Below are 57,011 nucleotides of genomic sequence, written 5' to 3'. Positions count from 1 at the left end.
AACGAAATCCAGCTTGTCGCAGGACGCTGTCACGAAGGGCCGCCTTGCGTGCCGTGCGGCGATGAGGAAAGCGACCTTGTCCATCTCGGCCATCGCCGCACCGCCGAAATAGCTGCCCTGATGATTGGTCTGGTGCGGAAACACCAGATCGGTATGGCGGATTTCGGCGAGATGGGCGGGCTGGGTCATGATCGGCCTCCTGCTGACGGCACGACACTACCGGCCTTCGGACCTTTTCGCATCCGAAGGTGCAGCTACCCGGTCACCGCGATCCACACCCCCTCGCCGACTCGGTCCGTGCCATTGCGGCGTGAATGCAGGCGCAGCCAGGTGAAACGGTCTTCCTGCGGTTCGTCCCAGATATCGATCTCGACGATATAGCCCATGCCGTAGGCGCCGGAATCGCGGTGCCACTCGATGCCCGGATCCGTGTCATCGTGCAGTTCCAGCGGCGGGGCGTTGCGGGCCTCGTGGGGCTGCCAGCCCCTCGGCCAGCCGCCATGCGGGCTGACCTCGATCCGCCAGGGCTCGTCCCAGTGCCAGGCCTCGTCCTGCCAGATGCCATAGCACAGGCGGGCAAGGGTGTCGCCGGCGATCTCGACATGCAGCGCCCGCCCGCCATTCTGGCTCTGCCACAGGCCCTCATAGGGCGCCAGTGCCGCCAAGTCAGGATGGAGGCTGTCGGGCGCCTGCAGGGCGAGGCCCAGAAAGAGGATCGAAACACAGGGCATGCGGGCAGAGTGCCTGTTCCGGGAACGGGCCACCCTCCCCGGTTCAGGGGACACAGCGGCCCATCTGAACAGATCGACATCTGCCGGTCACACTCCGGACGGGGCGGTGCCGCCAAGAAATATCCTCCATGCCGGGTTCCGGCCACAAGTCTGGGGGACTTCATGCTCAACCATCACACCGCGTTCCTGACGCGGATTTCCATTGCGGCCGCGTCCAGCCTGGCCGTTATGTCCGGGGCTGCGCTGGCGCAGGACGCGCCGGATTGCGGCGCCTACCCGCTCGCAGGCGCCGCCGATCCGGCCGCGCTGGGCTGGAGCGGGAGCGATCTGGCAGCGCTGGACGCACGCGCTGAAGAGATCGGCTCGGCCGCGCTGATGATCGTGCAGGGTGGCGAGATCGTGTACAGCCGGGGCGAGATCGAGCGCCCCTTCCTGCTTCACTCCCTGCGCAAATCCGTGATGAGCGCGATGATCGGCGTACTGGTCGACAATGGCGCGATCACGCTGGACACGACGCTCGCCGAACTGGAGATAGACGATCTGGCCGGTCTGACCGAGACCGAGCGCAGCGCGACTGTACGCGACATCATTTCTGCCCGCTCGGGCATCTATATCCCGGCAGCCGCTGAATCACCGGCGATGGCGGAATCCCGGCCGGAGCGTGGCGCCTATGCGCCCGGGGAGCACTGGTATTACAATAATTGGGACTTCAACGTCGCGGGGCACATCTTCGAGCGCGTGTCGCACCGGACCTATAATGGCGCCTTCCAGCGCATGTTCGCAGAACCCCTGTGCATGCAGGACTGGAACGCCTTCGAGTCCTATCGGTTCTACGTGCCCGGAACGGCCTTCTCGGCCTATCACCTGCGCATTTCGGCCCGCGATCTGGCGCTGTTCGGCCAGCTCTTCCTGCAGGAGGGGGCGTGGAATGGCGAACAGCTGATTTCGACCGAGTGGGTCGCCGACAGCACTGCCACCCACTCGCAAACCGGCTGGCCCGGCGCCTGGGGCACCGGATACGGCTATATGTGGTGGAAACCGGGAGATGACGCGACGGCCGAAGCCGCGGGGCTGGCGCCGGACATGTATACCGGTGCCGGTGCGGGCGGACATTATCTGACCGTCATTCCCAGCCGCGACATGGTGATCGTCAACCGGATGAATACCGATGAGCCCGGTACACCGCGCCTGGGCATGACGGGCTATGGCGAATTGCTGGCCGAAATCCTGATGCTCGGCGAGCCGGACTGACCGGCCCGCCTGAACGCCAGACGTCGAAGACCTGTGGTCACATCAGCATCGTCATCGGGTCTTCGACGAAGGTCTTGAAGGCCTGCAGCCATTTCGCGCCGGTGGCGCCGTCAACCACGCGGTGGTCGCAGGTCAGGGTCACCGTCATCACCGTGGCAATCGCCAGCGTCCCGTCCTTGACGACCGGGCGTTCTTCGCCGGCCCCGACCGACAGGATCATGCCCTGGGGCGGGTTGATGATGGAGGCGAAGCTGTCGATGCCGAACATGCCCAGATTGGAGAGCGAGAACGTCCCGCCCTGGAATTCCTCGGGCTTCAGCTTCTTCTCGCGGGCGCGGGCAGCCAGATCTTTCATCTCGCGGGAGATCTCGACCAGGCCCTTCAGATCGGCGTCCTTGACGATCGGCGTGATCAGACCGCCCTCGATCGCCACGGCGACGGAAACGTCGGCATGGCTGTGCCGCGCGATATGGCCGCCCTCGATCCAGGAAGAATTCGCCGCCGGAACCTTCTTCAGCGCCAGGCCGGACGCCTTGATCAGGATGTCGTTGACGGAGACCTTGTCGCCATCCTTCTCGGCGGCGGCATTGACCCGCTTGCGGAAGTCCAGCAGCGCATCGATCCGGCAATCCACATTGAGCGGGAAGTGCGGGATGTCGCGGAAGCTCTCGGACAGGCGCTTCGCCGAGATCTTGGTGATATTGTCGGCCTTCTCGACCTCGTAGCGGTCTCGGGCAATGCCATAGGCCTTGAGCGGATCGTCCATGTCGACCGGAGCCGCGGCCGGGGCCTCGGCAGCCTTGGACGGCGCGGCAGACGGCTGGGCCTTCTCGACGTCACGCTTGACGATACGGCCATAAGGGCCGGAACCCTCGATGGTTTTCAGGTCCAGACCTTTGTCGGCGGCGATGCGGCGCGCCAGCGGGCTGGCCTTGATCCGGTCGCCATCCCGGGACGGCGGCGGCGGTGCCTTGCTCCCGGCGGGCACATCTTCAAGCTTGCGCGGGCTGGCGCTGCCGGAAGGCTGCGACTTGGGTTCCGATTTGGCTTCCGCCTTGTCGTCCGATTTCGCCTCGGCGTTGTCCCCGTTCTTGTCGTCGCCCTTGCCGGCGTCCTTGAGCGCGCTCTCATCCTCGCCCTCTTCCAGCAGGATGGCGATGACGGCGTTGACCTTCACGCCTTCCGTGCCTTCGGAGACCCGGATTTCACCGACCGTGCCCTCGTCGACGGCTTCCACTTCCATGGTCGCCTTGTCGGTCTCGATCTCGGCAATGACGTCACCGCTCTCGACGGTATCGCCCTTTTTCACATGCCATTTGGCCAGTATGCCCTCTTCCATCGTGGGCGACAGGGCGGGCATCAGGATTTCGATCGCCATGGGTCTTTTCCTCGTTCAGGTCGCGCAAATTCCCTGATGTGGCCAACAGTGAATTTGCGCCAACTCCTTGCTCTATCGCGATTACGAACTGCGAAACCGGTTCCCACTTTCGCTGCAATCGCTTGGTGGAGCCATGTCCGGATTAATCTTCACAACATTGTCTTCCCAGTTCGCGCCGTCGAATTCCTCGAGGCGGAGCTGGAGATTGGTGTCTGCATCCAGGCAGCGCAGATTGACGGTCCAGCCGTCCGGATGCGAGCGCGGGACATAAAAGGCCTTCACACCGCAGCGTGAGCAGAACATGTGCTTCGCCGTGTGGCTGCCGAACGTATAGGTCGTCAGGCTCTCGGCGCCGCGTTCGATCCGGAAATCATCCTTCTCGATGATGAGATGGATAAAGCCGGACTTGGAACAGACCGAGCAATTGCAGGACAGCGCAACGACGCTGTCCGGCAGGTTCACCGCAAAGCCGACCTCGCCGCAATGGCATTCGCCGTGGCGCCAGGATTTGGTGGGGCTGTTCATTGCTTCAATATTTCCCCTCGCACCTGATCGGTAGGTTCAAACCACTCAGCATCGAATGCCGCACGAATCTTCGCCAGTGCATCAGACTCTGTTTCGCACCGCCCCGATTGGACGAACGCACTGGCGTAGTGGCGAGCGATATCAGCAAGGAACACACCCGCAAACGACGTCTGGTCGAACATTTCCGCATCTAGCTTCACGACGAGTTCGTTGTTGTGGGACCAAGCTCGAAAAAACTCGACCCCCTCGCCGCCGGTAGGGTCGTTAACCTCGTCATAGCCGCGCCGCGACTTTTGTTTGCTGCCAAACCAGCCGAACACCACCCTACTCCGCGTAGCAGACAGCCTTCGCTGCCTTCACGATATCCTCCACGCCCGGCAGGGAGAGTTTCTCCAGATTGCCGGCATAGGGCAGCGGCACGTCGGCTTGGTGGACACGGGCGGGCGGGGCGTCGAGATAGTCGAAGGCTTCCGCGGTGACGACAGCGGCGATTTCCGCGCCGACGCCCATCCGGCCCCAGCCTTCCTCGGTGCAGACGATGCGGTTGGTCTTTTTCACCGAATTGACCACGGTCTCGGTGTCCAGCGGGCGCAGGGTGCGCAGGTCGATCACCTCGGCGTCGATCCCCTCTTCCGCCAGCTTCTCGGCCGCCTCGAGGGCAAAGCCGACCATGCGGGAATGGGCAGTGATGGTGACGTCCTTGCCGGTGCGGCGGATCTTGGCCTTGCCGATCGGCAGCACCCAGTCATCCGTGTCCGGCACGTCGAAGGTTTCGCCGTAGATCAGCTCATGCTCCAAGAAGACCACCGGGTTGGGATCGCGGATCGCGGCCTTCAGCAGGCCCTTGGCGTCGGCCGCGTCATAGGGCGCGATCACCTTGAGGCCGGGCACATTGGCATACCAGGCTGAATAGTCCTGGGAGTGCTGGGCACCGACGCGGCTGGCCGCCGAGTTGGGGCCGCGGAAGACGATGGGACAGCCCATCTGGCCACCGGACATGTAGAGCGTCTTGGCGGCCGAATTGATGATCTGGTCGATCGCCTGCATGGCGAAGTTGAAGGTCATGAATTCGACGATCGGCTTGAGACCGTTGAAGGCCGCGCCGACGCCCAGGCCGGCAAAGCCGTGCTCGGTGATCGGCGTGTCGACCACGCGCTTGGGACCGAATTCCGCCAGCAGGCCGCGCGTCACCTTGTAGGCGCCCTCGTATTCGGCGACTTCCTCGCCCATCACGAAGACCGTCTCGTCGCGGCGCATTTCCTCGGCCATGGCGTCGCGCAGCGCGTCGCGCACCGTGGTCTCGACCATTTTTGTGCCTTCCGGCAGCTCCGGATCGGACGCATCCGGTGCGGAATGATCGACAAAGACCGGCTCGCCTTCCGGCGCTGCCGGCGTTTCGTCCTGCGCCTCGTCCGAACCGTCCTCATCGGACGCACTTGAGGCCGCAGCGCTTTCACTGCCGGCTTCGGGCGCCTCGATCTCGTCGGGATTCTCACCCTCTTCGGCCAGCAGGGCGATCGGGGAGTTCACCTTCACCCCCTCGGTGCCTTCCTCGACCAGGAGTTTGGCGACCACGCCCTCCTCGACGGCTTCGACTTCCATCGTCGCCTTGTCGGTCTCGATCTCGGCAATGACATCGCCGCTCTCGACGCTGTCACCTTCCTTGATCAGCCATTTGGCCAGCGTGCCCTCTTCCATCGTGGGCGAAAGGGCCGGCATGAGAACTTCAATCGACATGGCGTCTTCCCGTGTCCTGTCTTCAAACGGTTACCCGTCAGCCGTTGGCGGCTTCCGGCTTGTATCTCAAAGCGTGCTCACGCATGCGCGTGGCGAATTCCAGCAGCGTGTTCATCGGGCGGATCAGCACCTCGATCCGCTTCATGTGACCGGCATCGTCGAGCGAGATCTTGTCGATGCCGACAAGGCCCTTGCCGTCCACCGTGCCGGTGAATTCCAGGATGATCTCATTGCCGTCCACCCATTCCTGGCGGTAGGCAAAACCCTCGATCGTGGTGATCACACCCATCAGGATGTGCAGCAGATAATGCGTGTCGGCCGACGGCTTCCAGACGACTGGCGAGTGCAGCTCGCAGCCCTCTGCGATGATCGACGCCAGCAGCGTCTCGTCGCGCGTTTCAACGGCGCGGTGCCAGGTATCGAGAAAGTGCTTCACTTGCGGTGTCATTGGATTTCTCCCCTAAAACTCCGCCAGTCCCGCACAGGTTCGCCTACAAGGCGAGCGAGGTCAGCAGCTGTCGAGGGAGATGCAATGAAGAACAGGTCGCTCTGACCGCCATTATTGAAGGAATAAAGTCGCTTGGAGGGGTCTGCCATTTCGACGAGCTGATCGAAACGGACAAAGAACAAGGGATCGACCCAGTCGAAATCCAGTTGCATGGTCCAGCGCCGGAGTTCTCCTCCGAACTCGAATTCCAGTACGGCTTCGCCACCGCCGCTTTCCCGGACCTCCCAGCTTGCAAAGCTGTCGCGCGCATTCGACACCGCAACGATGCCCTCACCCAAGCGCATCAATTCGCCCAACAAGCGAACGTAAGACCCGTCATCCTCGATACACTCGAAATCAATCAGGGCAACATCATTGGAAAAAAAGACAGGCTCGCGCGCCAACTGTTCACGCGGATCCAGCTCCATGATGTTATCGGGCAGCCATTCCCGTCCCATCGTCCAGATCAATCCGGACGCAGCAGCCTGTTCATTGTTCTGACCGGCCGGTGGCGACGCTTCGTCCATAACCAGAAAGCCGTGCTCGATAGACCAGCGTATTGCAGGATCCTCATAGGTAACGACATCGTTCAGGTCGAAAGGTGCGTTCAAGGTCACGCCCAACTCGATCAATGCTTCGTAGGCACGTTCCTGGGCTGGTGTGACTTCGGTCATCGCCGTTCCGCCGATCGCTACCAACAGGCTGGATATGAGTGCCGCAACCGGCATCACACCTCCACCAGCACATCCGTGTAGAGCTCGGACGGATCCGGCTCGGGGCTGTCCTTGGCGAACTGGGCTGCGTCGTTGACGATCTTCTTCACCTCCTTGTCGATCTCCTTCAACTCATCCTCGGTGGCATGCTTGCCCTCGATGAGACGCTTCTTGACGAGATCGATCGGGTCGTGGTGCGAGCGGATGTCGTCGACTTCCTCGCGCGTGCGGTATTTCGCAGGGTCGGACATGGAGTGACCGCGATAGCGGTAGGTCTTCATTTCCAGAATATAGGGACCATTGCCGTCGCGGGCATGTTTGACGGCCTTGGCTGCCGCCGCCTTTACCGCCTCGACATCCATGCCGTCGACTTCCTCGCCGGGAATGCCGAAGGAGAGGCCGCGCTTGTGCAGCGCGGTTTCCGACGAGGCGCGCTTGACCGCGGTGCCCATGGCGTACTGGTTGTTCTCGATCACATAGATGACCGGCAGGTCCCAGAGCTTGGCCATGTTGAAGCTCTCATAAACCTGGCCCTGATTGGCTGCGCCATCGCCAAAATAGGTCACGGCGACCTTCTTGTTTTCCTTGTAGCGGTCGGCGAAGGCCAGGCCGGTGCCGAGCGAGACCTGGGCGCCGACAATGCCATGGCCGCCGTAGAATTGCTTCTCGCGGGAGAACATGTGCATCGAGCCGCCCTTGCCGCGCGAATACCCGCCCTCGCGGCCGGTCAGCTCGGCCATGACGCCGTTCGGATCCATGCCGCAGGCCAGCATGTGGGCGTGGTCGCGATAGCCCGTGATCACCTGGTCGCCCTCTTCCAGAGCCGCCTGGATGCCGGTGACGACCGCTTCCTGGCCGATATAGAGGTGACAGAAGCCCGCGATCAGGCCCATGCCGTAAAGCTGGCCGGCCTTCTCCTCGAAACGCCGCATCAGCAGCATGTCCCGATAGTACTGGAGAAGCTCGTCTTTTCCGGCGGACTTGGCCGAGGTTTTCGATGCGGTGGTCTTGGTCGTACGCTTGGAAGCCATTTCTTCGCACGCGAAATAAAGCTTCGCGCTCCCATCTGACGGTCACTGCCGCATATCAGATGGATGACGGCAACGGCAAGCTCAAGCCGCAAAAAAGGGCATGCTGCAGACGCGTTGGCGGTGGGGAACGGTCCTTCTCCCCGACCGGTGAGAAGGTGGGCGAAGCCCGGATGAGGGGCGCGCGGCGAAGCCGTGCTACTGATGATTTTGGTCGTTCTGATTTAGCTGACGCGCAGGAGCGGGATAATCCCTGAAGGCCGCCTAGCGGCCGCCCCTCACCCTGAGCTGCGCTCGGACCTCTCCCCGGGCGGGGAGAGGATGGGATCGCAATACCCCCTAGCGCTGCGGAGCGGGTTCGATCTCGACGATGAATTCGCGGGGGTGGGCGACATTGAGGATGTCGCGGGCGCGTTCCTCGACATAGTCGAGGTCGAGACTGTCCGAGCGCAGGCGCGCTGCGGTCTCTTCAAGCTGTTCACGTTCAGAAACAGCGATGGCGAGTTCGGCCTCAGCGGCGCGAATCTCGTTCTTGACGACAATCCAGTTCAGAACGCCCTGCTCGCCGGTGAGCGCGTGATAACCGAAATAGGCAATCGCCACCGCAAGAAAGGCACTCGTCCCGAAACGCTTGATCGCGTCCAAATCCACCACCTGTAACTGGCCGGTTGTCCCGCACCGGCTTCATATCCTGCCAGTGATTCAACACGAGCAGGCTTTAGGAACGGTGAATCCAGGATTCAGGACTGGGTAAGGGATTGGGTCGGATTGCGGCGGACCGGTCCTAGGCCAGCCCGCTGTCGCCGGCATAGATCGCCGTGTCGCCCAAGAGGCTTTCGATGCGCAGCAGCTGGTTGTACTTGGCCGTCCGGTCGGAGCGGGCCAGGGAGCCGGTCTTGATCTGTCCGCAATTGGTGGCAACGGCCAGATCGGCAATCGTGGCATCCTCGGTCTCGCCGGAACGGTGCGACATCACCGCGCCATAGCCCGAGCGAAGGGCGATATCGACGGCGTCGAGCGTTTCCGACAGCGTGCCGATCTGGTTGACCTTGACCAGGATGGCGTTGGCAGCGCCAGTCTCGATCCCGTGCACCAGGCGTTCCGGATTGGTGACGAAAAGATCGTCGCCGACCAGCTGGCAGCGCTCGCCGACGCGTTCGGTCAGCTGTTTCCAGCCGTCCCAGTCATCCTCGGCCATGCCGTCTTCGATGGAGACGATCGGATACTTGCCGACCAGTTCTTCCAGATACTGGGCGAAACCGGCCGAGTCGTGCGTGACGCCAGCACCGGCCATCACATACTTGCCGTCCTTGAAGAATTCGGTGGAGGCCACGTCGAGTGCCAGGGCGACGTCCTCGCCCGGCTTGTAACCGGCCGCCTCGATCGCCGCCATGATCACGTCGAGCGCCTGTTCGGCCGAGTTGAGATTGGGCGCGAAACCGCCCTCATCGCCGACATTCGTGTTCAGCCCGTCGGCCTTCAGGCGCGATTTGAGCGCATGGAACACCTCGGCGCCGCAGCGCAGGGCTTCGGAGAAGGTCGGCAGGCCGACCGGCATGATCATGAATTCCTGAAAGTCGATCGGATTGTCGGCGTGGGCGCCACCATTGATGATATTCATCATCGGAGCCGGCAGAACGCGGGCATTCATGCCGCCGACATAGCGGAAGAGCGGCTGGCCCTGGACATCGGCTGCGGCCTTGGCCACGGCGAGCGATACGCCCAGCATGGCATTGGCGCCCAGGCGCGACTTGTTGGCCGTACCATCGAGCTCGATCATGGCTTCGTCGATGCGGCGCTGATCCTCGGCATCCATGCCGGCGATCGCCTCGAAGATCTCGCCCTCGACGGCGGCACAGGCCTTGTGGACGCCCTTGCCGCCATAACGCTCGTCGCCATCGCGCATCTCGACCGCCTCGTGAGCGCCGGTGGAGGCACCGGACGGCACGGCCGCGCGGCCCAGCGAACCGTCCTCCAGCAGCACATCGACCTCGACGGTCGGATTGCCGCGGCTGTCGAGGATTTCACGGGCGACAATGTCGATAATGGCGGTCATGGCGACTCTCTTCGGCAAAAAGCGTGTTGCGCGCTTCATACCCAAGGTGTGCGCAGACGCAAGTCTGGCGCTGCCGGAAAGCCCGACATCCTTGCTAGAACAGGCCCTCGATTTCGCCATCCTCGTTGAGCCGGATGTCCAGGGCAGCCGGATGACGGGGCAGGCCCGGCATGGTCATGATACTGCCGCAGATCGCCACGACGAAACCGGCCCCGGCCGACAGGCGAACCTCGCGCACCTTGAGCACATGCCCCTCCGGCGCGCCCAGCTGCTCCGGGTCCGAGGAGAAGGAATACTGCGTCTTGGCCATGCACACTGGCAGACGGCCATGGCCGGCCTCCTGCCAGCGCTCCAGCTGAATCCTCGCGGCCTTGTCGATATCGACCTCGCCGGCGCGATAGATCCTGCGCGCCACGGTCTCGATCTTTTCAACCAGGGAGAGCTCATCGCCATAAAGCGGCGCAAAATCGGCCTCACCGCTGTCAGCCAGCGCCGCAACGCTGCGCGCCAGCGCTTCCGTGCCAGCTCCGCCATCGGCCCAATGCGTCGCCAGGACCGCCTCGACGCCGCGTTCGGCGCAGAAGGCCTTCACCGCAGCCAGCTCGGCCTCGGTATCGGCTGTGAAATGATTGATCGCGACAACGAGCGGCACGCCGAATTGTTTGAGATTGTCGATATGCCGGCCGAGATTGGCGCAGCCGCGCTCGACGGCCGCGACATTCTCCGCGCCCAGATCGCCCTTCTGCACACCGCCATTCATCTTCAGCGCCCGCACGGTCGCGACCAGAACGGCCGCCGCGGGGGATAGACCGCCCTTGCGGCATTTGATGTCGAAGAATTTCTCGGCGCCCAGATCAGCGCCGAACCCGGCTTCTGTCACAACATAGTCGGCCAGGCGCAGGGCCGTGTCGGTGGCGACCAGCGAGTTGCAGCCATGGGCGATATTCGCGAAGGGACCGCCATGGATAAAGGCCGGCGTGTGTTCCAGCGTCTGCACGAGATTGGGCTGAAGGGCATCCTTGAGCAGCACGGTCATTGCCCCGTCGGCGCCCAGTTCGCGGGCGGTGACGAGAGAGCGATCGACACGTTCTCCGACCACGATATTGCCCAGGCGACGCTGCAAGTCGTCCAGATCGCTGGCAAGGCACAGGATGGCCATCACTTCGGAGGCAACGGTGATGTCGAACCCGGCTTCGCGCGGCGTGCCATTGGCCGGCCCGCCCAGCCCGGTCACGACGTCGCGCAGGGAGCGGTCATTGACGTCCAGCACCCGGCGCAAGGCGATGCGGCGCGTATCGATGCGCAGCTCATTGCCCCAGTGGATGTGATTGTCGAGCATGGCTGCGAGCAGGTTGTGCGCGGCCGTAATGGCGTGGAAATCGCCGGTGAAGTGGAGATTGATATCGTCCATCGGCACGGCTTGGGCGCGGCCACCGCCGGCGGCGCCGCCCTTCATGCCGAAACAGGGCCCTAGGGAGGGTTCACGCAGGCAGATCGCAACCTTGCGGCCGATCCGCGCCAGACCGTCGCCCAGCCCCACCGTGGTCGTGGTCTTGCCCTCGCCGGCCGGCGTCGGGCTGATCGCGGTGACCAGGATCAGCTTGCCGCGGGGGCGGTCCTTCAACGTGGCGATATAGTCGCCGGACAGTTTCGCCTTGGTCTTGCCATAGGGTTCCAGCGCATCGGCCGGGATATCCAGCGCCGCGGCGATCTCCTGCATCGGCTTGAGCGTGGCGGCGCGGGCAATCTCGATATCACTGGCCATGGGCGATCCCCTTCTCGCCGGACCTGCAGGCGTGCAGTACCGGCATCCCCAACGAAAACGCGCCCGGTTTTCACCAGGCGCGCTTTGGAAACGGCAATACCGTCAGGACGGATCAGTCGTCCTTCGGTTCCAGGATCTGGCGGCCGCGATACATGCCCGACTTCAGGTCGACATGGTGCGGACGGCGCAGTTCACCGCTGTCCTTGTCTTCGATGTAGACCGGGCTAGCCAGCTTGTCGTGGGCCCGGCGCATGCCGCGCTTGCTCGGCGTGGTTTTTCTCTTAGGGACGGCCATCGGGCTCTCCGCAATTCTTTTAATCATGCTCCGGACGGCCCACGCCATCCGTTCGAGCCGCGCCGTATACAGGTTCCATGCACACGGCGCAAGCGCGGGCTTCCGTTATCGGCAGACCCGGTGGCCTGCCGAAGTGCCGGATCAGTTCCGGAAGGAGATGTCCCCGCCCATCGACGCGCTGACATCACGGTCGCCCGGTGAGCCGTAGACATCGATATCCGCGCCCATGGAAGCCCGGGCCTCGATCCGCGATGTCGCATGGACACTGGCATCGGCACCCGTCGACGCTTCCAGCTCCACGTCTTCGCAGACCAGATCCCGCGCATTCAGCGACACGCCGGTCGACAGGCCGATGACAAGCGTCTCGCAAGCGCCGGACAGGCGCGCGGCGGCACCGGTATTGATATCGACATCGAGATGCCCGGCCTGGATATCCGTCACGCGAGCCGAAATGCCGCGGCTGAAATCGAGCGATTCGAAATCGCTCATCGTGACGTGCACGACAACGTCGAGCTGACGATTGCGCATGAACCAGCCGGTATCCTGTCGGATGCGCAGCTCGTCGCCCTGCACCGCGACCTCGATACCGTCGAAATCACTGCCATTGCCCTCCAGCCGCACGCCCGGATTATCACCACGCACGATCTCGAGACGCAGGCCGCCCCGGGCCTCCACCCGGTCGAACGCCCCTACCTCGATATCGCGGCTGTCCTGTGCCCAGCCGGACCCGGCCAGCACCGCGGCGCCGCCCAGGGCTGCCAGAATGTATTTCGTCATATCCCGTTACTCCCGTTTCGCCCCCCGGCGTCATGAAGCATCGACATGATACCGGGATGTGTACGAGATGCACGCGGGAAGACGATCGGATGCGCCGGTCCTGCAAAAAAGGTGCTAGGCGGAACGGTACGGGAGGACTCACCATGGATCTGGCGGAATTCACGACCTGGTCGAAACGTATTGCCGACTGGTCGGCCGAGTATCTGCGCTCCTTGAGGGACCGCCCGGTCCGCCCGCGCACGGTGCCGGGCGAGGTGATCGCCACCCTGCCCGTCTCGCCACCCGAAGACGCCGAACCGATGGAGCGCATCTTCGCGGACTTCGAGGCCATCGTGCCCGACGCCATGACCCACTGGCAGCATCCGCGCTTCTTCGCCTATTTCCCGGCCAATGCCGCCCCCGCCTCCATGCTCGCCGAGCAGCTCGCCAACACGATGGCAGCGCAATGCATGCTCTGGCAGACCTCGCCGGCCGCGACCGAGATGGAAACGCGGATGATCGACTGGATGCGCCAGGCCGTCGGATTGCCCGAGGGTTGGCGCGGGGTGATCCAGGACAGCGCCTCTTCGGCCACGCTCTCGGCCGTCATGACCATGCGCGAACGCGCACTCGACTGGCGCGGCATCCGTTCGGGTCTGGCCGGCGAGATCGCGCCGCGCATCTATGCCTCGGCGCAGACGCATTCCTCGGTCGACAAGGCCTGCTGGGTCGCCGGAATCGGTCAGGACAATCTGGTGAAAATTCCGACCCGATCGGATCATGGAATGGACCCGGACGCCCTGCGCGACGCTATCGCCGCCGACCGGGCCGCCGGACACCGGCCTGCGGGCATCGTGATCTGCGTTGGCGGCACCTCAATCGGCGCCTGCGACCCCGTGGCGGAAATCGTGGCCGTGGCAGAAAAAGAGGATTTATACACACATATCGATGCAGCCTGGGCCGGTTCTGCCATGATTTGCAAAGAGTTAAGGGAAATCTGGTCGGGGGCGGAGCGGGCCGACTCCATCGTCTTCAATCCGCATAAATGGCTCGGCGCCCAGTTCGACTGTTCGATCCAGTTTCTGAAAAACCCGGCCGACCAGCTCAAATCCCTCACCCTGCGGCCTGATTATCTGGAGACGCCGGGCTTTGACGAGGTGGTGAATTACTCCGAGTGGACCGTTCCGCTAGGGCGGCGCTTCCGGGCGCTGAAGCTCTGGTTCCTGATCCGCGCCTACGGGCTGGACGGGCTGCGCCAGCGCATTCGCAATCATATCGACTGGTCACGCGAGGCCGAGGCGGCCATTGCCGCCCTGCCCGGTTTTCGCATCGTCACGGAGGGCCGGTTCAGCCTGTTCACCTTCCGCTTCGAGCCAGCCGGCAAGGGCGCAGACGCGGCGACAGCCGCTCTGCTGGAACGCATCAATGCCGACGGCCGCACCTATCTCACCCAGACGCGGTATGAGAGCCAATACGTCATCCGCTTCCAGGTCGGACAGTTCGACTGTACGCGCGAGGATGTGATGACGGCTGTGGCGGCAATCGGAGAGCTGGCCGATGGAGCCTAGCGTCCGCCTCAATCCGCCTTGGCGAAATGGGCCATCTGGTCGGCATGGGCCTTGATGAAGGCCTGACGGGCCGTCGCACGGGCGATATAGGCCCGGCAGGCAGGGTGATCGGCCAGAGCACCAAACCGGTGGACCAGGCGCAGCGCGTCCACCATCAGGATATCGGCGACGGTGAAACGCCCGGCCGCCAACCAGTCCCGGCCTTTCAGAACGCGTTCGAGATTTTCCAGGCGTGACGTCACGAATGCATCCAGCGCCTGCCGGCCCGGCGTCTCTTCGGTATCGCCCATGAATTTGAAGATCGACCAGGGCACGCTGGCCATCTCGATTGAATTGAGCCCGGCGATCAGCCATTCGATCGTTTCGGTCCGCCCGTCCGCGTCTTCAGGCATCAGCGTTTCGCTGCGCTCGGCCAGATAGAGGAGGATCGCCCCGCTCTCAAAAATCGGCGCCCCGCCATCGGTCAGCCAGGGCACCTGGCCGAAAGGCTGGCTGGCGTAATGTGCCGCGCTCCTGTCATGGAATGGCGTGCTCTCGACCCGATAGGCCAGCCCCGCCTCCTCCAGCGCCCAGCGGATACGCAGGTCGCGGACATAGCCCCGCGGCGTCTCCGGCACCCAGTCATAGGTCGTCAGGACGAGATCGGACATGGATGCCTCCGCAGTTTTGCTGAGGAGACGTTGTGTCATCCTTCCCCGGTATGGGGAAGGATGAAGCACGAACCTAAACCATCCGGCTCTGATGCAGCGCTGCAGCGATGAAGCTGGCGAAGAGCGGGTGCGGTTCGAAGGGGCGCGATTTCAGTTCCGGGTGGAATTGCACGCCGACAAACCAGGGATGATCCTCAATCTCGACGATCTCGGGCAGGATGCCGTCCGGCGACAGGCCGGAGAAGGTCAGCCCGCAGGTTTCCAGCTTTTCCTTCCAGGCCACATTCACCTCATAACGGTGACGGTGGCGTTCCTCGATATGAGCGGCACCATAGATCTCGCGGACACGGCTGCCCTCTTTGAGAACGGCCGGATAAGCGCCCAGACGCATCGTGCCGCCCAGATCACCCGCGGCCGAGCGGATCTCGACTTCGTTGCCGCGCGTCCATTCGGTGAGAAGACCGACAACCGGCTCGCCCTCGCTGGAGAATTCCGAGGAGACCGCATTGGGCACCCCGGCCAGATTGCGCGCCGCTTCCAGCACCGCCATCTGCATGCCGTAACAAATGCCGAAGAAAGGCACTTTGCGTTCCCGGGCGAACTTCGCCGCCGCGATCTTGCCTTCCACGCCCCGCTCCCCGAAGCCGCCCGGCACGAGCACGCCGTGCACATCTTCCAGAGGCTCGAAGGGATCGTCCTTCTCGAACTGCTCCGAATCCAGCCATTTCAGGCGGACCTTCACGCCATTGGCGATACCGCCATGGTTCAGCGCCTCGATCAGGGATTTGTAGGCGTCCAACAGGCCGACATACTTGCCCACCACACCGATCGTGACCTCGCCATCGGGGTTGTGGATCGTGTCGGAGATTTGTTGCCAGCGCGACAGGTCGGGATCCGGTGCATCGTCGATGCCGAAGCGGTGCAGGATTTCCGTATCCAGGCCCTGGCGGTGGTATTCCATCGGCACGTCGTAGAGCGAGGCCGCATCGCGGCCCTCGATCACGGCGCTTTCTCGGACATTGCAGAACAGCGCGATCTTGCGCTTGTCGCCGGGCGGGATCGGAATTTCGCAGCGGCACAGGAGGATGTCCGGCTGGATACCGATCGAGCGAAGCTCCTTGACCGAGTGCTGGGTCGGCTTGGTCTTCATCTCGCCGGCCACTTTGATGAAGGGCAGCAGGGTGACGTGCAGGAAGACCGCATTGCCCTCGCCCAGCTCCTGGCCGAGCTGGCGGATCGCCTCAAAGAAGGGCAGGCCCTCGATATCGCCGACCGTGCCGCCGATCTCGCACAGCACGAAATCGACATCGCCGGCATCGGAGAGCACGAATTGCTTGATCTGGTCGGTGACGTGCGGGATCACCTGCACCGTCGCGCCGAGATAGTCGCCGCGGCGCTCTCGCTCGATGATGCGGGAATATATCCGGCCGGTGGTGATATTGTCGGCCTGGCTCGCCGGAACGCCGGTGAAGCGCTCGTAATGGCCCAGATCCAGATCGGTCTCTGCCCCGTCATCGGTGACGTAGCATTCGCCGTGCTGGTAGGGCGACATCGTGCCCGGGTCGACATTCAGATAGGGATCGAGCTTGCGCAGGCGGACCTTGTATCCACGCGCTTGAAGCAAGGCTCCGATAGCGGCTGAAGCGAGGCCTTTTCCAAGAGAGGAGACCACGCCGCCGGTGATGAAAATATATCGCGGCATGGGCCGTCTGATTATCCGAGATTCGGACGCCCCGAAAGACGCGACTGCAAGATTTGATGTGAAAAGCGTGGAAGCTGCGATCTAGCCGTCGGTGGGGACGCCCGTATTCGGCTCTTCGTCCTCGTCGAGAACGCCGACCGCCGGGTTCTCCTCGACCGTGCGGTCGAACACGCTGCGGCCATCCGCATCGACACTGGCGACGACGGCCAGCAGGATGGAATTGGCGATGAAAACGGCGCCCAGCAGCATTGTCGTGCGCGTCAGAACATTGGCGGCACCGCGGCTGGACATCATGCCGCCACCGCCGCCGCCACCGATCCCGAGGGCTCCGCCTTCGGAACGCTGCATCAGGATCACGCCCACAAGACCGGCCGCAACCAGGAGCTGGATGATCAGGAGGACTGTCGTCATGAATACCGCCGTCGCTTCGGAACCTGCCGGTCTGGCTCCACACACAAGCGTTCAACACACAAGTGCATATTGCCCGGAACGCATATGGGCCCGCACATCGGCGAACCCAAGCCCGGCTACATCGCGGCGCGTTTTATACCAGCGTTCTGGACTTGGCCAGCATCGTCTGCGGTTGCGTCCTCACCCGCACCGGATGTCGCCGCCTGCTCGGCGGCCAGCTCGGCCCGGCGCTGGGCCAGCTCGGCCTTGGCGTGCAGCCGTTTGCGCAGATTGGAGACAGTGCGACCGATCTCGTCCTTCGAGCGTTCCAGCGTATCGCCATTGGCAAAGGCAGCATAAGCGCCCATCGACAATTCTTTGATCAGGCGCAGCGAGCTCGCCGGCACGCTGGAACCGTCGCCCAACGCACGAATCTGGTCGATCAGCGCCTCGGCAACCTCGGCAGCCTCGCGCCGGTTGGCCTTGATCAGCTGAGCTTTCAGCTCACGTGCCGAGCGGCCGAGATCCGCGACGTCCAGCCTGACCAACGGGTTGTCACCAACACCGGCCTTGGACAGCTGCAGTTCGGCCGTGATTACTATCCGCATGGCCAGTCGGCGCAGACGCTCGGCCGTCACGGTCTCGCGTGCTTCGCGGATCCACTGATTGGCGTTGTTCAGCGCCTCGTAGTCATTCTCGACCGTCGCCTGCAGGAAATTCGGTACTTTCAGCGGCGGTGCATCCGACGACCGGTCTGCATCCTTGCGGCGGTCGGGGCCGATATAATCGCTGGTGACGATGAATTCCTTGCGATTCTTGATCAGGGTCTTGACCCGCTCTTCCGCGAACATGGTGGAGAATGGCCGCACGATCACGTCATCGGCACCGCACTCGATAGCCTTGCGGATATGAGAGGTGTCGCGGCTCCAGGTGGTCAGCAGCATAACGGAGAACGGGTTATTCCCCAGATCCCCGCGACGCACTGACCGTACCAGATTGAAGATATCGGTATCGGTCGCGCTGGTTTCGGCAACCACGAGCGCGGGTGCCGTTTCTGCCAGGGTCGACTTGAACTCCCGCAGCGAGGAAACGCACTCGATCTGCCGAAAGCCGATTTCGAAAAGGGCATAGCGCGTCGTCCGCTGGTTCACATGAACCGGATCGAAAAGCAGGACGGACGCTCGGGCGTAGTCGGTTTCGGCCATGCGCTGAGAAGCTCCCGGTTCGGCAGACAGGTGTCATCGAACCGGAATACTGCGCAGAAAGAAGTTTCAATCCACTTACCGGAATGGTTGTGATTCGCGGCAGCCGGCCTCTATAATTGGTATAAAATCATCGGCTTTCAGGGACGCGCCACCCACCAGTGCGCCATCTACATCCGGCAATTCGAGCAGCGTCGATGCATTGTCCGCTTTCACCGACCCTCCGTACAAAATCCGTGTGTGGGAAGGGTTGGGCAGCCGACTGCGGATGAAGGCGTGCATGGCCTGGACATCCTCCGGCTCGGCCGTCAGTCCGGTGCCGATCGCCCAGACCGGCTCATAAGCTATGACCAATTCCCGTTCGTCCGGATTGTCCGGCAGAGATCCGGCGAGCTGCGCCGCGATCACGGCCTCTTCACGGCCGGCTTCACGCTCGTCCTGCGTCTCACCGACGCAGATCACGGGCGTCAGCCCGGCTGCAAGCGCCGCAGAGGCCTTGTCGCGAACAGTGCTGTCGCTCTCGCCGTGATCACAACGGCGCTCGGAATGACCGACAATCACATGGCTGGCGCCGGCATCGCGCAGCATGGAAGCGGAAATGTCGCCGGTATGGGCACCCGACACGGCGGTATGGCAGTCCTGCCCGCCCACCTTGATCCCGAGAGCCGCTGCCCGGCGCGCGGCTTCCGCAAGCAGCGTCGCCGGCGGGCAGATCAGTACCTCGGCATCCGCTGCCACTGCAGCCGGTCCGATTGCGTCGAGAAATTCCAGATCGGCCGCGAGACCGTTCATTTTCCAGTTGCCGGCGATCAGTTTCTGTCTCGGCATAACCCCTCCCATGCCTGTCTTCAGCTCTGCCCCGAGCCTGCCGAGGATTAGTCGGCTCCGGCGCCCGGGGCAATAACCGCGCCTGCGCCCGATGGCTGCGCCGCAGGCGCTGCAACCGCGACTGGCGCTTGCGACCGTGAATCCGCCCCGTTACCTTCCGCGCGACATTGATCTGAGGCCCTGCTGACCATGCTGACCCTATTCCGGTCCTTCGCCAAATCGCCGTTTGCCCTGGTGATCATCCTTCTCATCGTGCTCGCCTTTGCATTTACAGGCGTGGGCGGCATCTTCACCGGCAGCGGGACCGCGGTCGTGGTCGCCGGCAATCAGCAGGTTTCGGTGCGCGAGGTCGCGCAAGCCTTCGAACGCGAGCTGCAGCGCGTCCAGACGGAAAATCCCGACATCACGCGTGAGCAGGCCCTGGAATTCGGTCTGGGCGAGCAGGTTCTGCAGCGCCTGACGACCTTCGCCGCGCTGGAAGCGAAAGCGAGCGAGCTGGGTCTCGCCATCTCGCCGGACGCGCTGGTCGAAGAAGCGGCGCGCCAGACGGCCTTCCGCAATCCGGTCACCGACCGGTTCGACTACAACACCATGATCAGCGTGCTACAGAATAACGGCATGACCGAAGCGCAATTCCGCTCCGAGCTGGAGGGCGATCTTCTGCGTCAGCAGCTTGTCTTCGCCCTCGCCGGCTCTGTTCCGGCGCCGGATTTCCTCGCCGAGACGCGCTATGATGTCCGCCGCGAGCGCCGCCGGATCACGGCGCTGCTGCTGGATGCCTCGACGGCCGATGAGATCGACAATCCCACCGAAGAGCAGCTGGAAGGTTTCATCGCCAACAACCAGGACATGACTGACCGCAACGGCCTGCCGGTCTTCACGGCACCGGAATTCCGCGCTGTCACCCTGGTCCGTTTCCGGCTCGCTGACTTCCTGCGCGATATCGAGATCGACGAGACGATGCTGCGCGAGACCTATGATTATCAGGTCGAGACCGGCCAGCTGGGCACGCCGGCCCGCCGCTCCTTCGTGCAGCTGACCGCTTCCGACGAGGCCAGTGCACAAACCGTCGCCTCCCGCCTGGAAGCCGGCGAGACCGCCGCAACAATCGCGGCCGATATGGGCCTGGGCGAACCGGTCGAGCTGGAAGAAGTGGAAGCCTATGAGGTTCCCGACAGCCAGGTCGCCGAGGCTGTGTTCGGCATGAGCGAAGGCGCGACCGCCGCCGTCGAGGGCCGGTTCGGCTGGAATGCTGTCCTCGTGACCATGTCGGAAGACGAGCAGCTGCCGACTTTCGAGGAGCAGCTGCCCCAGCTGCGCGAGGAAGCCGCCCGCGCCGACGCGCTGGACGCACTCTACGACCAGATCGCCGCTTTCGAGGAAGCCCGCGCCAGCGGTTCGACGCTGGAACAAGCGTCCGCCCAGTCGGGCACTCCGATCGAGGTCTACGGCCCGCTCGACCAGTATGGCCGCGATGAGAGCCTGGAAATCGACATACAGCGCTTTACAGAGCTGGGCCCCGATATCCTGGCGACGGCGTTCCAACAGTCCCAGGGCTTTGCTATCGACCTCGAACAGTACAACGAGACCGATTATTTCACCGTCCGCGTCGACGAGATCATCCCGTCGGCTCCGCGTGCGCTGGACGATGTCCGCGATGTCGCCGAGGCCCGCTGGCGCGAGATCCAGGTCGACACGCAACTCTCCGCCCGCGCCGGCGAGGCGCTGGAACAGCTCCAGGCCGGCGAGCCGCTCGACGTGGTCGCCCTGACGACCGGTGGACGCACCGAGAGCACCACGACGACACGCAGCGCCACCGCCCCGAATTTCGGCCGCAATGTCGTCAGCCGCGCCTTCGGTCTCGATCCCGGCGTCTGGGACAGTATCCAGGCGGGCACGGGCAGCTATGCGCTGGTCCGTGTGGACGAGATCATTCCGGCCGATACGAGCGCGATCTCCGAAAGCGAGATGGCCACGATGCAGGAAGAACTCGCCAACGAGATGGGCGAAGACGTGCTGATCGCCCTGCAACAGGCCCTGCAGCAGGAATACGGGCTGAATGACGGTGCCGTCGATCGCCAGCTCTTTGCTCGCGCCCTCGGCCAAGACCAGACGACCCAGCCATGACCGTACGCGCGACGGTCTCGCCGGACTTCGAAACCGTCGCCGCTGCGTTCGAACGTGGCGAAACCGCGGTACTCCAGGCCCGGCGTGTGGACGATCTGCTGACGCCGGTCGCCGCCTACCTCAAACTCGCCCGCAACCGGGCCGACACCTTCCTGCTGGAATCGGTGGAAGGCGGCGCCTGGCGCGGCCGCTATTCGGCGATCGGCCTCGATCCCGACCTGATCTGGCAATGCCGTAACGGCCAGGTGTCCGAAGCGCGCGGGCTCGCCGTAGCCCGCCGCGAGTTCACACCCGTCGACGAACCGCCCATGCAGGCACTGCGCCGCGTGATCGAGGATGCGCGCTGCCCCCTGCCCGACGGCGCACCGCCGCTGGCCTCGGGCCTGTTCGGCTATGTCGGCTATGACATGGTGCGCTATCTGGAACGCCTGCCGGAAAATGCCGCGCCGGACCCGCTGGACGTGCCCGAGAGCTGTCTCCTGCGCCCGCGAGTCATGATCGTGTTCGATGCGCTGAAGCAGGAAATCCAGGTCTACAGCCCGGTTCGCCCCGGCGAGTATTCCGCCCGCGAAGCCTATGATGCCGCAGTGGAACGCATGCAGATGGCGCTGGATGCGCTCGCCGGCGCAACGCCGGACATGCCGGCCCCGGTCGGCGCGCTCGGCAAGCGCACCTCGAACCAGGACGACACCACCTATCGCGAGGCCGTCGACCGAGCGCGCGGCTATATCCGTGCCGGCGACGCGTTCCAGGTCGTGCCCAGCCAGCGTTTCTCCGCCGATTACCCCGCGGATCCGTTCTGGCTCTACCGCTCGCTGCGGCGCCTGAACCCCTCGCCCTTCCTGTTCTTTTTCCGTTTTGACGGTTTCGAGATTGTCGGCTCCAGCCCGGAAATCCTGGTCCGGCTGCGCGACGAAACGGTGACGGTCCGCCCGATCGCCGGCACACGTCCGCGCGGCAAGACACCGGCCGAGGATGATGCTTTCGAGGCCGATATGCTGGCCGATCCGAAGGAACGCGCCGAACACCTCATGCTGCTCGATCTGGGCCGCAACGATGTGGGCCGTGTCGCCAAACCCGGCTCGGTGCGCATCACCTCGCGCGAGATGGTCGAGCGCTACAGCCACGTCATGCATATCGTCTCGAATGTCGAAGGCGACCTCGCCGAGGGCGAAGACGCCGTCTCAGCCCTCTTCGCAGGCTTCCCGGCCGGCACGGTGTCGGGCGCGCCGAAAGTGCGGGCGATGGAGATCATCGACGAGCTGGAACCGCACCGCCGCGGCATCTATTCCGGCGCGGTGGGCTATTTTTCGGCCGATGGCGGCATGGATACGTGTATCGCGCTGCGCACGGCGGTGGTGAAGGACGGGCGGATTCACGTCCAGGCCGGAGCCGGTGTCGTGCTCGACAGCGATCCGGAATCGGAACGGGTGGAAACCGTCAACAAGGCCGCTGCACTGTTCCGCGCCGCGGAAGACTCACTGCAGGGCTGAGGCATCGGCCGTCGGTGTGACGGTGCGGGCGATCTGGTCGGACAGGGTCGTCACGGTGACGAATTCCACACCCCGCTCCCGCGCATCCGCGATCCAGGCTTCCAGCACATCCAGCGTGGTCTCGTGCGGATGGCCGATGGCAATCGCCCAGCCGCGCGTGCGCGCCAAAGCCTCGGCTTCGTCGAGCCGGGCGGTAACCTCAGCCGGCGTCCGGACGTGGTCGAGAAAGATGTCGCGCTGCAGCGCGTTCAGCCCCAGCCCCGTTGCCACGGCCCGGCCGCGACTCTCGCCCGTCGTCAGGGAATCGAGAAACAGCGGCTGGCGGTCGGCGATCGCAGACAGCGCCACACGCATCGCCCGCGGATCGGCGGTGAAGCGGCTGCCCATGTGATTGTTCAGACCCACGGCCTCCGGTACGCGGCTCATCGCCCAGCGGATCCGGGCCTCAAGATCACTGTCGCTCATGCCCAGACGCAGGGCGTTCGGTCCCGGATCGGCCAGTCCCACGGGCTCCATCGGCATGTGCAACAGGACATCATGGCCTGCAGTGAAGGCCTCGGAAGACACTGCCGCGGCTGCATCGGCATAGGGCAGAACGGCGATGCTGATTCCGGCATCGAGCGCGATGACGCGCCGCGCGGCCGCCAGGTCCAGCCCGACATCGTCGATCACGATCGCCAGGCGCGGTCCGGCCGGCAGGAAAGCGTCGACGGCGTCGATATTGCTGATCGCCGGCGGGATGGGAGTCCGTGCGGTGTCGGATGTCCGACCCGATTTGGCACCGCCCTGCGCATGGGCAGGGTCGCGAATCACGACCGTGGCATCCGCAACGGCAACGGCCGGCTCCGCCACCCCCGCATCCGGTTCACCGGACTGGCTGGCGAAGGAAAACACCACAGCGCCAACGAGATAGGCAGACGCCACAAGCGCACCGGCAAAGGCCGGTACGGCAGAGCTTGCGCTGCGAATCAGGGGGCGCTCATCGGGTTTCATGCGTTAACCACGCTCCAAAGGGCTTAAACCGGCGTTAAACAGCCCGCGGGATTGGCGCCACGGGCCGGACCGCCTAGATTTCCGCCAACCGGAGAAAACCATGCTTCTGATCGTCGACAATTATGACAGCTTCACCTTCAACCTGGTGCACTACTTCCAGGAATTGGGTGCCACGACTCGCGTCATTCGCAATGACGCAATGTCCGTGGAGGAAGCGCTGGCGCTTGCCCCGGAAGGAATCGTGCTCTCGCCCGGCCCCTGCGATCCTGATCGCGCCGGCATCTGTCTGGGACTGATCGAGAAAGCGCCGGCCGACCTGCCGATCCTGGGCGTCTGCCTGGGCCACCAATCCATCGGCCAGGTCTTCGGTGGCAAAATCGTCTCGGCGATGGAAATCATGCACGGCAAGACCAGCCCGATCGAACATGACGGAACCGGTGTGTTTGCCGGGCTGGCCAATCCCTTCACCGCGACACGCTATCATTCGCTCGCCGTGAAGCCCGACAGCGTACCGGACGTACTGCGAGTCACGGCGCGCACTAGCGATGGCGAGATCATGGGGCTGGCGCACCGCGAACGGCCCGTGCATGGCGTGCAGTTCCACCCGGAATCCATCGCTTCGGAACACGGTCATGATCTCCTGGCCAACTTCCTGGCCATGACGCGCAAGCCGCACGCGGCTGCAGCCTAGGTGTGCTCCGGCGCGGCTGGCGATTGCCTCGCCCGCCTGTGCACGCTATTCGCAACGGGTTCGCGAAGTTCATCACCGGTCTTCAAACACGTATGCCGATCTGTTCCACATCCTCCGCTTCAGTCTGCACCGCCACCCGCGCGGTAAACGGCGCGTGGATGTGCGGAGCGCGCGTTCGATACGTGGCGGCCGCAACGGGATGCTGGCGCACATCGGCCTGACCGACTGCCCGCCCTGCCCCGAGACCTTCCGAACCGGACCCTGTTCAACATGCGTTTTCTGCCGACCTGCCTTCAGGCTTTCAGCCGGGCCGAACGCCCGTCCCATGACGCCATCGCCGGCGCCTTTGCCGAGCTGATGGATGGCGAAGCCTCCGATCCGGCCATTGCCGGCTTCCTGATGGGGCTGGCCTCCCAGGGCGAGAGCCCCGCCGATATCACCGCCGGGGCACGCGTGATGCGCGCTCGCATGGCGCGGATCACCGCGCCGGAGGGCGCCATCGATACCTGCGGCACGGGCGGCGATGGCAAGGGCGCCTATAACATCTCCACCGCCGCCGCGATCGTGGCCGCCGGTGCCGGCGCCATTGTCGCCAAGCATGGCAATCGCGCCGCCTCCTCCAAATCCGGCTCCTCCGACGTGCTGGCCGCCCTCGGGATCGATCTGGATTGCGGCGCGGAACGCGTCGAGCGCTCGCTGAACGAGGCCGGCGCCGGCTTTCTCTTCGCCCCGGCGCACCATTCCGCCGTCCGCCATGTCGGTCCTGCCCGTCAGGCGCTGGGTGTACGCACGGTGTTCAACCTACTCGGACCGCTTTCCAACCCGGCCGGTGTGAAGCGGCAATTGCTGGGCGTCTATCACCGCCGCTGGCTGGTCCCCATGGCCGAGGCACTGCGCGATCTGGGCTGCGAACACGCACTGGTCATTTGCGGCGCGGACGGGATGGACGAGATCACCACGACAGCATCGACCCATATCGCCGAACTGCGCCAGGGCCGGATCGACACCTTCGACTTCCATCCCGGCGAGGCCGGCATTGCGCTCGCGTCCGAAGAAGACCTGCGCGGCGGCGATCCGTCCTATAATGCAGCCGCCATCAACCGCCTGCTCGACGGCGAGACCGGGCCGTTCCGTGACATCGTCGTGCTTAATGCCGGCGCCGCCCTTCTGGTGGCGGGCAAGGCGGCGACGATTGCCGAGGGCGCCGGCCTGGCAGCCGCAGCCCTTGATGACGGACGCGCCCGCACCACGCTTGACCGCATGATTGCCATTTCCCGGGGCGACGCCTGATCATGACCGACACACCCGACACCCTTGCCCGCATCGGCACTTACAAACGCGCCCATATCGAGGCCTGCAAGGCCGAGCGTCCGCTTGCCGAGATCGAGGCGAAAGCCCGTGACGCCGCGCCCGTGCGCGGTTTTCTTGACGCGCTTAAAGCCGCCGCCCGCACTGACGGGCTGGGTCTCATCGCCGAGATCAAGAAGGCCAGCCCCTCCAAGGGGCTGATTCGTGCCGACTTCGATCCGCCCGCCCTCGCTCGCGCCTATGAAGCGGGCGGTGCAGCCTGCCTGTCCGTCCTCACCGACGGGCCCAGCTTCCAGGGCGCCGACGTCTTTCTCGGCGCCGCCCGTGATGCCGCCGCCCTGCCCGCCCTGCGCAAGGATTTCTTGTACGACACCTACCAGGTCGCCGAAGCGCGCATGCTGGGCGCGGACGCGATTTTGGTGATTCTCGCCGCCGTCGACGATGACACGGCCCGGCGCCTCTCCGACGAGGCCGAACGCTGGGGCATGGATGTCCTCGTCGAGGTCCATGACGATGCTGAGATGGAGCGCGCCCTCGATCTAAACGCGCCGCTGGTCGGCATCAATAACCGCAATCTGCGCACATTCGAGACCTCGCTGGAAACCTTCGAACGCCTCGCCCCACATGTCGGCTCCGGCCGTTTCCTGGTTGGCGAAAGCGGGATTTTCACGGCCGGGGACGCCCGCCGTCTGCAGCGGGCCGGCGCCCGGGCGCTCCTGGTCGGCGAGAGCCTGATGCGTCAGGAGGATGTCACGGCCGCGACGCGTGCGCTCATGACGCCGCCGGGCGGCGCTTGACGCGCCTGAGGAACACTTATAGAACAAACGGCAGAATTCCTGATTTGTTCCCGGCGTGAATCGTGTCGGGATTCGTCCAGACGAGGGCCTGTCGTGCTGACCCGGAAACAGAACGAACTCCTGCTCTTTATCCACAAGCGGATCAAGGAAACGGGCGTGTCGCCCTCCTTCGACGAGATGAAGGCTGCCCTGCAGCTGGCCTCGAAATCGGGTGTGCACCGGCTGATCACGGCGTTGGAAGAGCGCGGTTTCATCCGGCGCCTGCCGCACCGGGCCCGCGCCCTGGAAGTGCTCAAACTCCCCGAATCCGCCGCCAGCGCCAAGGCGCCGGTGCCGCCGGGCGATCTTGGCCCCAATGTCGTGCGCGCCAATTTCAACAAGCCGGAAGACAGCGAACGTGAAACTACGGTGGAGATCCCGGTGCTCGGACGCATCGCCGCCGGCGTGCCAATCTCCGCGATCCAGCACGAGACCGACCGCCTGCCCATCCCGGCGGACATGATCCGCGGCGGGGAGCATTTCGCGCTCGAGGTCAAAGGCGATTCGATGATCGAAGCCGGCATTCTCGATGGCGACACCGTGCTGATCCGCCGCTGCGAATCCGCCAATACCGGAGACATCGTCGTGGCGCTGGTGGATGACGAGGAAGCCACGCTGAAGCGCCTGCGCAAGAAGGGCGGCTCGATCGCGCTGGAAGCGGCCAATCCGGAATACGAGACCCGGATCTTCGGCCCCGACCGGGTCAAGGTACAGGGCCTGCTGGTCGGCCTGATCCGCAAGTATCACTGACGGGCCAGCGCCTGTACCGGAGGCAATCTGCCGTTCGGGTGCCGCCCCTCTGCCTTGCCTGAATTGATCCGATCTATCTGAAGCGATCCGGACGGGTCGTCCGGCGTGTGTGCCAGGGCGAGCGCGTATCGCGCGGCAGGACATGGTTGATGACGAGCTCACCGCTCGCCGCTTCCCGGATCAGTGCCCCGCCCTGCCTTGCCAACACACTACCGTCGATCACACGGGCGGCACAGGTGCGGATCCGGTGGTCCGGAATGCGCACCCGCGTCACGATCAGCCCCGCCAACCGGCAATCCTCTGCCAGGCTCTCCAATCCCTCGAGCAGCGCGAACACGGTCCCTCCCGCTGTGCGGCCGGTGCATCCTGTATCGTCGCAAGCCAGCGTCAGGCGGACCGGCCGCTCGTGCTCCCCCTCGGCCTCCAGGAAGACCCGAACCGGAAAACGGCTGCGCCGGCGGTCGCTGACCGCCCAGCCCTCCGCCTCATCCCCCTGAGCCAGCACGACGCCGTCACGCGTTACGAAGAGATCCGGACGAGGCCCGCTCGCCCAGATCGCGATCGTGACCAGCATCACACCGATCCCCGGCGCCCGCCACAGCCCCCGCGCGGCACAGGCAATGGCAAATCCGCAGCCATAGAGCGCCAGCACCCATCCCGGCGCGGACGGTATCGCGCGCTCCGCACCCGGCCAGTCCGCCACCATGTGGGCCAGCGTCAGAACCAGGTCGAGCCCGAATCCCATGACAGCCAGCGGCACACCGTCCAGGCCCAGCGGCATCAGGAACAGCGCCAGCACACCGGCCGGCATCACCAGCAGGGTGAAGACCGGCATGACGATAAGATTGCCGACCAGCCCCCAGGCCGCGACGCGGTGAAAGTGAAAAGCGGCAAAGCCCGATGTCGCGACACCGGCGACCAGGCTGGTCATGCCCAGCCCGCCGAAAAATTGCCGCAGGCCCCGGCCCGGATCGAGCGGCGCGGGCGGCGGCCGCTTCGCCTGCCAGACCTGCGCCGCAGCGATCAAGGCAGCCACGGCGGCAAAGGACATCTGGAACCCTGGCGTGACCACGGCTTCCGGCGTCAGGAGGAGAACGGCCGTCATGGCGATGGCCAGCGTGTGGAAGGAGAGCACCCGGCGCCGGGCCAGAAGCGCGCCCAGCGCCGAGACCGTCATGATGAAGGCGCGCTGGGTCGGGATGGCCCCGCCCGACACGGCGAGATACATCGCCGCGGCGGCCAGCGCCGCCAGGGCCGCCGGAACGGCAGGATCGTGACGCCGAGACCAGCCGCCCAGCCCGGCCGCCATCATGCGCACGGCAAAGAAGACACCGCCGGCGAACAGTCCCATATGCATGCCGGAAATCGCCAGCATATGCCCCAGCCCCGCATTGCGCAGGGCGTCGACATCGGCCGGGTCCAGCCGCGAACGGTCGCCGGTCAGAAGCGCTGCCGCGAGCGCGGCCGAGCGTCCGGGAAGCTGTTGCGCAATGCGTTCGGCCATCCGCCAGCGCAGTTGCGCGATCCAACGCCGGACCCGCTCCTGTTCGATCTGCGGCCCTGGCTGCGCCGGTGCAACGGCGTATCCGGTTCCCGCGATACGGGCGAAGAAAGCATGAAAGGCAAAATCATAGCCGCCCGGAATCGCGGCCGGCCGCGGCGGCGACAGCACCGCCTCCAACGAAACCGGGTCGCCGGGCCGCAATTCCCCCGGCTCGCCCAGCACCCGCACGGAATAGCCAGACCTCTCATCCGTGGCCGGAACCCGGATCACCAGCCTTTGCCGGCCGCTGCCGCTGCGCTCGATCGCGCCAAGCCAGCCGGTGAGCGGCACCACATCGTTACGCGTATCGATCGCGGGAATGACCGCCGCGCCGGCGATCCGCGCTTCGGTCCGCATCTGCCCCGCCAGAAGCCCCGCGGCGAAAACGGCCGTCAGCAAGGCGAAACGCCGGAACCGGTCCGGGCCACGCCAAACAGCGGCAAGGCCAAGCACCAGGGTTACGCCAGCCAGCATCGGCATGCCGGTAGCAAGCGGGGTCGCCAGCGTCATGGATGCCCCCGCCGCCAGTCCGAGCGCGAACAGGATCGCCGGGCTGAAATAGTTTTCAGTCCCGTTGCTCAATACCGGCTTTTTAAGGCGGCCTGCCGCCGATCGGGGCAGGCTTGCGGCGAGATGAAGCACGAAGCAGCCTTCGGTCTATCGCAAAAGCTGATATTCATGCTAACACGACTTTCCCTTCCCGCAGCGCAGCATGAATTCGCACGTGCAAAACAACGAGAACCCCATCCGCACCCGCTTCGCCCCGTCGCCGACGGGCTTCCTGCATATTGGCGGCGCCCGTACCGCGCTTTTCAACTGGCTCTTCGCCCGGCATCACGGTGGCGCCTTCTATCTTCGCATCGAGGATACCGACCGCGCCCGCTCGACCCAGGCCGCGATCGACGCGATCCTGGAGGGTCTGACCTGGATGGGTCTGGACTGGGACGGCGATGTCGTTTCCCAGTTCGAACGCGCCCCGCGCCATGTTGAGGTCGTCGACGAACTGCTGGCCGCCGGCAAGGCCTTCAAATGTTATTGCACGACCGAAGAGGTGCAGGTGCTGCGCGACCAGGCCTTTGCCGAGGGCCGTGCCCTGCGCTCGCCTTGGCGCGAGCGCCCGGCCAGTGATGCCCCCGCCGATACGCCCTTCGTCGTGCGCTTCCGCGCGCCGGACAGCGATGTCGTGCTGGAAGACGCCGTCCAGGGCACGGTGCGCTGGGCTGCGAAGGAATTCGACGATCTGATCCTGCTGCGCTCGGACGGAAGCCCGACCTATAATCTGGCCGTCGTGGTCGACGATCACGATATGGGCATCACCCACATCGTGCGCGGTGACGACCATCTGGTAAATGGCGGCCGCCAGAGCCAGATCTATGACGCACTCGGCTGGAAGCGTCCGGTCTTTGCCCATGTGCCTTTGATCCACGGCCAGGACGGCAAGAAACTGTCCAAACGCCACGGCGCGCTGGGCGCGGAAGCCTATCGCGACATGGGCTATCTGCCCGAAGGCCTGCGCAACTACCTCCTGCGCCTGGGCTGGGCCCATGGCGACCAGGAAATCTTCAGCGACGAGGAGGCAATTGCGGCCTTCACGCTGGACGGGCTGAACAAGGCGCCGGCCCGTATGGACCTGGACAAGCTGAACCATATCAACGGGCACCACATCGGCCGGGCGGCTGACGCGCGACTGGTCGAACTGGTGATGCCCTTCCTCGATGTGCTTGAAGACCGCATTGCCGATACCCAGATAACGCGTGAGCGACTTCTGGCTGCGATGCCTGTGCTCAAGACCCGGGCGGCCACACTGGAAGAACTCGCCCGGCAGAGCTATTTCTTGCTCAAAACTCGCCCGTTCCACTTGGAAGGCAAGGCCGCCAAACCCCTGGACGACGAGGCCCGGCAGCGTCTTTACCGCCTCTTCACCCGTCTGAGCGATCTGGATGGCTGGACGGACGAGGCGCTGGCCGCAGAACTGAAGAATTTCGCCGAAACCGAGGAGGTCGGTTTCGGCAAGGTCGGGCAGCCGTTGCGTGCGGCCCTGACCGGCGGGGCCCCCGCCCCCGATCTGTCGCTGGTCATGGCCTTCCTGGGCCGCGACGAAGCGCTTGATCGGATCAAGGACCAGATGATGGCGGACGCGTAAGCGGCCGCGAACCTAGGGGATGACGTGATGGAAAATAAAGCCAAACCGAACGGGACGGCCACGCTCTCGTACAACGGCAAGTCCTTTGACCTGCCCGTGCTGAGTGGCGAGATCGGCCCTGATGTGATCGACATCCGCAAACTCTATGCGGAAACTGGCCTGTTCACCTTCGACCCGGGCTTCACCTCGACAGCAAGCTGTGAGAGCCAGATCACCTATATCGACGGTGGCGAAGGCACGCTGCTTTACCGCGGTTATCCGATCGACCAGCTGGCCGAGAGCTCCAACTTCATGGAAGTTTGCTACCTGCTGCTGCACGGTGAGCTTCCCAAGGCCGACGAGTTCGAGAATTTCGACTGGACCATCCGCCGGCACTCGATGCTGCACGACCAGTTCGACCAGTTCTTCCGCGGTTTCCGCCGCGATGCCCACCCGATGGCCATCATGGTCGGCACGGTCGGTGCGCTGTCGGCCTTCTACCACGACTCGACCGATATCAACGATCCGGAGGCGCGCACCATCGCGTCACACCGCATGATCGCCAAGATGCCGACGATCGCGGCCCGCGCTTACAAATACTCCATCGGCCAACCCTTCATCACTCCGCGCAACGACATGGACTATGCGGGTAATTTCCTGCGTCAGTGCTTTGCCGTTCCGGCCGAGGACTACAAGGGCTCCGACGTGCTTGCCAAGGCGATGGACAAGATCTTCATCCTGCACGCCGACCACGAGCAGAATGCGTCAACCTCCACGGTGCGCCTGGCTGGTTCGTCCGGTGCCAATCCGTTCGCTTGTATCGCTTCGGGCATTGCCTCGCTGTGGGGCCCCGCGCATGGCGGCGCGAACGAAGCTGCACTGAACATGCTCAACCAGATCGGCTCAGTCGACAAGATTCCGGAATATGTGAAGCGCGCCAAGGACAAGGACGATCCGTTCCGCCTGATGGGCTTCGGTCACCGGGTCTACAAGAATTACGACCCGCGCGCGAAAGTCATGCGCGACACCTGCCACCAGGTGCTCGACGAGCTGGGCGTGCGCAACGACCCGACCCTGCAGGTCGCCATGGAGCTGGAGCGCATCGCGCTGGAAGACGACTACTTCGTCGAGAAGAAGCTCTATCCGAATATCGATTTCTATTCGGGCATCACGCTGAAGGCGATGGGCTTTCCGACGGAGATGTTCACGGTTCTGTTCGCCCTGGCCCGCACTGTCGGCTGGATCGCGCAATGGACCGAAATGGTCGAGGATCCGTCCCAGAAGATCGGCCGTCCGCGCCAGCTCTTCACCGGTGCCACGCCGCGCGATTATGTGGATTTCTCCAAGCGCTAGACGCGGGACTTCCTGTACAGAAAAGGCCGCTCTCCGGAGCGGCCTTTTTTAATGTTCGGACGACAAGTCCAACGTCTCGAGCACGGCGTCGGCGGCCCGATCGCTGGCCCTGCCGTCCCCGCGCATCCGCGCCGTGGTCTCAATGAGGTGATGCGAGAGCGCTTCCCGGCGCGCGGCATCGTCCAACAGAACACCGACTGCCTCTGCCAGATTGGCGCCGGTGGCCCGGGTCTGGACGAGTTCGGGCACCAGTTCCGCATCGGCCGAGATATTTACCAGACTGATATATTTCGCCTTCATCAGGTTAAAGGCGCGGGCCAGCGCCCAGGTGATCCAGCCGAGGCGGTAACTCGTCACGGTGGGCACACCGGCCGTGGCCAGCTCGGTCACCACGGTGCCGGAACAGGCCAGCGCCGCGTCCGCCGCGGCAAAGGCGTCGGCCTTCTCGCTCTCCTCGACCAGGACGGCACCGTCGAAACAGCGCGCGTTTTCCAGGCGCGCCCGCAGATCGGCCTCGACCGGATCGGCAATGGGAATGACGATCGACAGTCCGGGATAGCGCTGCCGCAATCGCGCCACCGCCCGGGCGAACGGTCCGAACATGCGCCTGATTTCCGATGTCCGGCTGCCGAACAGCACGGTCAGTACCGGGGCATCGGCCGCAAGGGTGTGCCGGGCACGGAAGGCCGCGCCATCACCCGCTTCCAGGCGTTCCAGCGTGGGATTTCCGACAAAGGTCACCGGCAGGCCGTGGGCTTCATAATAGGGCGCGTCGAAATCGAGAATCGTCAACAGCCGGTCGACCGTCGCCGCCAGGGTCGCTGCCCGGCCCGGCCGTGTCGCAAAGACCTGCGGTCCGACATATTTGATCAGCCGGATGGACGGATCGGCCGCCCGCACGCCCTGGGCCACGCGCAGCGTATAGCCCCAGCTGTCGATCAGCACGACCGCATCGGGCTTGACCTTCAGGATATCCTCGACGCTGGCCGCCACGGCCGCCTTCACGCGCTTGTAGGCCATCAGCCCGTCTATCCAGCCGAAAATGGCAAGGTCGGAGATGTCGATGGCCGAACTCACGCCTTCCTCGGCCATGGCTCGCCCGCCAATGCCCGAAAAGCGGACCTCGCCGCCGGTCTTCGCCTTAAGGGAGCGCATCAGGGCGGCGCCCAGAAGATCGCCGGACCGTTCGACTGCAACCACATAAATGAGCGGCGTGCCGGTCATGCGTCGGCGTCCCTCACCACCAGGAAAAGGCCGCGCGCGTCGAGCTCGCGGATCACCGCCTCGCGATCCACCACCAGCGCTCCGCCCGCCTCCAGCACGATACCCGCCAGTCCCGCCGCATCGCACAGGCGCACCGTTTCGACCCCGACAACCGGCATGTCGACCCGGCGCTCCTGGATTGGCTTGGGCCGTTTGGCGAGCACGCCACGACGCTCAGCCCGCGATCCGCGCAGCGCGGCAGGCAGACCCGCCACACGCTCGAGCATCGCATTCGTGCCTTCCTGGGCCTCGACGGCCAGAATCAACCCATCGGCAACGACGGCGCCCTGGCCGATATCCAGCCGGCCGATCTCGGCGGCGACATGCATCGCCTTGTCGGCATCGGCTTTGGCATTGGCATCCGGCTCGACCTTCCCCAGACACCCCGCCTCCAGGCGGTTCCGGGTGAGCAGGCTGTCAGCACCGACAACCGTCAGGCCTTCGCGCTCGAAAGCCTCGACCACCACACGCAGGATGGCATCATCCCCCTTGCGTCCTGCCGCCAGCACGCGCGGCAGGAGTTTCAGCCCGGCCCCGTCCAGGCGCAGCGCCTTGAAGTCGGGCCGTGTGACATAGCCGGCAAAGCAAACCGCATCGCATCCGGCCGATTTGAGTGACCGTGTGATCGCCCCGATTTCGCCGACCGAATGCTCGACATGCCCGATATCGTCGAAAGGGTCGTCGGCAAAGCCTTTCAGCCGGATCACCAGAACCGACTGCGGGTCGAGCGCATTGAGAATTTCACGCGGCAGCCCGCCACCGCCGGCGATCAGGCCGATACGGGTCCAGGATGCCGCGCTCTGCGTGTCAGTCATGAGGCATGCAGACGGAGCGTTTTGCGTCTTCGCGAATAAAACCGATGATCTCCATCACCGGCGCATTGTCGCGATAAGTGTGCGCAACATCGTCGACCCGCTCCTCGAACGTGCCTTCCTGGGCGAACAGCAATCGATAGGCGGCGCGCAGATCGCGCAGGGTCTCGCGCGGCATGCCACGGCGCTTCAGCCCGACCACGTTCAGCCCCGCCAGATGGGCGTGATTGCCGATCACCGAGCCATAGGGGATGACATCCGCTGTCACCATGGCCATGGCGCCGACGAAGGCATGACGGCCGATCCGGCTCTTCTGGTGGATGCCGGCATAACCGCCCAGGATCACGTGGTCGGCCACCGTGGTTTCACCGCCGATGGCCGCGCAATTGGCGAACACGACCCGGTCGCCGACGATGCAATCGTGGGCAACGTGCGAGCCGACCATGAAATAGCCGTCATCACCCACAACCGTCTGGCTGCGTGCGAATGTGGTACCGGGATGCATGGTGACATTCTCGCGCAGGATATTGCGTTTGCCGAGAATGAGCCGCGTGTCCTCGCCCTGGTATTTGAAGTCCTGCGGCGGATGACCGAGATGGACACCCGGATAGAGCACGCAATCCTCGCCCAGCGTCGTATTGCCGGCAATCGTGGCATGCGACATCAGCCGCACACGATCGCCCAGCTTCACTTTCGGACCGACGATCGAGAAAGGACCGATCTCCACGCCCTCGCCCAGCTGGGCCGCCGGGTCGACAATTGCTGTGGGATGAATGGTCGCGCTCATCAGTGTTCCACCGCCTTGGCCGCGAATTCCGCCTGCACGGCACGCACGCCGTCGGCAAAGACCTCGCCCTTGAACTTGAAGACGCCGTGGCGCGCGGCGGTCACCGAGACCGGCATGCGCAGCATCATTCCGGGGCGGACCGGCGAACGGAACCGCACCTTGTCGGCGCCCATGAAATAGACCGTCGCCGAATCGGGGGCGGCCTGCAGCGTCTTGTACATCAGCACAGCGCCGGCCTGGGCCATCGCCTCAATCATCAGCACGCCGGGCATCACCGGATTACCGGGGAAATGCCCCGGAAAGAAGGGCTCGTTCGCCGTCACGGCCTTCAGCCCCACGATCGATTCGCCGGCCCGGTAGTCCTCGGCAGCGTCGATGAGGAGAAAAGGATAACGGTGCGGCAGGAGTTTCAGGATTTCGTTGTGTTCAATCCGGTCGGACACGCCGGTCAGTCCTTCTTCTTCGATGTTTTTGTATCGCGCCGGGCCAGGCGGCGCACTTCGGAGACCTGGCGCAGATGTTGGCGCAACGGCTGGGCGGGATCGCCCATCCAGGTTTCGCCAGCCGGAATGTTTTGCGCGACGGCCGAATTTCCACCGATCCGCGCACCCTTGCCCACTGTGATGTGGTCCTGCAGGCCGACCCGGCCACCGAACATTACATCATCCTCGATCACGCAACTGCCCGAAACGCCGGCAAAGGCGGCCATGGCGACATTGCGGCCGACCAGGCAGTTGTGACCGATATGGCAGAGATTATCGATCTTGGTGCCCTCCCCGATCCGCGTCGGACCGAACAGGCCCCGGTCAACGCAGCTATTGGCACCGATCGTCACCGACGCCGCGATCTCGACCGTGCCCAGATGCGGCATATCCACGAGACCTTCGTTGGATACTGCGGCACCGAAGCCTGTCTCGCCAATCACGGCTCCTGAAAGAATGTTGCAGTTCTCGCCCAGATCCGCGCACTGAATGATCACGCGGGGACCAATACGGCTGCCCGCGCCGATGCGGCAACCGGGCGCGATCACACTGCCCGGCCCGATCGTGACATTCTCGCCGATCTCTGCGTCAGCGCCGATCACCGCGCCCACGCCCAGACGGGCGCCGGACGCGATGCGCGCGGACGGGTCGATCGCATGGTCGGCTGACAGTTCACGCGGGCGGAAGAGACCGGCAGCCGCGCGGCCGAATGCCGCCCGCGGCTGTTCGTGCACCAGCACTTTGGCACCGCGTTCGGACAGGGCATCAGCCAGGCTGGCTGGTGCCAGGATCACCACATCGTCCAGACGGATGTCCGGATAGGCTTTGAGAAGGCGCCCGTTTTCCAGATAGCACAGGCACCCCGGACGGGCCTCGCTGATCGGCGCGACCTCAGACACAGTGCGTGAACCGAAGGCAGAATCGGAAATCGCCGCACCCGAAAGCGCGGCGATCTCGTTAAGTGTCAGCGGTCCAAGTCCGTCGAAGAAACGCGGATCGGCCATGGTCCGTGCCGTCTTATTGCTGCTGCTGGCCAGCCCCGGCCGCCGCTTCCTGGGACACGCGGACGCGCGTCACGGTGACAGTCGGCACCTGAGTGTTGAGGCGGCTGATCACATCGGCGGAAATATCGACGTCCGGCGACGCGAAAACGAGGTTGGCGCGATCAACCAGGATGTCGATATCGCGTTCCGCCACGACGGCTTCCAGGATTGGCCCCAGAGCATCATAGATCGGGCGCATCGCCTGACGCTCGGTCTGGACGATTTCCTGCTGGCGTGCACGGCGGGCCAGTTCGAACTGCTGGGCCTGCTGATTGAGTGCTTCGATACGCTGCATCAGGTCCGGACGCTGCTGGATGGCCTGCGGCGTCATGGATGCAGTTTCCGCGTTCAAACGCTCGGTCTCCTGCTGGATCGGCTGCCCCATGGCGGTCAGCTCGGCATCGATTTCCCGCGCGATTTCCTGCATGCGCGTCTGGATGTGCTGACCAGCAGAGCTTTCGCGCAGCACACGTTCCTCGTTCATGACCGCGATGTTGGGCTGTTGAGCCAGCACCGGCGCCGCCAGCCCGGCGACCATCACCGGAAGAAGAAGGAGAGACTTGATAAACTTCATAACTTTAGAACCCTGTTCTCGTGCTGAACCGGAAGAATTCGGCTCTGTCGTAGTCCTCGCGGATGAAGGCCTCGGCAAAGTCGAAACGCACCGGTCCGAAAGGTGAATCCCAGAAAATGCTCACGCCGGCGGAGGCCCGAAGGGCCATGTCGTCGATCGTGAAAGCTGTCCCGGCGGCCCCTTCGTCGATCTGGTCGGGAGTATCCAGTAGACCCAGGGTACCGAACTCGGTGAAGACACTGGCTCGAACCCCGTACTGCTCCGGCAACCCGGTCGGGAAGGACACCTCGAACGCCCCGACTGCGTACAGACGGCCGCCCAGGGCGTCGCCCCGGTTCAGCTCGCCCGTCTCTTCATTCCGGGTGACGATACGCGGACCGATACCGGCCACTTCGAAACCCCGGAACGAATTGCCGCCCTTGAAGAAGCGGTCATTAATGCGGACGGTATCTCCACCCCACGGCTGAACGAAACCACCATTCATCGTGAAGCTCGCGACGATGTTGTTGTCGAACAGGCGCGGGAGAACCGGCCGGTAGATGGCACCCTCGATTTCAGACCGGACATAGCGGACGTCGCCGCCAATGCCGGCAAAGCCTTGCGAGAACTGCAGGCGATAGCCGCGGCTCGGCTCGATCGGGTCGTTCAGACGCGACCAGTTGAGCGTATAGGTGAGCACGGACGTCGTGCGCTCGCCGGCCTGGTTCAGCAGGGCCTGCGAGGCCGACGAATAGACCCGCACATCATCGGTCCGCAGTGTGTAGCCCAGCTGCAGATTGGTCGACGCCGTCACCGGGAAGCCGAGGCGCACGCTGGCACCCGTCGATTCCGTCTGGAAGGAGGCTTCCGAGATGAAGTCCGAATTGACGCGGAACAGGTCGAAGCCGGCCGCCAGATTACGGTCCAGGAAACGCGGCTCGGTGAAGCGGATGTCGATCGACTCGCGGTTTGAGCTGGCCGAGATGCGGAAGCGCAGGAACTGCCCGCGGCCGCGCAGGTTGCGCTCCGAAATCGACAGATCGACCAGGAAGGCATCGGTCGAGGAGAAACCGGCGCCGAAGGCCAGTTCGCCGGTCGGCTGCTCGGTCACCGCGACTTGGACACGCGCGCGGTCAGGCGCGGACCCGGGCGTCTCATTGACTTCGACATCCTCGAAGAAGCCCAGACGCCTCACATTATTGCGCGACCGGTCAATGAGAACCTGGTTGAAGGCATCGCCTTCAACAATATCCAGCTCGCGGCGGATCACGCGGTCGAGCGTGCGGGTATTGCCGGTGATATCGATGCGCTCGATATAGACGCGCGGCCCCTCATCGATCACGAACTCGATATCGACAGTCCGCTCTTCGCGATTACGCGCTGTGCGCGGGCTGATATTGACGAAGGCATAACCCGCAGCGCCGGCCGCAAATGTCAGCTGGTCGATCCCGGTTTCGATAAGCTCGCCCCGGTAGAGATCACCTTCCTGGATCGGCAGGGTCGCAGCGAGGAACTCCTCGTTCAGATCCTCGATCTCGGTCGACACGGTGACTTCACCGAAGTTGAAGATCTCGCCCTCGTCGATCGTGATCGTGATGTAGAAGCTTTCCTGATCGGGCGTCAGCTCGGCGACCGCAGAAAGCACCCGGAAATTGGCATAGCCCTGGTTCATGTAGAACTGGCGCAGCAATTCCTGGTCATATTCCAGACGATCCGGATCGTAATTGTCGTTCGACGAGAAGAACCGCCACCAGCGCGATTCGCGCGTCACCAGTTCACGACGCAGACGGCGGTCAGAGAAGCTCTCATTGCCGATGAAGTTGATCCGGCGCACGCCGGTCACGGGACCTTCGGAAATCTCGAAGATCAGGTCGACGCGGTTCTGCGGCTGCTCGACGATCTTCGGCGTCACGGATGCCGCAAATCGGCCGGAGCGGCGATAGACCTCGATAATGCGCTGGACATCCGACTGTACGCGAGCCCGCGTGAAGATCGCGCGCGGTTGGGCCTCGATCTCGTCCGTGATCCTGTCGTCGTCAATGGCGCTGTTGCCCTCGAGGATCACCCGATTGATGATCGGGTTTTCCTGGACGCGGACAACAACGAGCTCGCCACGATTTTCGAACTGCGCGTCCGAAAACAGGCCCGTCGCCATCAGGGTCTGGATCGAGAGGTTAACCAGGCGGGTGTCGAAGGTCTGTCCCGGCTGGATCAGCAGGTAGGACAGAACGGTATCGGCTTCGACCCGCTGATTGCCCTCAACCAGGATCTGACGGATCACCGGCTGGGCCTGCACTTCGGGGGCCGCTTGCGGAGTCTCTTCCACACCGGATTGCTGGGCCGGCGCGATGGCCGGCAATGTCACAGTCAAAAGGGCTGCGAAGAGAATACGCAGAACACTCGCCATGGAAGATCGCCGCTTGCTGGGCCCGGTCAGAAAATCTGACCGAGCAGGTAATTCAGGTCATTCCAGGTCGCTACAAGCATCATACCGAGCACAAGTGCAAGTCCCACCCGGAATCCGATGGCTTGCGCTTTCATGCTCAGCGGACGCCGGGCAACCGCTTCATAGGCGTAATACACCAGATGGCCGCCGTCGAGGATGGGGATCGGTAGAAGATTCACCAAACCCAGTCCAACCGACAGGAAGCCTGCCAGATGAACGAGATTAACAAGCAGCAAGAAAGTGCTTTCGCCGGCATTTCCGCCTGCTTCGACACTGGTCAAGGCCGTCTGGCCGGCGGCCGTGGCGATTCCCACCGGCCCGTTGAGCAATTCCGGCGAGACCCGGCCCGTGACGACGCGGACCACGTAGCGCGCCGTCATCGACACCGCCGTCCAGGTCCGGTCGACACCATAGCCGATGGCCGTGATGGGGTTGTAGCTGTCGCGCAGCGGCGGCGTCATGACCGAGCCCAGACCGAGACGGCCAAGCGTCCGGGTGCCGCCGAAACGGTCTTCCACCTCAGTGGCCCGCGGCGCCGCCCGCAGCACGAGTATCTCGCCGGCGCGCTCAACATCGAAACGCATTTCCTCGCCCGGCCGCCAGACGACTTCCGTTACGATGTCATCAAAGGACTGGATACCGCTGCCATTGATCGCGACGATGCGGTCACCGACCTGGAAACCGGCTTCTGCAGCGGCACTGTCTTCCGCAACGGTTCCTACGACTGCCGGCTGGTAGGCCGGGCCACCCAGTGCAAGCGCAATGCTGGCAAAGATGAAGATGGCCAGGATGAAGTTTGCAATCGGTCCCGCCGCCGTCACGAAAGCGCGTTGCCAGAGCGGTTTGAAGTGATAGCAGCGCTCGGCATCCGGCCCCATCCGCTTGCGGATTTCCTCAAGCTTTTCGGCATCGGGTTCACTGGCAGCGCCGGCATCGCCCAGGAATTTCACATATCCGCCAAGAGGAAAGGCCGCGATGCGCCAGACCGTGCCGCGTTTGTCGCGCCACGAGGCGACCGTCGGACCGAACCCCATCGAGAAGGCTTCTGCATGCACGCCACACATGCGGCCGGCCCAATAGTGGCCGAGCTCGTGAATCACGACGACAATCGAGATCAGGAAGACGAATGAGAAAATCGTGAGAAAGCCGGTGCCGATCAGGCTCATGACATCGTGTTCCGTGATCTCGTTTCCACTGACAGGCCACCAATCAAGTCGCGTGCCAGCTCGCGGGCCCGCCGGTCGATGGCGAATACATCCTCGAAGGCCGCAAGCGCGCGCGGCATGTCCGCATCCGCCTGAGCGAGCGCCAGAACCTCTGCAACACTCGCCGTGATGTCAAGGAAGCCGATCCGCCCGGCAAGGAAAGCCTCGACTGCTATTTCATTCGCGGCATTCAGCACGGCGGGGGCAATCCCCCCTGCCCGGATCGCATCGCGGGCCAGACGGATGGCCGGAAACCGCACAGGATCCGGTGCCTCGAACTCCAGCCGCGCAATCTGGTCCAGTCTGAGACGCTCGACCGGCGCCTCCATGCGCTCCGGCCAGGCCAGCGCGCTGGCGATCGGCGTACGCATGTCCGGCGATCCCAGCTGGGCCAGCAGGCTGCCGTCCGCGTATTCGACAAGGCCGTGCACGATGGACTGGGGGTGCACCACCACCTCGACCTGTTCCGGCGGCAGGTCGAACAGCCAGCAGGCCTCGATGATCTCCAGCCCCTTATTCATCATCGACGCGCTGTCGATGGTGATCTTCGCACCCATCGACCAGGTCGGATGGGTCAGCGCGTCGGTGCGGCTGGCCGCCGCCATGCGTTCCAGCGGCCAGGTGCGGAAAGGCCCGCCCGATGCCGTCAGCGTGATCGACCGGATCGCAGACCTGTGCGCGCCGTTGAAGACCTGGAAGACGGCATTGTGTTCGCTGTCCACCGGCAGCAGCGTCGCACCGCAGCGCGCTGCCTCATGCATGAATAGCGGCCCGGCACAGACCAGGCATTCCTTGTTGGCAAAGGCCAGCGCCGCGCCCTGGCGGACGGCTTCCAGCGTCGGCCGCAGACCTGCCGCGCCGACAATGGCGGCCATGGTCCAGTCGGCCGGCACAGCAGCGGCCTCACACACCGCCTCCTCACCGACGCCAATGACGATGTCAGGATGCCCCGCCAGGGCCTCGCGCAATTCCGGTGCGGCGGCGGGGTCTGCGATCGCGACATGAGAGGCCCGATGTTTGATCGCCTGCCGCGCGAGCTCCACGGCATTGGTCCGCGCCGTCAGCGCGACCACATCAAACATTCCCGGTTCAGCCCGCGCGACCAGGTCGAGCGTTGACAGCCCGACCGAGCCGGTGGCGCCCAGAACGCTGACACGGCGGGGCGCGGTCATGCCGCCCCCCAGCCCAACGGGATCACACGCTGGAACAGCACGGCGGTAATCACGGCCAGCATCAGCGCGTCGACACGGTCCAGCACACCGCCATGGCCCGGAATCAGCGTTCCGGAATCCTTGACGTTGAAACTGCGTTTGAACAGGGACATCGCCAGATCGCCCAGCACGGATGCGACGGCGACGACCGCCGCAAAGACGGCCACCACCGGCAGGTTGAGGTCGAAGACCGCGCCGGCGCCCACGCCCGCAGCGGTTCCGGCGGCAAGCCCGGCAATGAATCCGGACCAGGTCTTGTTGGGACTGGCCTGGGGCACGAGTTTCGGACCGCCCAGCCAGGTTCCCGCAATATACGCCAGACTGTCCGCAGCCCAAACGATGGCAAACAGCAGCACGACCATCGGCAGGCCATGCGCGGGTTCGGCGCGCATGGAGGCGAGCAGACCGGCCGCCAGCGACACGTAGAGCACCCCCAGCACCTCGATTGACCAGCCTCGCCGCCAGCGTTCGACACCCGCCGCCAGCGTACCGGCCGCCCCCCAGAACAGTGCATCCTGGGTCGAGGTCTCGCCGGCCAGCAGGACGGCACCGGAGGCGGTGGCACAGGCAATGGCGTAGGCGACCGGCGGTGCCTTGGGATCGGACATCTGGATCCATTCCCAGGCCATGGCCGCGGCGAAAGCCGCCACCCAGGCCGTGAATACCAGCCCGCCCATCCACAACAGGACCAGCGCCAGCGGTCCCAGCAACAGCGCCGAGATCAGGCGGCGCTGGAAAACCGGGTCACGCCGCGCCAGCATCGAGCCCACCATAGCGCCGGCTGCGTTGTTTGAAGGCATCGACCGCCCCCGCGAAATGCCGGGCCGAAAAATCCGGCCACAGCACATCGAGGAAGAGCAGTTCCGCATAGGCCAGCTGCCAGAGCAGGAAGTTGGAAATGCGCTCTTCCCCGCTGGTGCGGATCAAAAGGTCGACATCGGGCAGACCGTGCGTATCGAGCGCCTGCTCGAAGGCCGAATTGTCAATGGTGTCGGGATCGATCGCGCCTTCCTGTGCGGCCCGGGCCAGCGTGCGCGCCGCACGCACCAGCTCGTCACGGCCGCCATAGTTGAAGGCGATGGTAAGGTGAAACCGGTCGTTCGCGGCGGTGTGCGCCTCGGCCCGCTCGATGATGGCCTTGAGGTCTTCACTCAGATTGTCGCGCCGGCCGATGATGCGGATCCGCACGCCGCGCCCGGCAAGCTGTTCGAGGTCCGCCTCGACATAGGTTTTCATGAGCTGGAACAGCGCGCCGACCTCGTCGGCCGGACGGTTCCAGTTTTCCGTCGAGAACGAGAACAGGGTCAGATAGCGCACGCCAAGATCGCCGGCGGTCTCGACCGCCTTGCGCACGGTCTCGACGCCGCGCCGGTGCCCGAAGGCACGCGGGCGGCCGCGGGATTTCGCCCAGCGGCCATTGCCGTCCATGATTATCGCCACATGGGCGGGCCCCGGCTGGGAAGCGGAAGCGTCGTCGGTCATGGGTTCGCTCCGCAAGCGGGGTGATCAGACCTGCATGATTTCTTCTTGCTTGATCTTCAGGCTCTCATCGATCCGCTTGATGGCATCATCCGTCAGTTTCTGCACATCCTCGGCGAAGGATTTGTGCTCGTCTTCGGACAGCACACCATCCTTTTCCATCTTTTTCAGCGCATCCATGCCGTCGCGGCGCACATTGCGCACGGCGACGCGGGCATGTTCGGCATAGGTACCGGCCAGCTTGGCAATCTCGGCGCGGCGCTCCTCATTGAGCGGCGGAATCGGAATACGCAGCAGCTGGCCTTCCATCACCGGGTTCAGGCCGATACCGGAATTACGGATCGCCTTGTCCACGGCAGCGACCATGGTCCGGTCCCACACCTGGACCGAGATCATGCGGGGTTCGGGAACCGAGACCGTGGCGACCTGGTTGATCGGCGTCGGCGTGCCATAGGCCTCGACCTTGATCGGATCGAGCAGGCCGGCGCTGGCGCGGCCGGTGCGCAGACCGCCGAATTCCTTGCGCAGGGCCTCGATCGCCCCATCCATGCGCCGCTTGAGGTCGGCTTCGTCGAAATCGATATCGTCGCTCATGGCTTGCTCTTTCCTGTTATTTGCCAGCTGACGGTGCAGGCCGCGGCTTGCCGATCATCGTGCACACGCCCTGGCCAGCCAGAACGCGGGCCAGACCACCCTTGTCGTGAATGCTGAAGACGACGATCGGAATGGCGTTTTCCCGCATCAGCGTCACCGCCGAGGCGTCCATCACCTTGAGATCACGCGTCAGCACATCAAGATAGTCGAGCTGATCAAAGCGTTCCGCGTCCGGATTCTTGCGCGGGTCGTCGGAATAGACACCGTCCACCTGTGTGCCCTTGAGCAGCGCGTCGCAGCCCATCTCGGCCGCACGCAGGGCGGCAGCGGTATCGGTGGTGAAGAAGGGATTGCCCGTGCCGGCAGCGAAGATCACCACCCGGCCCTTTTCCATATGACGGGTGGCGCGGCGCCGGATATAGGGCTCGCAAACCGTTGTCATCGGAATGGCGGACTGGACGCGTGTCTGGACGCCGACGCGTTCCAGCGCTGTCTGCATGGCCAGCGCATTCATCACGGTCGCCAGCATGCCCATATAATCGGCAGCGGCCCGGTCCATGCCCTTGGCGGCGCCGGTGAGCCCGCGGAAGATATTCCCGCCGCCGATCACCAGGCAAATCTCGGTACCGGCACGCACGGCCTGGGCAACCTCGGACGCGATGCGATCTGCCGTCGGCATATCGATCCCGTAATTCTGGTCGCCCATCAGGGCTTCGCCGGAAATCTTGAGCAGAACCCGCCGGAATTGCGGCGGGTTCTCTTGGCCTGAAACCGGCCCGGATGCAGATGAATCAGTCACGGCGTGCAGCATATAGAAAGCGGCGGCGCTTTAAAGCGCCGCCGCTCTCAATGCGATCAGGACTGGCCGGTCGCTGCAGCGACCTCGGCCGCGAAGTCTTCGGACTTCTTCTCGACGCCTTCGCCCAGCGCCATGCGCGCGAAGCCGGAGATCTCGACCGGCGTGCCCAGTTCCTTGGCGGTATCCGCCAGCACCTGCTCGATGGTGCGGTCCGGGTCCATGACGAAGGCCTGCTTCAGAAGCACGACTTCCTCGTAGAACTTGCGCATGCGGCCTTCCACCATCTTTTCGACGATGTTTTCCGGCTTGCCGGACTGGCGAGCCTGGCCGGCGAACACTTCGCGTTCCTTGTCCGCCAGGGCCGAGTCGACGCCGTCGATGTCAACGGAAACGGCCACGGCCGGCGAACCGGCAGCAACGTGCATCGCGATCTTGCGGCCCAGCTCGGCCAGCTTGGCGGCATCGCCGCTCGACTTCAGGCCGACCAGAACGCCGATGGCGCCCATGTCGTCCGCAGCCGGATTGTGGACGTAGCTGGCGACCACGCCCGGCTCGGCCGTGACAACGGCGGCACGGCGCAGGGCCATGTTTTCACCGATCGTGGCGATCAGGCTGGTCAGCTTGTCCTCGACGGTTTCGCCGGAGGCCAGCTTGGCAGCCTTGAGGCCGTCCACATCGCCGGACGTGCCGATCGCGAGCGCGGCAATGTCCTTCACCGCAGCCTGGAACTTCTCGTTCCGGGCGACGAAGTCGGTTTCCGAGTTCACTTCGACGACGGCACCCTGGCCGCCTTCGGTTGCCACGGCAACGAGGCCTTCGGCAGCAACACGGTCCGCCTTCTTGGCGGCCTTGGACAGGCCCTTCTTGCGCAGCCAGTCAACGGCGGCTTCGAAGTCGCCATCGGTCTCGTTCAGCGCCTTCTTGCAGTCCATCATGCCTACGCCGGTCTTTTCGCGCAGTTCCTTGACGAGAGCAGCAGTAATCGCGGCCATCGGTATCTCCTGGATTATCGCTCGTGAAATCGAAGCTTACGCTTCGGTCTTGTCAGATTCAGACGACGTTTCCGTGGCAGCCTCGTCGCCCGTTGCGGCTTCGGCTTCCGTGGCAGCCGTCTCTTCGGCGGCGGTTTCCTCGACCAGCGCCTCGACCGGCGCTTCGGCTTCGCCCAGATCCATGCCCATGGCCATCTGGCTGTCGGCCATGCCATCGAGCACAGCGTCAGCGATCAGATCGCAGTAGAGGGCGATGGCGCGCGAGGCATCATCATTGCCCGGGATCGGGAAATCGATCGGGTCCGGATCGCAGTTGGTGTCGACCACGGCGATCACCGGAATGCCCAGCTTCTTGGCTTCCTGGATGGCGATGCCTTCCTTGTTCGTGTCGATCACGAACATCAGGTCCGGCGTGCCGCCCATGTCCTTGATACCGCCGAGCGACCGGTCGAGCTTCTCGCGCTCGCGGGTCAGCATCAGCTGTTCCTTCTTGGTCAGGCCGGCCAGACCGCCCTCACCTTCGAACATGGTTTCCAGCTCGCGCAGACGGGCGATCGAGTTGGAGATGGTGCGCCAGTTGGTCAGCGTACCGCCGAGCCAGCGCTGGTTCATGTAGTACTGGGCGCAGCGCGCGGCAGCCTGGGCCAGCGGTTCCTGGGCCTGACGCTTCGTGCCGACGAAGAGGACGCGACCGCCCTTGGCAGCCGTTTCGCGCACCTTCACCAGGGCCTGGTGGAGCAGCGGGACGGACTGGGACAGGTCGATAATGTGGATGTTGGAGCGTTCGCCAAAGATGAAGTCCTTCATCTTCGGGTTCCAGCGGTGGGTCTGGTGACCGAAGTGACAGCCAGCTTCGAGCAGCTGGCGCATGCTGAATTCAGGGAGAGCCATCGATTTTTCCTTTTCCGGTTGGCCTCCACGGAGCGGAGCCGTCCGCACATGCGAACGGCACCGGAGCGTCAGGCCTTCGGCCGGACGATGCCCCGTGTGCGTGATGGCGCGGCTTATAGGCCCAAGACAGCCGGTTTGGCAAGCGGGGCAAGGCGTACCGGGTGCAGTCCGATCACGCCGGACTGCACCTGGCACGCCTCTATCCTGCCGAACCGGCACCAGACCGGCACGACATATCCGCTATTGCGTGTCAGTCGGCGGCGGCCGGCGAGACGGACGCATGGTCGGCGAGATAGTACCACCGCCCGTCGATCTGACGCTGAACATCCGTAAAGCGGCCTGTCAGGACAAAGGGTTCGCTACCACCCGCCGGCGTTTGCGTCATCGTCCAGACGCCCCAGGCCGCATGGATGTCATCGGCATGCGCCTCACCATGAGGCTCGATATCAATATCAATGGCCTCGAAGGCATCGAAAAAGCCCTGCCAGTCGGCTGCAATCGCTGCGCGGCCACGAACATGCTGAGTACCCGGCGAGTAGCTGTCGGCGCCTTCGACGTAAAGGCTCGCAAGCTGTTCGGAATCCTCAGCTTCAACCGCAGCGATGAATGCAGCCAGAAGCTCTTCCGGCGTTTCCTGAGCGAAGCCCTGCGAACCTGCAACCAATGCTGCAACGCCGGCACAAAAAAGTGTTTTCATGGTTTCCCCCCTGAACAAAGCGTGGCGACCCTAGCGAAGTCCGCACGCCGCACAACCGAAAAGCGATACAATCGCGATCCATACAGCATCGCGCGAATCCGGATTGTGGCGGCCGCATGTCAGTCCAGGCGTCCGCAACCTCGCCGCATCGCCCGGCACAATCAGGCGACCTCGACGGAAGCGACACCGTCAACGCCCTTCAGCGCCGCCTGCAGCGCGCTGTCGGCGCTGTGCCGGCCCGGAAGGCGCAATTCCACCTCCCCGCCGCCCGCAATCGGCACGAAAAGATCGATCACGGCATCCTTGGAAACATCCGCCCGGCCATTGGCCCGCTCGAGCCGCGCATGGATGCGCGACAGCGCCGCCGCATCATCCAGACGTACGCGCAGACGCTCGGCGCAGATCTGCATGTCCAGCACTTCCAGCCGGTCGGCGAAGAAGGAAATCTGCTCGTCCCGCTCGTCGACGCGGCAATTCACCAGCACGGCCTGACCACTGTCGAGCAGGTCGCGCGAGGTGCGCAGGAGTTCCGGCGCAATAAACACCTCGAACTCGCCTGTTGGATCGGACAGCGTCACCCAGGCAAAGCGTTCACCGGACTTGTTCGAGACGCGTTCCTGGCGCCGGCGCACCATGCCGGACAGGCGTAGCGCCGTGGCGCCGTCGGCGACCCGCGCCGGCGCTTCGGCATGAAAGACCACGCCGCGGCCGGCGAGATGCTCGGCCATGTCGTCGAGCGGATGACCGGACAGGTAGAAGCCGATGGCGGACAATTCCGCGTCGAGCCGCTGGGTCGCGGTCCAGGGATCGGGCTGCGGCAGGCGCGGCCGCTCCAGCGCCACATCATCCCCGCCACCGCCGAACAGGCTGGCCTGGGCACTTTCGCGCTGCTGTGCGGCGTGCTGGGCCATGGAAAGCAGGGTTTCCGCGCTTTCCAGCACCCGGGCCCGGTCGGGATCGAGACTGTCGAACGCCCCGGCCCGCGCCAGATTCTCGAAGGTCCGCTTGTTGATATGCCGCGGATCGACGCGCTCGGCGAAATCATAGAGATCCTTGAAGGGTCCGCTTTGCGACCGCTCGGCAACGATGTGCTCCATGGCGGAGAAGCCGACATTGCGGATCGCGCCGAGCGCGAAGCGGATCGTGCCCTCCTCGACCGAGAAATCGGCCTCGGACGCATTCACGTCCGGCGGCCGCACCTCGATCCCCATGCGGCGGATTTCCTGGAAAAAGGCGGCCAGCTTGTCGGTATTGGCCGCGTCGAGTGACATCAGCGCCGCCATGAACTCGACCGGGTAGTTGGCCTTGAGATAGCCCGTGCGGTAGGCGATCGCGGCATAGGCGGCGGCGTGGGACTTGTTGAAACCGTAGCCGGCGAATTCGGCGACGAGTTCGAAAATGTAGGAGGCTTTCTCGCGGCTCACGCCCTTCGCTTCGGCACCCTCGAGGAAACGGACTTTCTGCTTGTCCATCTCCTCCTTCTTCTTCTTGCCCATGGCGCGGCGCAGAAGATCGGCTTCACCGAGTGAGTAGCCGGACAGGATCTGCGCGATCTGCATCACCTGTTCCTGGTAGATGATGACGCCGTAGGTTTCCTGCAGCACGCCTTCCAGATCGGGATGGAGGCAATCGACCTCGGCCCGGCCGAACTTCCGGTCGACATAGACGTCGATATTCTTCATCGGGCCGGGACGATAAAGCGAGATCAGCGCGATCAGGTCCTCGATCGCGTCCGGCTTCATCTTCTTCAGCGTGTCGCGCATGCCCGAACTTTCCAGCTGGAACACGCCGATCGCATGACCGGACTGGAGGAGTTCGAAGGTCGGCTTGTCGTCGAAGTCGATCCCCTCGATATCGGGAACCGCCTTGCCGGCCGAAGCGATATAGCCCAGTGCGCGGGCAATCACGGTGAGGGTTTTCAGACCCAAAAAGTCGAATTTCACCAGACCGGCCGGCTCGACCCATTTCATGTTGAACTGGGTGGCGGGAATGTCGGAGCGCGGATCGCGGTAGAGCGGGACGAGTTCGGAGAGTTTGCGGTCGCCGATCACGACACCGGCGGCGTGGGTGGAGGCGTTGCGGAAGAACCCCTCCAGCCGCAGCGCGACCGTGAGCAGGCTGTCGACCGCATCATCGTCGCGGCGCATTTCCTCGAGCTTGGGCTCGATCTTGAGCGCCTCGGCCAAGGTCACCGGATTGGCCGGGTTGGACGGTACCAGCTTGGCCAGCTTGTCGACCAGGCCGAAGGGCAATTGCAGAACGCGCCCGGTATCGCGCACCACGGCGCGCGCCTGCAGCGTACCGAAGGTGATGATCTGCGCCACGCGGTCATTGCCGTAGCGCTCCTGCACATAGCGGATCACCTCGCCGCGCCGCTCCTGGCAGAAGTCGACGTCGAAGTCGGGCATGGAGACGCGTTCCGGATTGAGGAAACGTTCGAACAGGAGACCGAAGCGCAGTGGGTCCAGATCGGTAATCGTGAGCGCATAGGCCACGAGCGAGCCGGCACCGGAGCCCCGGCCCGGTCCGACGGGAATGTCATGCGACTTGGCCCACTGGATGAAGTCCGAAACGATCAGGAAATAGCCTGGGAAGCCCATCTGCCGAATAATGCCAAGTTCGAAGTCGAGCCGTTCGCGATAGGCCTTCTCAGGCGCCGCATCGGCGCCGGAGGCCAGACGTTCGGTCAGGCCTTCATGGGCGCGGGCGACAAGTTCCTCGGCCTCGTCGCGGCCGCCCTTGGTGGGGAAGCTGGGCAGGATGGGCGCGTGCGTGCGGACCCGGTAGGCACAGCGCCGGGCGATCTCCAGCGTGTTGGCGAGCGCTTCGGGCAGATCCGAAAAGCGCGCACTCATGTCGTCCGGCGAGGTGAGATAGTGATCCGGCGTCACCCGGCGGCGCTCCTGCACGGAGACGTAGGAGCTTTCGGAGATACACAGAAGCGCATCATGCGCCTTGTGCATCGAGGGGTCCGGGAAATAGGCCTCGTTTGTGGCGACCAGGGGCAGGCCGCGGCTGTACGCCTCCTCGACCAGCCAGTTCTCGGCCTCCAGCTCCTCGGCGAGACCGTGACGCTGCAGCTCGACATAGAGCCGGTCGCCGAAGGCCGCCGACAGACGCTCCAGCAACCGGTTGGCTTCCGGCTGCCGCCCGCCGGTCACAAAGCGGTTGAGCACGCCGTCCGGACCGCCTGTCAGGCAGATCAGGCCGTCTGCATGTTCGAGCACGAGGGACAGCGGCACATGCGGCTCTTCCGACCCGTCCACATCGAGATAGGCGGCGCTGGACAGCGCCATGAGGTTTTCATAGCCGGTGCGGTCCTGCACCAGCAGCGCCAGCATGCCTTCCGGCTCGGCGCGTTCGCCCGGATGCGGGTCCACCGTGCGCACAGCGAGCGTGCAGCCGACGATCGGCTGGATCCCTGCCCCGGCCATCACCTCGGAAAACTCCAGGGCGCCGAAGAGATTATTGCTGTCGGTCAGCGCAATGGCCGGCATGCCGTGCTCGCGGCAGGCCGACACCATCTGCGGCATGCGGATCGCGCCTTCGAGCAGCGAATAGGGCGAACGGACCCGTAGATGCACAAAGGGTTGTCTCGCCGTCATCGCCCGCTCCGTCAGCGCTTCAGAACCTCCCCGCCACGCGCATCATCAGGGCTGAAGCCCGATCATCCGGACCGGAACCGGCCACCGCGAGTCGAGAGGCAGACAAACTACGCCAGGAACGCGTCAGGCGAAATCAGGCTTGCAAGCCCGATCTCAGTAAAGACCGCCGGAAAGCCCCGGCACACACGGTAAGCCCTTTCGCGTCCGCCTCAGGCTGCGCCGAGCACGCTTCCCCACATGGCGATCATCCAGGCAAAACCCAGTACAGCTGTGGCGGCAGAGACATCTTGAAGTACGCGGCGCATGACAACCTCCCGAATTCATGTTCCGGGTTTGTTCTATTCCGACACAGACATCGCGTCAAGCAGAAAGTTCCATAAACGTTCCGCCAGACATGTTCCGGGAATCTCTAGGCCGTTTCCGGGCTGTAGGGCGTGAGATGCCCGTCCTGGAAGGTCACGACACGATCCATCCTGGCCGCGAGATCGTGATTATGGGTCGCCACCAGGGCGGCGGCTCCGGCATCGCGCACCGTCTCGCGAAAGGCCTCGAACACGGTTGCAGACGTCGTGGGGTCGAGATTGCCGGTCGGCTCGTCGGCCAGCAGCACATGCGGTGCATTGGCCAGCGCGCGGGCGATGGCGACACGCTGCTGCTCACCGCCGGACAATTGCGAGGGCTGGTGCGTGGCACGGTCGGACAGGCCCAGGCGCTCGAGCAGGGCATCGGCCCGTGCAACAGCCGCCCTGTGCGGCACGCCGCCGATCAGTTGCGGCAAGACGATATTCTCGCGCGCATCGAATTCGGGCAGGAGATGGTGGAATTGATAGACGAAACCGATATCCCGCCGCCGGATCGCCGTGCGTTGCCGGTCGGACAGGCCGCTTGTCGCCGCGCCACAGACGACCACTTCCCCGCCATCGGGCCGTTCCAGCAGCCCCGCCGCATGCAGCAGCGAGGATTTGCCGGAACCGGAGGGGCCGACGAGGCCGACGATCTCGCCGGGCATCAGGGTCAGGCTGACCCCGCGCAGGACCTCCAGCGTATCGGCTTCGGTTACGTAGGTGCGCACGATATCGCGCAGATCGAGGACGGGATCACTCATAGCGCAGCGCCTCCACGGGATCGAGACGGGCGGCCCGCCAGGCCGGCGGCAAGGTCACCAGGAGCGAGACGATGAAGCCGAACACCGAGATGAAGGCCACCTCCCCCCAGTCCAGCTTGGCCGGAATGCGATAGAGGAAATAGACGCTGGGATCCCAGGGATTGGTGCCCGTCGTCCAGGTGATGAAATCCTGGATCGGGCCGATATTCACCACGAAGAGAATGCCCAGGAGAATGCCGGCCAGCGTCCCCAGAACACCGATCGAGGCCCCGACGATCAGGAAAACCCGCATCACGGACGCCTGTGTCGCCCCCATCGTGCGCAGGATGGCAATGTCGCGCCCCTTGTTCTTCACCAGCATCACCAGGCCGGAAATGATGTTCATCGCGGCAATCGCGACAACGATCGACAGGATGAGCCGCATCGCGGTGCGCTCGAATTCCAGCGCATTGTAGAAGGCGGGGTTGAGCTGGGTGTAGTCGTAGGCGGCCGCATCGGGGCCGGCGAGCGCACCGATGCTTCCCACCATGCTGGCGGCCATGTCCGGATTGGCCAGCCGCACCTGGATCTGGTCGGTCCCCTCGCCCTTGGCAAAGAAGACCCGGCCCTGGTCCAGCGGCATGAAGGCCGCACTCTCGTCGATGGTCGAAACGCCGGCGGCCAGAACTGCCCCGACATAATAGGCTTTCTGGTTGGGCCGCGCCCCGAACACGGTCGGCGTACCCCGGGCCGTGGTGAAGGTGATGCGGTCGCCGACACCAACGGCAAGACGCCGGGCGATCCCCGAGCCCAGGATGATCGTGTCGCCGCCATTATGGCCTTCGCCGAACCCGTCGAGATTGCCTTCCACAAGGCCCGTGCGGCCATCCGGCGACGGATTGGCAATCACGTCCAGCGCCGCCACATCCTCCGGCCGGGTGCCCAATACAACGATGACGCTCTGATAGCGCTCGGAGGAGGCCAGCACCTGCCCCTGCACCACCGGATCGGCGCTGACCACGCCCGGCATCGCCTCAAGCTCGCGCACCAGCGCATCGACACGCTCGGCATCGAGATTGCGCGTATCGACATAGACATGCGGCTGGAAGCCGAGCAGCTGGCTGAAGAGTTCTGCCCGGAAACCGTTCATGATCGACATGACAGCGATCAGGCCGAGAACGGCCAGGGTGATCCCGCCAAAGGAGATCATGGCAATCAGTGCCACGCCGCCATGCTTTCGCCGGGCCCGCAGATAGCGGAAGGCCAGCATGAATTCATACGGCGAGAAGGGGCGCGCGCCCCCGGCTGCACGGACCGCAGGATCAGCCATCGGCAAAAGCCCTTTCGGCAAGACGGTTGACGGCGTCCTCGGGCGAGAGCTCGTGGGTTTCGCCCGTACGGCGCACTTTCAGCTCCACCTTGCCCTCTTTCAGACCGCGCGGTCCGATCACGAGCTGGTAGGGCAAGCCGATCAGGTCGGCCGTGGCGAACTTGCCGCCCGGGCGCTCCGACGTGTCGTCATAGAGCGGGTCGAGACCGGCCGCCATGAGCTTGCCATAGGCGTCTTCACAGGCTGCATCCGCCTCGCCATCGCCGGCGCGCAGATTGAGAATGCCGACACCGAAGGGCGCGACTTCCTCGGGCCAGATACAGCCCTTCTCATCGTGATGGGCCTCGATAATCGCGCCCAGGAGGCGCGACACGCCGACACCATAGGAGCCCATATGCACGGCCCGCTCCTTGCCGTCGGGATGCGTGACCAGGGCTTTCATCGGATCGGAATACTTGGTGCCGAAATAGAAGATGTGGCCCACCTCGATACCGCGCGCCGTCAGACGGCGATCCTCGGGCACCCGGGCGAACACATCGGCTTCATGCATCTCGTCGGTCGCGGCATAGAGCGCGGTGCGCTGGTCGACCAGCGGCTGCAGATCGCCATCGAAATCGACGTTGGAGCCCGGCGCGCCCATGTCGACCAGGTCGGCATGGCAGAACACCTCGCTCTCACCGGTCTCCGCCAGCACGATAAACTCGTGCGACAGGTCACCGCCGATCGGCCCGGTATCCGCCTTCATCGGCACGGCCTTCAGGCCCATCCGCGAGAAGGTGTTCAGATAGGCGATGAACATCTTGTTATAGGAGCGGCGCGCCGCCTCCTCGTCCAGATCGAAGGAATACGTGTCCTTCATCAGGAATTCGCGGCCGCGCATCACGCCGAAGCGCGGGCGGATCTCGTCCCGGAACTTCCACTGGATATGGTAGAGCAGCTTGGGCAGGTCCTTGTAGGAGCGGCAATAGGAGCGGAAGATCTCGGTGATCATCTCCTCATTCGTCGGCCCGAACAGCATGTCGCGCTCGTGACGGTCCGTGATGCGCAGCATCTCCGCGCCGTAATCGTCATAGCGGCCGCTTTCGCGCCACAGATCAGCCGACTGGATGGTCGGCATCAGCAGCTCCACGGCACCGGCGCGGTTCTGCTCCTCGCGGACGATCTGCTCGACCTTCTTGAGCACCTTCAGACCCAGCGGCAGCCAGGAATAGATGCCGGCGGATTGCTGCCGGATCATGCCGGCCCGCAGCATCAACTGGTGCGAGACGATCTGGGCGTCGGAGGGGGTTTCCTTGAGGACGGGCAGGAAGAAGCGGGACAGGCGCATGGGTGGGGAATTCCGCGATAAGAGGTTCAGCCCCCATTAGAACGCGTTGGGAAGCGATGACAAGGCACCTTCCCCGCCTCTGTCAGTCCTTTGCCGTGGCTCTCAGGCCTTCAGCGTCACACCGCTTTCCTGCGTCACCGCCTTGGCATAGCAGGCCCGGTCGATATCGCTGACCTCGACGGTGATGGAGGCCACCGGCGTAGCGAGCGCCTGAACGGCGGACAGGACCAGGTCGGACATCGCCGCCTTCTGCGCCTGTGTACGCCCCGGCATGATCCGGGCCTCGGCATGGATGAAGGAATAGTTGTTGCGGCCATTGCGGTAATGGCTGACGGGCACGACGCGCACCTTGATGTCGTTCGGATCGAAAAGCTCGCTCGCCTCCATGCCGTGAAAGACCGCATCGACCAGCTGTTCGGGTGTCAGGCCCAGGGCGTCGAGATCGGAATGGTGCAGGATGACGTGCGGCATGGGTCAGGCTCCGGTTGAAGGTCAGATCGTTCAAGACATGGCGTCAGGCCCTGCCGGATACAATCGCAAGGCCGGTTACAATCGCAAGGATCGGGTGGCCGCAGTCATTGGCCGGCGGCACAAGGTGACCGTCACACCAAGGAGTGCCCGAGATGAGCTTTCGCATCACCGGCCTGTCGCCGGAACCCTTCCGCCCCCTGTTCGGCCTGCCGGACGCGGAACTCGCCGCCCGCGGCATCGTCCGCAAGACCGTCACCGCCAAGCCCGGCTTTCCCTGCCGCATCACGCTGGACGATGCCGAACCGGGCGAAAGCGTGCTGCTGCTCCATCATGAAAGCCACAGCGCCGACACGCCCTACCGCTCGGCCTATGCGATCTATGTGCGGGAGAATGCGGCCGAAGCCGCCCAGCTGACCGACGAGATCCCGCCCGTCATGCGTGGCCGCCCGCTGGCGCTGCGCCTGTTCGACAAGGACGGCATGCTGGCCAGCGCTGAGCTGGCTCTCACCGGCGATCCGCGCGCAGCCATCGAGGCTGCCCTCGCCCGCAGCGAGATTGCCTATATTGACGTCCACAATGCCGCGCACGGCTGCTTTGCCGCTCGGGTCGAGCGCGCCTGAGACGGGCCCTACCCTGCAGCCGCAGGATAGTAGGTGGGCGAGCCCGGACCGACCGGCAGCCCCGGCAGGCCGAGCCCAAAGGGCAGATCCAGGCCGAAGGCCCAGAGGTAGAAGAAGCTGGACCAGAAAATCAGGAAGAAAATGCTGTAGGGCAGCATCATCGCGATCAGCGTGCCGACGCCCAGATTTTTGTCGTAGCGCGTTGCCCAGGCGAGGATGAGGCCGAAATAGCTCATCATCGGGGTGATGATATTGGTCGAGGAATCGCCGATCCGGTAAGCCGCCTGGATCACTTCCGGGGCATAACCGATCAGCATCAGCATCGGCACGAAGATCGGCGCGGTGACGGCCCACTGCGCCGAGGCCGATCCCAGTGACAGGTTGATCACCGCACACATCAGGATGAAGAGGAAGAAGACCAGCGGGCCGGTCATCCCGGTATCCTGCAGGAATTGTGCGCCGGTGACGGCCGTGATCGCACCCAGATTGGTCCAGCCGAAGAAGGCGACGAACTGGGCGGCAAAGAAGACCAGGACGATGTAGAGGCCCAGGGCGCTGATCGCACCGGCCATGGCGTCGATCACGTCCCGGTCGGTCTTCATCGTGCCGGTGGCCCGGCCATAGGCATAGCCCGCCGCAATGAAGAAGATCAGGATCCACACCACGAAACCGCGGAAGAAGGGCGACGCGATGCGGTCGCCGGTATCGGGGTTGCGCAGCACGCCCCATTCCGGTGCGAGGGTCAGCGCCATCAGCGCGAAAACGCCCAGAATGGCCAGACCGGCCCAGAGCAGACCCTTGCGTTCACCCGGCTCCAGCGGCTGCATCATGTGCTTGTCGAGCACGGTCTCGTCGGCCCGGGACGGATCGTATTTCCCCAGCTTGGGCTCGACGATGAAAATGGTCACGAGCGAGCCGATGGCCGTGATCACAAAAGTCGACACGAACATGAAATACCAGTTCGCCGTTGCCAGGACTTCATAATCCGGATCGATCAGCCGCGCCGCTTCCTGGGTAATGCCGGCAAGCAGCGGGTCGATCG

General features: G+C 64.3%; 54 protein-coding genes (2 of these 54 cut by a window edge). 11 read left to right on the top strand and 43 right to left on the bottom strand.

Going from position 1 to position 57,011, the window contains the following annotated elements:
• Both ACXAJV_RS11190 and ACXAJV_RS11185 read right to left on the bottom strand, forming a co-directional pair.
• On the bottom strand, positions 1-189 hold the 5' portion of the coding sequence (locus ACXAJV_RS11190) for an acyl-CoA thioesterase (protein WP_475085350.1). It extends 597 nt beyond the left edge of the window; only the first 189 of its 786 coding nucleotides appear in the window; its start codon is at positions 187-189; the stop codon falls past the left edge of the window.
• Positions 190-254: 65 nt separating this feature from the next.
• The gene (locus tag ACXAJV_RS11185; RefSeq protein WP_475085349.1) at positions 255-731 is read right to left on the bottom strand and encodes a hypothetical protein; all 477 of its coding nucleotides are present in this window, start codon (positions 729-731) and stop codon (positions 255-257) included.
• A gap of 162 nt (positions 732-893) precedes the next feature.
• Between ACXAJV_RS11185 and ACXAJV_RS11180 the strand changes: the two genes are divergently transcribed.
• On the top strand, positions 894-1,982 hold the full coding sequence (locus tag ACXAJV_RS11180) for a serine hydrolase domain-containing protein (protein WP_475085348.1): 1,089 nt from the start codon (positions 894-896) through the stop codon (positions 1,980-1,982).
• Between the two features lie 37 nt (positions 1,983-2,019).
• Here ACXAJV_RS11180 and ACXAJV_RS11175 read toward each other — a convergent pair whose 3' ends face one another.
• The 12 genes from ACXAJV_RS11175 to ACXAJV_RS11120 all read right to left on the bottom strand — a co-directional run bounded on the left by ACXAJV_RS11175 (position 2,020) and on the right by ACXAJV_RS11120 (position 12,743).
• Positions 2,020-3,360: a pyruvate dehydrogenase complex dihydrolipoamide acetyltransferase gene (locus ACXAJV_RS11175; protein ID WP_475085347.1), complete on the bottom strand. Its 1,341-nt coding sequence runs from the start codon at positions 3,358-3,360 to the stop codon at positions 2,020-2,022.
• A gap of 81 nt (positions 3,361-3,441) precedes the next feature.
• The gene (locus ACXAJV_RS11170; RefSeq protein ID WP_475085346.1) at positions 3,442-3,885 is read right to left on the bottom strand and encodes a GFA family protein; all 444 of its coding nucleotides are present in this window, start codon (positions 3,883-3,885) and stop codon (positions 3,442-3,444) included.
• Entirely contained in the window at positions 3,882-4,205 is a 324-nt protein-coding gene (locus tag ACXAJV_RS11165; protein ID WP_475085344.1) for a DUF5076 domain-containing protein, read from the bottom strand. Before ACXAJV_RS11165 ends, ACXAJV_RS11170 begins: the two co-directional genes overlap by 4 nt.
• A gap of 4 nt (positions 4,206-4,209) precedes the next feature.
• The gene (locus tag ACXAJV_RS11160; protein ID WP_475085343.1) at positions 4,210-5,622 is read right to left on the bottom strand and encodes a pyruvate dehydrogenase complex E1 component subunit beta; all 1,413 of its coding nucleotides are present in this window, start codon (positions 5,620-5,622) and stop codon (positions 4,210-4,212) included.
• Positions 5,623-5,659: 37 nt separating this feature from the next.
• Positions 5,660-6,070: a nuclear transport factor 2 family protein gene (locus ACXAJV_RS11155; RefSeq protein WP_475085342.1), complete on the bottom strand. Its 411-nt coding sequence runs from the start codon at positions 6,068-6,070 to the stop codon at positions 5,660-5,662.
• Positions 6,067-6,837, bottom strand: a complete 771-nt coding sequence (locus tag ACXAJV_RS11150; RefSeq protein WP_475085341.1) for a hypothetical protein — start codon at positions 6,835-6,837, stop codon at positions 6,067-6,069. The genes ACXAJV_RS11155 and ACXAJV_RS11150 overlap by 4 nt, the downstream gene beginning before the upstream one ends.
• Positions 6,837-7,853: a pyruvate dehydrogenase (acetyl-transferring) E1 component subunit alpha gene (gene pdhA, locus ACXAJV_RS11145; protein WP_475085340.1), complete on the bottom strand. Its 1,017-nt coding sequence runs from the start codon at positions 7,851-7,853 to the stop codon at positions 6,837-6,839. The genes ACXAJV_RS11150 and pdhA overlap by 1 nt, the downstream gene beginning before the upstream one ends.
• Before the next feature lie 336 nt (positions 7,854-8,189).
• The gene (locus tag ACXAJV_RS11140) at positions 8,190-8,495 is read right to left on the bottom strand and encodes an FtsB family cell division protein (RefSeq protein ID WP_475085339.1); all 306 of its coding nucleotides are present in this window, start codon (positions 8,493-8,495) and stop codon (positions 8,190-8,192) included.
• 139 nt (positions 8,496-8,634) lie between these two features.
• On the bottom strand, positions 8,635-9,906 hold the full coding sequence (eno, locus tag ACXAJV_RS11135) for a phosphopyruvate hydratase (protein ID WP_475085338.1): 1,272 nt from the start codon (positions 9,904-9,906) through the stop codon (positions 8,635-8,637).
• 94 nt (positions 9,907-10,000) lie between these two features.
• The gene (locus ACXAJV_RS11130; RefSeq protein ID WP_475085337.1) at positions 10,001-11,671 is read right to left on the bottom strand and encodes a formate--tetrahydrofolate ligase; all 1,671 of its coding nucleotides are present in this window, start codon (positions 11,669-11,671) and stop codon (positions 10,001-10,003) included.
• 112 nt (positions 11,672-11,783) lie between these two features.
• Entirely contained in the window at positions 11,784-11,966 is a 183-nt protein-coding gene (gene rpmF / locus ACXAJV_RS11125) for a 50S ribosomal protein L32 (RefSeq protein WP_271186700.1), read from the bottom strand.
• 141 nt (positions 11,967-12,107) lie between these two features.
• Complete coding sequence (locus ACXAJV_RS11120; RefSeq protein ID WP_475085335.1) at positions 12,108-12,743, bottom strand: head GIN domain-containing protein; 636 nt, start codon at positions 12,741-12,743, stop codon at positions 12,108-12,110.
• 143 nt (positions 12,744-12,886) lie between these two features.
• Here ACXAJV_RS11120 and ACXAJV_RS11115 point away from each other — a divergent pair, with 143 nt between their 5' ends.
• On the top strand, positions 12,887-14,290 hold the full coding sequence (locus ACXAJV_RS11115) for a pyridoxal phosphate-dependent decarboxylase family protein (protein WP_475085334.1): 1,404 nt from the start codon (positions 12,887-12,889) through the stop codon (positions 14,288-14,290).
• Between the two features lie 8 nt (positions 14,291-14,298).
• Here the strand turns inward: ACXAJV_RS11115 and ACXAJV_RS11110 are convergent, their stop codons facing one another.
• The 5 genes from ACXAJV_RS11110 to tpiA form a co-directional block, all read right to left on the bottom strand.
• Complete coding sequence (locus ACXAJV_RS11110) at positions 14,299-14,940, bottom strand: glutathione S-transferase family protein (RefSeq protein WP_475085333.1); 642 nt, start codon at positions 14,938-14,940, stop codon at positions 14,299-14,301.
• 73 nt (positions 14,941-15,013) lie between these two features.
• Entirely contained in the window at positions 15,014-16,642 is a 1,629-nt protein-coding gene (locus ACXAJV_RS11105; protein WP_475085331.1) for a CTP synthase, read from the bottom strand.
• 81 nt (positions 16,643-16,723) lie between these two features.
• Positions 16,724-17,053: a preprotein translocase subunit SecG gene (secG, locus tag ACXAJV_RS11100; protein WP_475085330.1), complete on the bottom strand. Its 330-nt coding sequence runs from the start codon at positions 17,051-17,053 to the stop codon at positions 16,724-16,726.
• Between the two features lie 116 nt (positions 17,054-17,169).
• Positions 17,170-18,237, bottom strand: coding sequence for a response regulator (locus tag ACXAJV_RS11095; protein ID WP_475085329.1), 1,068 nt, complete (start codon positions 18,235-18,237; stop codon positions 17,170-17,172).
• Positions 18,238-18,312: 75 nt separating this feature from the next.
• A complete protein-coding gene (tpiA, locus tag ACXAJV_RS11090; RefSeq protein WP_475085328.1) occupies positions 18,313-19,062 on the bottom strand; it encodes a triose-phosphate isomerase in 750 nt (249 codons plus the stop codon).
• A 189-nt stretch (positions 19,063-19,251) separates the two neighbouring features.
• Here tpiA and ACXAJV_RS11085 point away from each other — a divergent pair, with 189 nt between their 5' ends.
• Together ACXAJV_RS11085 and trpE are read left to right on the top strand one after the other, a co-directional pair.
• Positions 19,252-21,189 carry a SurA N-terminal domain-containing protein gene (locus ACXAJV_RS11085; RefSeq protein WP_475085326.1) on the top strand — a complete coding sequence of 646 codons (1,938 nt, stop codon included), beginning with the start codon at positions 19,252-19,254 and terminating at the stop codon, positions 21,187-21,189.
• Positions 21,186-22,682 (top strand): anthranilate synthase component I, encoded by a 1,497-nt coding sequence (gene trpE / locus ACXAJV_RS11080; protein WP_475085325.1) that lies wholly within the window; start codon positions 21,186-21,188, stop codon positions 22,680-22,682. Before ACXAJV_RS11085 ends, trpE begins: the two co-directional genes overlap by 4 nt.
• Here trpE and ACXAJV_RS11075 read toward each other — a convergent pair.
• On the bottom strand, positions 22,668-23,675 hold the full coding sequence (locus ACXAJV_RS11075; protein ID WP_475085323.1) for a divergent polysaccharide deacetylase family protein: 1,008 nt from the start codon (positions 23,673-23,675) through the stop codon (positions 22,668-22,670). The genes trpE and ACXAJV_RS11075 overlap by 15 nt on opposite strands.
• Positions 23,676-23,775: 100 nt before the next feature.
• Here ACXAJV_RS11075 and ACXAJV_RS11070 point away from each other — a divergent pair, with 100 nt between their 5' ends.
• The 4 genes from ACXAJV_RS11070 (at position 23,776) to lexA (ending at position 27,260) form a co-directional block, all read left to right on the top strand.
• Entirely contained in the window at positions 23,776-24,366 is a 591-nt protein-coding gene (locus ACXAJV_RS11070; RefSeq protein WP_475085322.1) for an anthranilate synthase component II, read from the top strand.
• A 270-nt stretch (positions 24,367-24,636) separates the two neighbouring features.
• Entirely contained in the window at positions 24,637-25,656 is a 1,020-nt protein-coding gene (gene trpD, locus ACXAJV_RS11065) for an anthranilate phosphoribosyltransferase (RefSeq protein WP_475085320.1), read from the top strand.
• Between the two features lie 2 nt (positions 25,657-25,658).
• Positions 25,659-26,471, top strand: coding sequence for an indole-3-glycerol phosphate synthase TrpC (gene trpC / locus ACXAJV_RS11060; protein WP_475085318.1), 813 nt, complete (start codon positions 25,659-25,661; stop codon positions 26,469-26,471).
• Between the two features lie 93 nt (positions 26,472-26,564).
• Positions 26,565-27,260, top strand: a complete 696-nt coding sequence (gene lexA, locus ACXAJV_RS11055) for a transcriptional repressor LexA (protein ID WP_475085317.1) — start codon at positions 26,565-26,567, stop codon at positions 27,258-27,260.
• 73 nt (positions 27,261-27,333) lie between these two features.
• Here the strand turns inward: lexA and ACXAJV_RS11050 are convergent, their stop codons facing one another.
• Positions 27,334-29,385, bottom strand: a complete 2,052-nt coding sequence (locus tag ACXAJV_RS11050) for a ComEC/Rec2 family competence protein (protein WP_475085316.1) — start codon at positions 29,383-29,385, stop codon at positions 27,334-27,336.
• 130 nt (positions 29,386-29,515) lie between these two features.
• Here ACXAJV_RS11050 and gltX point away from each other — a divergent pair, with 130 nt between their 5' ends.
• Both gltX and gltA read left to right on the top strand, forming a co-directional pair.
• The gene (gene gltX / locus ACXAJV_RS11045) at positions 29,516-30,946 is read left to right on the top strand and encodes a glutamate--tRNA ligase (RefSeq protein ID WP_475085314.1); all 1,431 of its coding nucleotides are present in this window, start codon (positions 29,516-29,518) and stop codon (positions 30,944-30,946) included.
• Between the two features lie 27 nt (positions 30,947-30,973).
• On the top strand, positions 30,974-32,278 hold the full coding sequence (gltA, locus tag ACXAJV_RS11040; protein ID WP_475085313.1) for a citrate synthase: 1,305 nt from the start codon (positions 30,974-30,976) through the stop codon (positions 32,276-32,278).
• A 48-nt stretch (positions 32,279-32,326) separates the two neighbouring features.
• Here gltA and lpxB read toward each other — a convergent pair whose 3' ends face one another.
• From lpxB to ACXAJV_RS10935, 21 genes are all read right to left on the bottom strand, one after another.
• Entirely contained in the window at positions 32,327-33,502 is a 1,176-nt protein-coding gene (lpxB, locus tag ACXAJV_RS11035) for a lipid-A-disaccharide synthase (protein ID WP_475085312.1), read from the bottom strand.
• Positions 33,499-34,356, bottom strand: a complete 858-nt coding sequence (locus tag ACXAJV_RS11030) for an LpxI family protein (protein ID WP_475085311.1) — start codon at positions 34,354-34,356, stop codon at positions 33,499-33,501. Before ACXAJV_RS11030 ends, lpxB begins: the two co-directional genes overlap by 4 nt.
• Entirely contained in the window at positions 34,349-35,140 is a 792-nt protein-coding gene (gene lpxA, locus ACXAJV_RS11025) for an acyl-ACP--UDP-N-acetylglucosamine O-acyltransferase (protein ID WP_475085310.1), read from the bottom strand. The genes ACXAJV_RS11030 and lpxA overlap by 8 nt, the downstream gene beginning before the upstream one ends.
• Positions 35,140-35,607: a 3-hydroxyacyl-ACP dehydratase FabZ gene (gene fabZ / locus ACXAJV_RS11020; protein WP_475085461.1), complete on the bottom strand. Its 468-nt coding sequence runs from the start codon at positions 35,605-35,607 to the stop codon at positions 35,140-35,142. The genes lpxA and fabZ overlap by 1 nt, the downstream gene beginning before the upstream one ends.
• Positions 35,589-36,626 (bottom strand): UDP-3-O-(3-hydroxymyristoyl)glucosamine N-acyltransferase, encoded by a 1,038-nt coding sequence (gene lpxD, locus ACXAJV_RS11015; protein WP_475085309.1) that lies wholly within the window; start codon positions 36,624-36,626, stop codon positions 35,589-35,591. The genes fabZ and lpxD overlap by 19 nt, the downstream gene beginning before the upstream one ends.
• A gap of 13 nt (positions 36,627-36,639) precedes the next feature.
• Positions 36,640-37,239, bottom strand: coding sequence for an OmpH/Skp family outer membrane protein (locus ACXAJV_RS11010; RefSeq protein WP_475085307.1), 600 nt, complete (start codon positions 37,237-37,239; stop codon positions 36,640-36,642).
• Between the two features lie 4 nt (positions 37,240-37,243).
• Positions 37,244-39,625: an outer membrane protein assembly factor BamA gene (bamA, locus tag ACXAJV_RS11005; protein WP_475085305.1), complete on the bottom strand. Its 2,382-nt coding sequence runs from the start codon at positions 39,623-39,625 to the stop codon at positions 37,244-37,246.
• 26 nt (positions 39,626-39,651) lie between these two features.
• On the bottom strand, positions 39,652-40,830 hold the full coding sequence (locus ACXAJV_RS11000) for a M50 family metallopeptidase (protein WP_475085303.1): 1,179 nt from the start codon (positions 40,828-40,830) through the stop codon (positions 39,652-39,654).
• Complete coding sequence (gene dxr / locus ACXAJV_RS10995; RefSeq protein WP_475085301.1) at positions 40,827-42,041, bottom strand: 1-deoxy-D-xylulose-5-phosphate reductoisomerase; 1,215 nt, start codon at positions 42,039-42,041, stop codon at positions 40,827-40,829. The genes ACXAJV_RS11000 and dxr overlap by 4 nt, the downstream gene beginning before the upstream one ends.
• Complete coding sequence (locus tag ACXAJV_RS10990; RefSeq protein ID WP_475085299.1) at positions 42,038-42,880, bottom strand: phosphatidate cytidylyltransferase; 843 nt, start codon at positions 42,878-42,880, stop codon at positions 42,038-42,040. Before ACXAJV_RS10990 ends, dxr begins: the two co-directional genes overlap by 4 nt.
• Complete coding sequence (gene uppS / locus ACXAJV_RS10985; protein ID WP_475085296.1) at positions 42,825-43,562, bottom strand: polyprenyl diphosphate synthase; 738 nt, start codon at positions 43,560-43,562, stop codon at positions 42,825-42,827. The genes ACXAJV_RS10990 and uppS overlap by 56 nt, the downstream gene beginning before the upstream one ends.
• A 24-nt stretch (positions 43,563-43,586) precedes the next feature.
• A complete protein-coding gene (gene frr / locus ACXAJV_RS10980) occupies positions 43,587-44,153 on the bottom strand; it encodes a ribosome recycling factor (protein ID WP_475085294.1) in 567 nt (188 codons plus the stop codon).
• A 16-nt stretch (positions 44,154-44,169) separates the two neighbouring features.
• Positions 44,170-44,964, bottom strand: a complete 795-nt coding sequence (pyrH, locus tag ACXAJV_RS10975) for a UMP kinase (RefSeq protein WP_475085291.1) — start codon at positions 44,962-44,964, stop codon at positions 44,170-44,172.
• A gap of 44 nt (positions 44,965-45,008) precedes the next feature.
• The gene (gene tsf / locus ACXAJV_RS10970; protein WP_475085289.1) at positions 45,009-45,944 is read right to left on the bottom strand and encodes a translation elongation factor Ts; all 936 of its coding nucleotides are present in this window, start codon (positions 45,942-45,944) and stop codon (positions 45,009-45,011) included.
• A 36-nt stretch (positions 45,945-45,980) separates the two neighbouring features.
• Positions 45,981-46,835 (bottom strand): 30S ribosomal protein S2, encoded by an 855-nt coding sequence (gene rpsB / locus ACXAJV_RS10965; RefSeq protein ID WP_475085286.1) that lies wholly within the window; start codon positions 46,833-46,835, stop codon positions 45,981-45,983.
• 250 nt (positions 46,836-47,085) lie between these two features.
• Positions 47,086-47,532: a YybH family protein gene (locus ACXAJV_RS10960; RefSeq protein ID WP_475085284.1), complete on the bottom strand. Its 447-nt coding sequence runs from the start codon at positions 47,530-47,532 to the stop codon at positions 47,086-47,088.
• Between the two features lie 161 nt (positions 47,533-47,693).
• On the bottom strand, positions 47,694-51,137 hold the full coding sequence (dnaE, locus tag ACXAJV_RS10955; RefSeq protein WP_475085281.1) for a DNA polymerase III subunit alpha: 3,444 nt from the start codon (positions 51,135-51,137) through the stop codon (positions 47,694-47,696).
• Positions 51,138-51,546: 409 nt separating this feature from the next.
• Complete coding sequence (locus ACXAJV_RS10950) at positions 51,547-52,242, bottom strand: ABC transporter ATP-binding protein (protein ID WP_475085279.1); 696 nt, start codon at positions 52,240-52,242, stop codon at positions 51,547-51,549.
• Complete coding sequence (locus tag ACXAJV_RS10945; protein WP_475085276.1) at positions 52,235-53,551, bottom strand: lipoprotein-releasing ABC transporter permease subunit; 1,317 nt, start codon at positions 53,549-53,551, stop codon at positions 52,235-52,237. Before ACXAJV_RS10945 ends, ACXAJV_RS10950 begins: the two co-directional genes overlap by 8 nt.
• Positions 53,544-54,878 (bottom strand): proline--tRNA ligase, encoded by a 1,335-nt coding sequence (gene proS / locus ACXAJV_RS10940; RefSeq protein WP_475085274.1) that lies wholly within the window; start codon positions 54,876-54,878, stop codon positions 53,544-53,546. The genes ACXAJV_RS10945 and proS overlap by 8 nt, the downstream gene beginning before the upstream one ends.
• Before the next feature lie 102 nt (positions 54,879-54,980).
• Positions 54,981-55,349 (bottom strand): 5-carboxymethyl-2-hydroxymuconate Delta-isomerase, encoded by a 369-nt coding sequence (locus ACXAJV_RS10935; protein ID WP_475085272.1) that lies wholly within the window; start codon positions 55,347-55,349, stop codon positions 54,981-54,983.
• A 152-nt stretch (positions 55,350-55,501) separates the two neighbouring features.
• On the opposite strand from ACXAJV_RS10935, the gene ACXAJV_RS10930 reads away from it, so the two are divergent.
• Positions 55,502-55,969: a DUF1203 domain-containing protein gene (locus tag ACXAJV_RS10930; protein WP_475085269.1), complete on the top strand. Its 468-nt coding sequence runs from the start codon at positions 55,502-55,504 to the stop codon at positions 55,967-55,969.
• 8 nt (positions 55,970-55,977) lie between these two features.
• Here the strand turns inward: ACXAJV_RS10930 and ACXAJV_RS10925 are convergent, their stop codons facing one another.
• On the bottom strand, positions 55,978-57,011 hold the 3' portion of the coding sequence (locus ACXAJV_RS10925) for an AbgT family transporter (RefSeq protein ID WP_475085267.1). 592 nt of this gene lie beyond the right edge of the window; only the last 1,034 of its 1,626 coding nucleotides appear in the window; its start codon lies off the right edge, out of view — the gene reads right to left on this strand; it ends in the stop codon at positions 55,978-55,980.

This window comes from Maricaulis sp. ABE4_448, assembly GCF_056160825.1.
Note: the sequence above shows the minus strand (reverse complement) of the source record. Positions and strands in the feature narration are given on the sequence as shown.

Bases quoted from the DNA above. Each gene is read 5' to 3' on its own strand.
- ACXAJV_RS11185 (WP_475085349.1), bottom strand. From the start codon at position 731: ATGCCCTGTGTTTCGATCCTCTTTCTGGGCCTCGCCCTGCAGGCGCCC.
- ACXAJV_RS11180 (WP_475085348.1), top strand. From the start codon at position 894: ATGCTCAACCATCACACCGCGTTCCTGACGCGGATTTCCATTGCGGCC.
- ACXAJV_RS11175 (WP_475085347.1), bottom strand. From the start codon at position 3,360: ATGGCGATCGAAATCCTGATGCCCGCCCTGTCGCCCACGATGGAAGAG.
- ACXAJV_RS11170 (WP_475085346.1), bottom strand. From the start codon at position 3,885: ATGAACAGCCCCACCAAATCCTGGCGCCACGGCGAATGCCATTGCGGC.
- ACXAJV_RS11160 (WP_475085343.1), bottom strand. From the start codon at position 5,622: ATGTCGATTGAAGTTCTCATGCCGGCCCTTTCGCCCACGATGGAAGAG.
- ACXAJV_RS11155 (WP_475085342.1), bottom strand. From the start codon at position 6,070: ATGACACCGCAAGTGAAGCACTTTCTCGATACCTGGCACCGCGCCGTT.
- ACXAJV_RS11150 (WP_475085341.1), bottom strand. From the start codon at position 6,837: ATGCCGGTTGCGGCACTCATATCCAGCCTGTTGGTAGCGATCGGCGGA.
- pdhA (WP_475085340.1), bottom strand. From the start codon at position 7,853: ATGGCTTCCAAGCGTACGACCAAGACCACCGCATCGAAAACCTCGGCC.
- eno (WP_475085338.1), bottom strand. From the start codon at position 9,906: ATGACCGCCATTATCGACATTGTCGCCCGTGAAATCCTCGACAGCCGC.
- ACXAJV_RS11130 (WP_475085337.1), bottom strand. From the start codon at position 11,671: ATGGCCAGTGATATCGAGATTGCCCGCGCCGCCACGCTCAAGCCGATG.
- rpmF (WP_271186700.1), bottom strand. From the start codon at position 11,966: ATGGCCGTCCCTAAGAGAAAAACCACGCCGAGCAAGCGCGGCATGCGC.
- ACXAJV_RS11120 (WP_475085335.1), bottom strand. From the start codon at position 12,743: ATGACGAAATACATTCTGGCAGCCCTGGGCGGCGCCGCGGTGCTGGCC.
- ACXAJV_RS11115 (WP_475085334.1), top strand. From the start codon at position 12,887: ATGGATCTGGCGGAATTCACGACCTGGTCGAAACGTATTGCCGACTGG.
- ACXAJV_RS11110 (WP_475085333.1), bottom strand. From the start codon at position 14,940: ATGTCCGATCTCGTCCTGACGACCTATGACTGGGTGCCGGAGACGCCG.
- ACXAJV_RS11105 (WP_475085331.1), bottom strand. From the start codon at position 16,642: ATGCCGCGATATATTTTCATCACCGGCGGCGTGGTCTCCTCTCTTGGA.
- secG (WP_475085330.1), bottom strand. From the start codon at position 17,053: ATGACGACAGTCCTCCTGATCATCCAGCTCCTGGTTGCGGCCGGTCTT.
- ACXAJV_RS11095 (WP_475085329.1), bottom strand. From the start codon at position 18,237: ATGGCCGAAACCGACTACGCCCGAGCGTCCGTCCTGCTTTTCGATCCG.
- tpiA (WP_475085328.1), bottom strand. From the start codon at position 19,062: ATGCCGAGACAGAAACTGATCGCCGGCAACTGGAAAATGAACGGTCTC.
- ACXAJV_RS11085 (WP_475085326.1), top strand. From the start codon at position 19,252: ATGCTGACCCTATTCCGGTCCTTCGCCAAATCGCCGTTTGCCCTGGTG.
- trpE (WP_475085325.1), top strand. From the start codon at position 21,186: ATGACCGTACGCGCGACGGTCTCGCCGGACTTCGAAACCGTCGCCGCT.
- ACXAJV_RS11075 (WP_475085323.1), bottom strand. From the start codon at position 23,675: ATGAAACCCGATGAGCGCCCCCTGATTCGCAGCGCAAGCTCTGCCGTA.
- ACXAJV_RS11070 (WP_475085322.1), top strand. From the start codon at position 23,776: ATGCTTCTGATCGTCGACAATTATGACAGCTTCACCTTCAACCTGGTG.
- trpD (WP_475085320.1), top strand. From the start codon at position 24,637: ATGCGTTTTCTGCCGACCTGCCTTCAGGCTTTCAGCCGGGCCGAACGC.
- trpC (WP_475085318.1), top strand. From the start codon at position 25,659: ATGACCGACACACCCGACACCCTTGCCCGCATCGGCACTTACAAACGC.
- gltX (WP_475085314.1), top strand. From the start codon at position 29,516: ATGAATTCGCACGTGCAAAACAACGAGAACCCCATCCGCACCCGCTTC.
- gltA (WP_475085313.1), top strand. From the start codon at position 30,974: ATGGAAAATAAAGCCAAACCGAACGGGACGGCCACGCTCTCGTACAAC.
- lpxB (WP_475085312.1), bottom strand. From the start codon at position 33,502: ATGACCGGCACGCCGCTCATTTATGTGGTTGCAGTCGAACGGTCCGGC.
- ACXAJV_RS11030 (WP_475085311.1), bottom strand. From the start codon at position 34,356: ATGACTGACACGCAGAGCGCGGCATCCTGGACCCGTATCGGCCTGATC.
- lpxA (WP_475085310.1), bottom strand. From the start codon at position 35,140: ATGAGCGCGACCATTCATCCCACAGCAATTGTCGACCCGGCGGCCCAG.
- lpxD (WP_475085309.1), bottom strand. From the start codon at position 36,626: ATGGCCGATCCGCGTTTCTTCGACGGACTTGGACCGCTGACACTTAAC.
- ACXAJV_RS11010 (WP_475085307.1), bottom strand. From the start codon at position 37,239: ATGAAGTTTATCAAGTCTCTCCTTCTTCTTCCGGTGATGGTCGCCGGG.
- bamA (WP_475085305.1), bottom strand. From the start codon at position 39,625: ATGGCGAGTGTTCTGCGTATTCTCTTCGCAGCCCTTTTGACTGTGACA.
- ACXAJV_RS11000 (WP_475085303.1), bottom strand. From the start codon at position 40,830: ATGAGCCTGATCGGCACCGGCTTTCTCACGATTTTCTCATTCGTCTTC.
- dxr (WP_475085301.1), bottom strand. From the start codon at position 42,041: ATGACCGCGCCCCGCCGTGTCAGCGTTCTGGGCGCCACCGGCTCGGTC.
- ACXAJV_RS10990 (WP_475085299.1), bottom strand. From the start codon at position 42,880: ATGCCTTCAAACAACGCAGCCGGCGCTATGGTGGGCTCGATGCTGGCG.
- uppS (WP_475085296.1), bottom strand. From the start codon at position 43,562: ATGACCGACGACGCTTCCGCTTCCCAGCCGGGGCCCGCCCATGTGGCG.
- frr (WP_475085294.1), bottom strand. From the start codon at position 44,153: ATGAGCGACGATATCGATTTCGACGAAGCCGACCTCAAGCGGCGCATG.
- pyrH (WP_475085291.1), bottom strand. From the start codon at position 44,964: ATGCTGCACGCCGTGACTGATTCATCTGCATCCGGGCCGGTTTCAGGC.
- tsf (WP_475085289.1), bottom strand. From the start codon at position 45,944: ATGGCCGCGATTACTGCTGCTCTCGTCAAGGAACTGCGCGAAAAGACC.
- rpsB (WP_475085286.1), bottom strand. From the start codon at position 46,835: ATGGCTCTCCCTGAATTCAGCATGCGCCAGCTGCTCGAAGCTGGCTGT.
- ACXAJV_RS10960 (WP_475085284.1), bottom strand. From the start codon at position 47,532: ATGAAAACACTTTTTTGTGCCGGCGTTGCAGCATTGGTTGCAGGTTCG.
- dnaE (WP_475085281.1), bottom strand. From the start codon at position 51,137: ATGACGGCGAGACAACCCTTTGTGCATCTACGGGTCCGTTCGCCCTAT.
- ACXAJV_RS10950 (WP_475085279.1), bottom strand. From the start codon at position 52,242: ATGAGTGATCCCGTCCTCGATCTGCGCGATATCGTGCGCACCTACGTA.
- ACXAJV_RS10945 (WP_475085276.1), bottom strand. From the start codon at position 53,551: ATGGCTGATCCTGCGGTCCGTGCAGCCGGGGGCGCGCGCCCCTTCTCG.
- proS (WP_475085274.1), bottom strand. From the start codon at position 54,878: ATGCGCCTGTCCCGCTTCTTCCTGCCCGTCCTCAAGGAAACCCCCTCC.
- ACXAJV_RS10935 (WP_475085272.1), bottom strand. From the start codon at position 55,349: ATGCCGCACGTCATCCTGCACCATTCCGATCTCGACGCCCTGGGCCTG.
- ACXAJV_RS10930 (WP_475085269.1), top strand. From the start codon at position 55,502: ATGAGCTTTCGCATCACCGGCCTGTCGCCGGAACCCTTCCGCCCCCTG.